Below are 56,697 nucleotides of genomic sequence, written 5' to 3' on the forward strand. Positions count from 1 at the left end.
TCGCGGTCGATCCCACGCCGCCGACGCCGACCCCCTCCAAGAAGCCGACGCCCACCAAGACGACCAAGTCGACGGCGTCCAACACGGCATGGCAGCGATGACCACACCCGCCTGGGTTCCTCGCAAGCGGCGGGGAGCCGAGTTCTTCCTGACCGTGCTCGCGGTGTTCATCGGCATCGCGGCCTACGCGTCGGTGGGTCTCGGCGTCGAGGGCACCATCCCGGCCGACACCTACAAGCTCGGTGGCGCGCTCATCGTCGTCGCGATCGCGACGCACCTGATCGTCCGCAAGGTCGCGCCCTACGCCGACCCCGTGCTGCTGCCGCTCGTCATCGCGCTCAACGGCCTGGGCCTCGCGATGATCTATCGCCTCGACCTCGGTCGCCGCCAGATCGATCCCCAACGCGCCGCGTTCGCCAACTCCCAGCTCGTGTGGACCGCGGTCGGCATCGCCGCGTTCGCCGGCATCCTCATGCTCGTGCGCGACCACCGCCGCCTGCAGACCCTGACCTACACGTTCGGCCTCGCCGCGATCGGCCTGCTGATCCTTCCGTTGCTGCCGCACTTCGGCCGTACGATCAACGGCGCGCGCATCTGGGTCAACTTCGGACCGTTCAGCTTCCAGCCCGGCGAGGCGGCCAAAGTGTGCCTCGCGATCTTCTTCGCCGGCTACCTCGTCGTGAAGCGCGACGCGCTGGCCCTCGCCGGCCGTCGCGTCATGGGCATCGACCTGCCGCGCGGCCGGGACCTCGGCCCGATCCTCGCCGGCTGGCTGATCAGCGTGGGCATCCTCGTGCTCCAGCGCGACCTCGGCTCCTCGCTCCTGTTCTTCGGCCTGTTCGTCGTGATGCTCTACGTCGCGACCGAGCGTCCGGGCTGGCTCGTCGTCGGCGCCGTGCTGTTCGGCGTCGGCGCCTATCTCGGCTACCTCGGGTTCGAGCACGTCCGCGTACGCTTCGACGCCTGGCTCGACCCGTTCGGCGACCCCGACCGCAACGGCCAGATCATCAACGGGCTGTTCGGCCTGGCGCACGGCGGCATCCTCGGACAAGGCTGGGGACAGGGCAGCCCGCAGTTGACGCCCTACTCGTTCTCGGACTTCATCGCCGCCTCGATGGGCGAGGAGCTCGGCCTGACGGGGCTCATGGCGATCATCGTGATCTACGGCCTCATCGTCGAGCGCGGCCTCCGCATCTCGCTGACCTGCCGCGACGCGTTCGGCAAGCTGCTGGCCGCCGGCCTCGCGTTCTCGTTCGCGCTCCAGGTCTTCGTCGTCGTTGGTGGCGTGACCCGGCTCATCCCGCTGACCGGTCTCACGACACCGTTCATGGCGCAGGGCGGCTCGTCCGTCGTCATGAACTGGGCCATCATCGGCCTCCTGCTGCGCATCAGCGACCAGACCCGTCGACCCGCTCCCGAGATCTCCACGTTCGCCAGCGACGAGGAGACCCAGGTGGTGAAGCTGTCATGAACCGCCCCATCCGCAACATCGCCATCGCGTGCCTCGTGCTGTTCGCGGCCCTGCTGATCAACATCAACTACGTGCAGTTCGTCGAGGCCGACGACCTCAACTCCAAGAACGGCAACAAGCGCGTCATCAACGAGGAGTTCTCCCGCGCCCGCGGTGCGATCCTCGTCGACGGCAAGCCGATCGCCGAGAGCGTCAAGACCAAGGACGAGTACAAGTACCAGCGCCGCTATCCCGACGGCGGGCTCTACGCGCCGATCACCGGCTACTTCTCGTACGTCTTCGGGCGCGGCGGCCTCGAGCAGTCCGAGAACGACGTGCTCTCCGGCAGCGACAACCGGTTGTTCGTCAACCGGGTCGTGGACCTGGTCTCCAACAAGCAGCCCAAGGGCGGCAGCGTCGAGCTGACGATCGACCCGCTCGCGCAGAAGGCGGCCGCCGAGGGACTCGAGCGGCTCGGCAAGAACACCAAGGGCGCCGTCGTCGCGCTCGACCCGCAGACCGGCGCGGTGCTGGCGATGGTGACCCAGCCGTCGTACGACCCCAACCGCCTCGCCAGCCATGACTTCACGGCGGTGCAGAAGTCGTGGAACTCGCTGACCAAGGACGAGGACCAGCCCATGACCAACCGGACGACGCAGCAGACGCTGCCGCCCGGTTCGACGTTCAAGCTCGTCACGGCTGCCGCGGCGCTCGAGAACGGCGTCGTCGACAACATCGACGACGAGATCAAGGCCGGCTCGCGGCTGACGTTCCCGGGCATCCAGTACTCGCTGCCCAACGAGAACGGCGGCAACTGCGGCGGAGACCGCATCACGTTCGAGCAGGCGCTCAACGTGTCGTGCAACGTCGCCTTCGGCGCCCTCGCCGGCAAGATCGGCCAGGACAAGCTGGCTGAGCAGGCCGCCAAGTTCGGCTTCGACACCGACCCGATCGAGGGCCTCGCCTCCAACGCCAGCCGGTTCACGGTCGGCGACAACAAGCTCGAGGCACCTCAGCTCGCGCAGTCCGGCATCGGCCAGTACGAGGTCGCCGCGACGCCGCTGCAGATGGCCATGGTCGCCGCAGGCATCGCCAACGGTGGCGACGTCATGAAGCCCTACGTCGTCAAGACCGTCCGCTCTCCCAACCTGCGGGTGCTCGAGCAGGCCAAGCCCGAGCGCCTCAGCCAGGCGATGAGCGGCTCCAACGCCGCCAAGCTCCGCGAGATGATGGTCAGCACCGTCACGAGGGGCACGGCGACCTCGGCGCAGATCCCCGGCGAGGACGTCGGCGCCAAGACCGGCACCGCACAGTCGACCCCCGACCGGCCGCCCTACGCCTGGTTCGTGTCGTTCGCCGGCGGCGACGACCCCAAGGTCGCGGTCGCGGTGCTCGTCGAGTCCAGCGACACGGCCCGCGACGAGATCGCCGGTGGCCGGCTGGCCGGTCCGATCGCGAAGTCCGTCATGGAAGCAGTGCTGGGCAAATGACGTACGAATCCGTTGAGTCCGCACTCGAGCTTGGCGACAGTGTGCCCATGGCCAGGTCTCGACACCACGACCCGCTCACACCCACGTCTGGGAGACTGACACCATGACCGAATCCGGCGACGAGACCATACGCCTGGGCGACCGCTACGAGCTCGGCGGCCTGCTCGGACGCGGTGGCATGGCCGATGTCCGCGTCGGCCGCGACCTGCGCCTCGGCCGTACCGTCGCGGTCAAGCAGCTCCGTGGCGACCTCGCCGCTGACGACACGTTCCAGGCGCGCTTCCGGCGCGAGGCCCAGTCGTCGGCCGCCCTCAACCACCCGTCGATCGTCGCGGTCTACGACACCGGCGAGTCGATCGACAAGCACGGCAGCCACGTGCCCTACATCGTCATGGAGTACGTCGAGGGCCAGACGTTGCGCGACATCCTGCGCGGCGCCGAGAACGGTCGCAAGATCCTGCCCGAGCGCGCCCTGTCGATCACCGCCGACGTCCTGAGCGCGCTCGACTACAGTCACCGCTCCGGCATCATCCACCGCGACATCAAGCCCGCCAACGTCATGCTGACGCCGTCGGGGCAGGTCAAGGTCATGGACTTCGGCATCGCCCGCGCGATCGCCGACACCTCGTCGGCCATGACGCAGACTGCTGCTGTCATCGGCACGGCTCAGTACCTGTCGCCCGAGCAGGCGCGCGGTGAGACCGTCGACGCCCGCAGCGACATCTACTCCACCGGCTGCCTCCTTTACGAGCTGCTGACCGGTCGGCCCCCGTTCGTGGGCGACAGCCCCGTGTCGGTGGCCTACCAGCACGTACGCGAGGAGGCCCGGCCCCCGTCGCAGCTCAACCCCGACGTCAGCGCCGCGATCGACAACATCGTCGCCAAGTCGCTCGCCAAGCGGGTCGAGGACCGCTATCAAAGCGCCGCCGACATGCGCAAGGACATCGAGCGTGTGCTCGCCGGCCAGGCCGTCGAGGCGCCGACCGCCGCCACCGCCGTCGTGAGCGGAGCCACCGCCGTCGCGCCGGCCGCACCGGTCCTCCCGGTCGCTGGCGGTGCCCGCCGCGCCGAGCCCGACCCCGACGACGAAGAGCCCGAGAGCCGGGCCAAGTGGTGGATCATCGGCGCGATCGCCGTGCTGCTGCTCGCCGGCATCGCCTTCGCGATCTGGAAGGCCACGGATTCACCTGCCGCGCCGATCCAGGTCACCGTCCCTGATGTGGCCGGCAAGGACGTCGACACCGCGACCCGTGCGCTCGAGAACAAGAAGTTCATCGTCAGCAGCAAGACCGAGACGCAGGCCAGCAGCGACGTCGACAAGGGGCTCGTCATCGAGACCGACCCGCCCGCGGGCGAGAAGCGTGACGAGGGCAGCACCGTCACCCTCATCGTGAGCGAGGGACCCAAGCAGGTCGCGATGCCCGACGTGCGGCAGCTGCAGTTCAAGGTCGCCAAGGAGCAGCTCGAGAACGGCGAGGGCAAGTTCAAGGTCAAGCGCGAGTGGGTCGACAACAGTGCCGACCGCGGCGTCGTCATCAACAGCACGCCGCTGGTCAACGCCCTGGTCGACGTCGGCTCCGAGGTCACGCTGTTCGTCTCCAAGGGTGAGGTCACGATCCCCAACGTGGTCGGCCAGGACATCGACGCGGCGACCAAGGCCCTGGAGGACCTCGGGCTCAAGGTCACGACCAAGGACGACCCAGCCGCCCAGGCGCCGGACGGCCAGGTGACCGCGCAGAACCCCGGTCCCGACACCAAGGTGCCGCCGGGCACGACGATCGTGCTGACGGTCTCGGCCAACCCGGGTCAGGACACCGACCCTGCCGACGCCGACGGCACTGATGGCGGAAACGGAGTGCTCGGCGTCGAGGCCGACGGCGCTGACGGCTAGTCGGTGGCCTTGGCGTAGCTGAGGCTGACGGTCCCGGCGTAGGCCGGGGCCTTGACGTTGTCGACGTCCTCGATGTCGAGGCCGAGCTGGTAGCGCGGGTCGGCGGCGTACTGCGCGTACGAGGTCGTGGCCGACGACGTGGCGATCGCGCTGTTCATCGTGCCGACGTCACCGATCGCCTCGATGACGTAGGGCGGGAAGTAGGGCACACCGTCCAGCACGACGGTCGCGCCGACGCACTTGATGCCGGTCGTCGAGATCAGCCTTTGGCCCTGGAGCGTGACGGCCTCGGCGCCGCCCGCCCACAACGCGTTGACGTAGGCCTGGATGTCCTGCTGGTGGACCAGCAGCACCTTGGGGTCGGTGCCGTCGGGCGGCTTGACCCCCGGCGGAGCGTCGTCGAGCGTCACTCGGATGCCGGGACCCTCCAGCGCCGTGAGACCCGTCGGCTCCTCGAGCGCCTTGGCGCGCGCCCTGAGCTTCTTGACGGTGGCACTGGAGACGCTGGCCGAGAGGTCCTCGATGTCGGCGCGCAGGTGGCGGGCATCGGAGCGGCGTTCGTCGATCCGCTGGGCGCGTTCCTGGGCCAGTGAGGCCGGGTCTCCGCCGGCCGGCCGGAGGTCGCCGCCGTTGGCGCTGACCTTCCCTGCCGCGAACAACAGCCCGATGAAGACGAAGATCGCCAGCACGGCAACGGGTCGACTCTGGCGTGCGTGGCTCCCCGCCTTCGCCATGCCGAACTCCTCTTCAGTCGATGGCCTAGGCTATCCGAGAGCACCTACCGATGCGGCCCTGCCGCAGCAACCATCCGGAGACGTCGTGGCGAAAGACAAGGCCCCCAAGGCACCGAAAGCCCAGAAGATCGGCAACCGCTGGGCAGGTCCCGCGATGGTCACCTCGGCGCTCATCGGGCTGGTCTGGATCGTCGTCTTCTACACGCTGAGCAACCAGACGATCGACTACCCGTCGTGGCTGCAGTGGTACGACGACCTCAACAGCTGGAACCTCGTCATCGGCATGGGCTTCATCGTGGCGGCCTTCGGCTTCGCGATGAAGTGGGAGTGAGTTACACCGTTGTAGTTATCCACACCTGTGTGCACAGCTGTTGATAATCACACCGCTGTCATTCACATCTGTGGACTAACCGGTGAGCTGATTCGTCCTCAGGACCACGGCGATGACGATCCCGGCCCACAGCGCCACCATCGCCCCCGCTTGCACCAGGGTCCGGCGGTCGCGCGGGGCGTACGCGAAGACGACCCCCAGCAGGCAGCCGAAGACGAACCCCCCGAGGTGTCCCTGCCAGCTGATGTTGCCCTGCGTGCTGATGAAGGCGTTGATGCCCAGCAGCACCAGGAGCGTCGAGACGTCCTGCTTGGCCTTGAGCATCAGGATCAGTGCCATGCCGAACAGGCCGAAGATCGCCCCGGAGGCGCCGATCGTCAGCGTTCCCGGCCCCGACAGCCAGTAGACGAACACTGACGCGCCGACCGACATCGTCAGGTAGGCGGCGATGAATCGCACACGTCCGAGCGCGCGCTCCACGAACGGACCGAACAGATACAGGGCGTACATGTTGAAGGCGATGTGGAGGACGTTCTCGTGCAGGAACGCCGAGGTCAGGAGTCGCCAGTAGGCCCCGTCGGAGACGCCCTTGAGCACCTCACCGTCGAGGTTGAACCTCGACTCGGCCAGCATGGCTCCGTGCTGGAACACGCTGCCGTCCGTGCCGCCGGTCGCCAACGTCAGCAGGTAGGCCGCGACGTTGATCGCGATCAGCACCATCGACACGGTTCCGACATTGGTGGAGACCAGGCCGCCGGCCATCGTCCGGGGAGCGCGTACGGACTTGGCTCCCTCGGCGATGCACGACGGACACTGGAACCCCACCGACGCGTCGTTCATGCACTCCGGACAGATCAGCCGCTCACAGCGCTGGCACGAGATGTAGGCCTCGCGGTCAGGGTGCCGGTAGCAGCGATAGTCCGAAGCGGGAAGGTTCACGCCTCGCGTCGCTCGATCGTCAGCTTCTCGATGACGACCGGCTCGATCGGACGGTCGAAACCGTCGGTCGCCGCGGCGCCGATCGCGTCGACGACAGCCTTGCTGCCGGCATCGACGACCTCACCGAAGATCGTGTGCTTGCGGTTGAGCCAGTCGGTCGGCACGAGCGTGATGAAGAACTGCGAGCCGTTGGTGCCGGGTCCGGCGTTGGCCATCGCGAGCAGGTAGGGCTTGTTGAACTGCAGGTCCGGGTGGAACTCGTCCTCGAACTCGTAGCCGGGACCGCCGGTGCCGGTGCCGAGCGGGTCGCCGCCCTGGAGCATGAAGTTGGGGATGATGCGGTGGAACCCGAGACCGTCGTAGAACGGCTTGTTCGAGATCTGGCCGGTGGCCGGGTCGATCCAGTCCTTGGTGCCCTCGGCGAGGCCGACGAAGTTGTCGACGGTCTTGGGAGCGTGGTTGGGGAAGAGCTCCACGACGATGGCGCCGTGGTTGGTCGTGAAGGTCGCGATGAGCTGCGAGGCCACAGGGAATTCCTTTCGGTTGCTGCGCCCATCTTTTCATGAGTGACCAAGACCGACAGGACGGCGGGCGGGTGGGATCGCCGGGGATGTGAGGGCTATCGTGACCCGCATGTCGAAGTCGGAGAAGAGACACCCCGTCCGGAAGTTCTTCCTGTTCACCTTGATCGCCGGCGCCGTGGTGGCGGTGCGCAACGCCGTCGCCGACAAGGGCGGCTCGTACGACCCGAACGACTCCGCACCGCGCTGATGCCGGCCGCTGTCACACGTACCGACGACGGCATCGCCGTCCTCACCTTCAGCGCACCCCCGGTCAACCTCTACTCCCTCGAGCTGCACGACGAGCTCGACCGGGCTCTCGACGAGGTCGAGGCCGCACCGCCCCGGGCGCTCCTGATCCGCGCCGAGGGCAAGATCGTCTCCGGCGGCGTCGATGTGTCCCAGTTCCACGCCCGCAAGACCAAGGCCGAGACCCAGCAGCTGTACGACCGGATGCTCGAGCTGCCGAACCGCGTCGACGCGCTGTCCTTCCCGACGGTGTTCGCGGCGCACGCGCTGACGCTGACCTGGGCGTTCGAGGTCGCGCTCGCGTGCGACCTCGTCCTCGCGACGGACAAGGCGAGGTTCGGACTGGTCGAACGCGTCATCGGGCTGACCCCGACGATGGGTGGCACGCAGCGCCTCGCCGCCCGGGCCGGAGTCGGTCGCGCCAAGGAGCTCGTGTTCACCGGTGACCTCTACGACGCTGCCACGCTCGAGCGGTGGAACGTCGTCAACCGGGTGCTGCCCGTCGACGGATTCGACGACGCGGTCCTGGCGTTCGTCGCGCACCTCGCGGCCGGCCCGACCATGGCGTTCGCCGCCGCCAAGGACATCCTGCGGCACTTCGAGACCGGCGGAGTTCCTCAGGCGAACGCGCACGTCACGGCGATCGCCGCCGAGCTGTTCGACACGCAGGACCTGCAGGACGGCATGGAGTCGTTCCTCCGCGACGGTCCGGGCAAGGCCACCTTCACCGGTCGCTAGACGGCGTCGGCGTGCTGCGCCTTCACGGCCTTGGTCGCGCGGTGCTCGGCCCAGAAGCTCAGGATCGGTACGGTTCCGCCCAGCAGCGTCGTGATCGCGAAGGGGATCGACCAGCGCGCCTTGCGCGCGAGGATCGCGGCCATGATCAAGAAGATCATGTAGAGCCAGCCATGCGCGATGCCCAGGTAGGTCGTGATGTTCTCGCCGAGGTCCTGGGCCCCCGAGCCCTCCGTCGCGAAGTACTTCAACGGCACGCCGACGAGGATCAGGATGATCAGCAGGACGCCGACGATGTTTGCCATGACGCGGTAGCGGAGCAGTGCGGCTTTCACCTCGTCAGGCTACCTTCGGCCTCGCAGCGGCCACGCTCTCGGTCGACATCCGCCACCACATGAAGACGGAGAACGCCCCGAACACCCACCACTGGAAGGCGTACGCCAGGTTGCGCAGGCCGACGGTCCAGGACACGTCATCCGGCGCCGGCGGCGGGACGAGCTCGAGTCCGGCCGCGGCGGAGGCGCTCGTGCTCACGGCGTAGCCGGAGTAGAGGTCGTACGGCAGCTCGTTGGTGAGCGCCGGAATGCGCACCGAGCCGATCTCGCGACGGTCCGGGTCGTACGACGCGCCGCCCGCCTCGCCGGGTTGGAGGACGGCCTTGATCGTGACCCGTCCCTCGGGAACGGCGGGGAGCTCGCCGACCTTCGGCGCCCATCCGCGGACCACCAGGAGGGCGTGGTCATCGCCGTCGACGAGCAGCGGAGCGAGCAGCCACACGCCCGTACGCCCGTCCTGTTCCTTGTCGGTGACCCAGACCTGCTGCTCAGCCGGGGCGAACGTGCCCTCGGCGGTGACCGGCCGGTGGTTGAGCTTCGACGTGAACGACTGGTCGGGTCCCCACAGCCCGGACAGCGCGACGCGCGGCACGTGCTGCTTGTCGGCGCGCTCGTGCTCCTGGCGCGAGTCATAGACCCCGAGCTGCCACAGGCCCATGAACACGCAGAACGCGACGGCGACGACCGCGAAGAAGTGCAGACCGACGAGACCCGGCCGCAGCCACAGCCTCGTCGTGCCGAGTGTCACGACATGAAGGGCGCGACGTCCGGGTAGAGCGGGAAGCGCTCGGCCAGCACCGTCACCCGCTTGCGCAGCCCCTCGATGTCGACGTCGTCGGGCAGCAGCGCGGCGGCGATGATGTCGGCGACCTCGGTGAACTCGTCGGCGCCGAAGCCACGCGTGGCGAGCGCCGGCGTGCCGATGCGCAGCCCCGACGTCACCATCGGCGGCCGCGGGTCGTTGGGCACGGCGTTGCGGTTGACCGTGATGCCGACCTCGTGGAGCCGGTCCTCGGCCTGCTGGCCGTCGAGCTCGGACTCGCGCAGGTCGACCAGCACCAGGTGCACGTCGGTCCCACCGGTGAGCACGTTGACACCTGCCGCGCGGGTGTCAGCGGCGACCAGTCGCTCGGCGAGGATCTTGGCGCCCTCGATCGTGCGCTGCTGGCGCTCCGTGAACTCCGGCTCGAGGGCCATCTTGAACGCGACGGCCTTGGCGGCGATGACGTGCTCGAGCGGGCCACCCTGCTGACCGGGGAACACCGCAGAGCGCATCTTCTTGGCGATGTCCTCGTCATTGGTCAGGATCGCGCCACCGCGCGGACCGCCGAGGGTCTTGTGGGTCGTCGTCGTGACGATGTGCGCGTGCGGCAGCGGGCTGGGGTGCAGGCCGGCGGCGACGAGCCCGGCGAAGTGCGCCATGTCGACCCAGAGCTTGGCGCCGACCTCGTCGGCGATCTCGCGGAACAGCGCGAAGTCGAGCTGGCGCGGGTACGCCGACCAGCCGGCGATGATGACGGTCGGCTGGTGCTCGTGCGCCAGCGTGCGGACCTCGTCCATGTCGACGAGACCGGTCTCGGGCACGACGTGATAGGCGACGGGCTTGTAGAGCTTGCCGGAGAAGTTGAGCTTCATGCCGTGGGTCAGGTGACCGCCGTTGGCCAGGTCAAGACCCAGGATCGTGTCGCCGGCCGTCGCGATGGCGTGCAGCGCGGCGGCGTTGGCGGTCGCCCCCGAGTGCGGCTGGACGTTGGCGTAGCCCGCGTCGAACAGCTGCTTGAGCCGGTCGATCGCGATGGTCTCGACCTGGTCGACGAACTCGCAGCCGCCGTAGTAGCGCTTGCCGGGATAGCCCTCGGCGTACTTGTTGGTCAGGACGCTGCCCTGGGCCTCGAGCGACGCGACAGGGGCGAAGTTCTCCGACGCGATCATCTCGAGCGTCGACTGCTGACGGTGCAGCTCGGCGTCGAGGAGCGCGGCGATGTCAGGGTCGAACTCGGAGAGATGCTGGTTGTGGCTCATGGGCCAAGGGTATCTGGCCCCTCGTGCCGTCGACCTACGACTGCTTGCGTCTCGCGGCGAGCACGGCGGCCTGGGTACGCCGCTTGAGTCCCAGCTTCGCCAGGAGCTGCGACACGTAGTTCTTGACGGTCTTCTCCGCGAGGAACATCTCGGCCGCGATCTGCCGGTTCGTCATGCCCTCGCCGATGAGGTCGAGGATGCGGCTCTCCTGCGGGGTCAGCAGGTCGAGCGGGTCGGCCGCCGGCTCGCCCTCGCGGATCCTCGCCAGCACCTTCTGGGTCGCGACCGGGTCGAGCAGCGACTGTCCGCCGGCCACCTGCCGGACAGCCTCGACGAGCTCGGCCCCCCGCGCGCGCTTGAGCAGGTAGCCCGCCGCACCGGCCATGATCGCCGCGAACAGCAACTCGTCGTCGTCGTGTGCGGCCAGGATCACCACAGCGATCTGCGGGTGTGCCTCCCGGATGGCACGACACACCTCGATGCCCGATCCGTCCGGGAGGTCCGCGTCGAGCACGGCAACGTCTGGGGTGACCGCCGGAATGCGGAGCAAGGCATCTGCCGCCAGGCCCGCCTCGCCGACGACCGCGATGTCGCCCTCATCCTCGAGCAGGTCTCGCAGTCCGCGGCGGATGACCTCGTGGTCGTCGAGCACGAAGACCCTGATCACAGTGGGCCCGCTGACGCCGCCGGCGTCGAGGCGCGCGGAAGTCGCCCCGAGGATGCATCGACGAATGTCGCGTGCCGGACGTGCATGGGATCCCCTTCCCGCTCGGCACACTAACGACTCGGAGGGGACGGTTGTCACGAATTCCTGGCGCCCTCCGCAGAATTCACTCGTACGAACCAGCAATTCCTGCGAAATCAGTCAAAATGACTAGAAAGGTCTAGTCATTTCGAGGCGTAGACGTGCCGAACGGCAGCCACACGCAGGACTTAGGTCCCTGACCGGAGATGGACCCGTGCGGAACGATGGAAACGTCAGGGCTGGGGCCCTAACAGCCGCTGGATCTCCCTCCCGCGAGCTGGCGTGGAGGAACTCCCAAATATCCCTCCCGATCCTCACGCGTCGACCGGTATCCGTCGTCGACACGATCGCAGCCCGGGCCCCGCCCTGGCCTTACCTGTCGCCGATGGCGCCGCCATGCCGCCGCACAGGTAACCAAAATGCAATCTGACAGGTCGGCACAGCCACCACGGGCGCGTGTAGCGTGCGGAAAGGCTCGGTCCCATCATGTGGACAATCCCGCCGCAGCCACATGGCGCGGCTCGACCGTAGGAGAGCAAGATGAACTTTCGTCGGGGAACCGCGATCATCGCGGTGACCGCACTGGCCGGCATGGCGCTGGCCGCGTGTGGGCAAAGCAAGGACGACGACAACAAGGATGCCGGCGGTTCGAACCTCGTCGTCGGCACGACCGACAAGGTCGTCTCGATCGACCCGGCCGGCTCGTACGACAACGGGTCGCTGATGGTGCAGACGCAGGTCTACCAGTACCTCCTCAACTTCCCGGCCGGCAGCACCACGCTGACGCCGGACGCCGCGTCGAAGTGCGACTTCGAGCAGCCGACCGAGTACGTCTGCACGATCAAGCCGGGACTCAAGTTCGCCAACGGTCACGCGCTCACCGCGTCCGACGTCGCGTTCTCGTTCAAGCGCGTCGCCAAGATCAACGACCCCAATGGTCCGGCCTCGCTGCTCGGCAACATGAAGTCGGTCGAGGCCAAGGACGACAAGACCGTCGTCTTCACCCTCAACTCGCCCAACGACCAGACGTTCGGCCAGGTGCTCGTCACCTCCGCCGGACCGATCGTCGACGAGGAGACCTACCCGGCCGACAAGGTCTTGGACGACGCCGCTGCCGTGAAGGCGCAGGGCTTCTCCGGTCCCTACACGATCGGCAAGTACACCAAGGGCCAGATCGCCGAGTTCAAGGCCAACCCCGACTACGACGGTGCCTACAACAAGGCGAAGACCAAGACGGTCACCCTGTCGACGTACGCCGACGCCAACAACCTGAAGCTCGACGTCCAGAACGGCAAGATCGACGTCGCCTGGCGCTCGCTGACCCCGACCGACATCGACAGCCTCAGCAAGGACAACAAGGTCAAGGTCCACAAGGGCGCCGGTGGCGAGCTGCGCTACATCGTGTTCAACATGAAGACGATGCCCGGCGACGACGCCGACCAGAAGCTGGCGATCCGCAAGGCGATGGCATCCTCGCTCGACCGCGAGGAGCTCTCGACCCAGGTCTACAAGGGCACCTACACGCCGGCCTACTCGGCCGTGCCGCAGGGTCAGGTCGGCGCCACGGAGCCGTTCAAGGACAAGTACGGCGACAAGCCCGACAAGGCCGCCGCCAAGAAGTTCCTCGACGACGCCGGAGTCAAGACCCCGGTGACGCTCAAGCTGCAGTACAACACCGACCACTACGGCTCCTCGTCGACCGAGGAGTACAACATGGTCAAGCGTCAGCTCGAGGACACCGGGCTGTTCAAGGTCGACCTGCAGTCCACGGAGTACGTCACGTACTCCAAGGAGCGCGTCAAGGACGCCTACCCGATGTTCCAGCTCGGCTGGTTCCCGGACTTCCCGGACGCTGACAACTACGTGACGCCGTTCTTCGCGCCGAACAACTTCCTGCAGTCGCACTACAACTTCTCGGACAAGGACAACCCAGTCCCCGAGATGACCAAGCTGCTGAAGTCCGAGGCCACGGACGGCGACAAGACGTCGCGCGTCGCGACCCTGAAGCAGATCCAGGACCTCGTGGCCGACCAGGTCCCGATCCTGCCGCTGCTCACGGGCGCGCAGATCGCCGTGGCGGGCAAGGACGTCAAGGGTGTCGACGAGACTCTCGACCCCGCGTTCAAGTTCCGTCTCACCTCGCTGTCGAAGTAGTCACGTCGAAGGGGCGGGTCCATTGGACCCGCCCCTTCCGTATGTTGTCGTCTACGGTCCTTGAGCCTGTCGGAAGGACCGGACCCTCTCAGAACCGAAAATGAGGAAACTCATGACCGCCGAAGTCCTCGCGCCGCTCGAGCCGACGCCCGCCGAACCCTCCCGCGGGCGGCGAGGCCCGCTCAGCCCGCTCGCCCGCTACATGCTGGTGCGCGTCGCGCTGATCATCCCCATGCTGTGGGTGCTCGTCACGATGGTGTTCCTGCTGATGCGCGTCATCGGCGATCCGGTGACCGCCGCCCAAGGTGGCCGCCTCAACGCCCAGCAGATCGCCGAGCGCAAGCACGCCGCCGGCCTCGACCGTCCGATGCTGACCCAGTACTGGGAGTACATCACCGGGCTGCTCCACGGTGACTTCGGCACGACCCTGACCGACCACCGGCCGATCTCCGGCATCCTCACCGAATACGGCGCCGCGACGCTGGAGCTGTCCTTCTGGGCGCTCATCGTGGCGTTCGGCGTCGGCATCCCGCTCGGCCGCCTTGCCGCGCGCTATCGCGACCGGCTGCCCGACGTCATCCTTCGCCTGTTCGCGATCCTCATCTATGCCGCCCCGGTGTTCTTCGTCGGCCTGCTGCTCAAGCTCGCGTTCACACCGCTCGGCTGGCCGTCGTCGGGTCGCTCGTCGACCCAGACCGAGCTGACGCTGGACAACGTGCACCCGCACACCAACATCATGATCGTCGACGCGCTGCTGTGGGGTGACCCCAAGATCATCCTCGAGGTCCTCCAGTACGCGGTCCTGCCCGCCATCGCCCTGGGCCTGCTGACCGGCGGTGTCTTCCTGCGCCTCGTTCGCATCAACCTCCTGCAGACCCTGCGCATGGACTATGTGACGGCGGCGAGAGCCCGCGGAGTGTCCGAGCGGAGGGTCGTGCGCAAGCACGCGTTCCGCAACGCACTCGTCCCCGTCGTCACGGTCATGGGCATGCAGATCGCCCTGCTCCTCGCCGGCGCCGTGCTGACCGAGACGACGTTCGAGTGGAAGGGCATCGGCTACGAGCTGACCCAGTACCTCAAGGCGCGCGACTTCCTCGCGGTCCAGGGCATCGTCACCGCGATCGCCGTGATCGTCTGCGTGGCGAGTCTCGTCATCGACGCCATCGTCGCCCTCGTCGACCCCCGAGTGAGGTTCTGAGATGAAGCGCCTGGTCCCCGCAGTCGTACGCCAGTCCCACGGCCTGCAGCGGTTCATGCTGCTGCTCGGCTTCGCGATCATCGCCGCGTTCGTGATCATCGCGATCTTCGCACCCTGGATCGCGCCATACGGCTTCAACGACGACCGCTCCGGCGGCGTCCTCTTCGGCACCCAGCAGGCCCCGTCCGCCGACCACTGGTTCGGTACGACGGTGGGCGGCACCGACGTGCTGTCCCGCGTCATCTACGGCACCCGCACCGCACTCGAGGTCATCGTCCTCGCGGTCGTGCTGTCGAGCCTGGTCGGCGTCCCGCTGGGCCTGCTGTCCGGCTACCTCGGCGGCTGGCTCGACCGGGTCCTCGTGCTGATCATGGACGCGCTCTACGCGTTCCCCTCCTTGCTGCTCGCGATCGTCGTGTCGATCGTGCTGACCGGAGGTGCCAGCGGTGCCGTCGGCGGCATCCTGGCCGCGGCGATCTCGATCACCGTGGTCTTCGTGCCCCAGTACTTCCGCGTCATCCGCAGCGCGACGCTCGCGGTCAAGGTGGAGCCGTATGTCGACTCGGCCCGGGTGGTGGGCGTACGCACGCCGCGCATCCTCGGCCGGCACATCTTCTCCAACGTGGCGCAGAACCTGCCGGTCATCGGCACGCTCAACGCGTCCGAGGCGATCCTGACCCTCGCCGGGCTCGGCTTCCTCGGCTTCGGCATCGAGCCGTCCGCGGCAGCCGAATGGGGCTTCGACCTCAACAAGGCACTGCCCGACGCGTCCAACGGCATCTGGTGGACCAGCATCTTCCCCGGCAGCGCGATCGTCCTGATCGTGCTGGGCGTGACCCTCGTCGGCGAGAGCCTCAACGACATCCTCAACCCGCTGCTGCGCACCCGCGGTGCCGAGACGACGTCGGCGGACGAGAAGGAGATCACCGCGGAGTTCGAGGAGCTCACGGGTGACATCGAGCCGTCAGTCGAGGTCCGCGACACCGACGCCGCTGAGAAGCGGGTCGCCGCGCTGTCGTTGTCCGATCTTGCGGTGACCTTCCGTACGGACGCAGGCCAGATCCACGCGGTCAACGGCATCTCGTTCGACGTCGCACCCGGTGAGGTCGTCGCCGTTGTCGGCGAGTCCGGCTCAGGCAAGTCCGTCAGCTCCCGCGCCGTGCTCGGGCTTCTGCCGTCGACCGCCGCGGTCACCGGTTCGGCCCGACTCGGCGACCGCGAGCTGCTCGGCATGTCCAACAACGACATCCGGCCGATCCGCGGCGACCAGGTCTCGATGGTGTTCCAGGAACCGTCGACCGCCCTCAACCCGGTCTACTCGGTCGGCTGGCAGATCATCGAGGGCATCCAGGCTCACCGCGACATCTCCAAGAAGGACGCCCGCAAGCGCGCGATCGAGCTGCTCGACCTGGTCGGCATGCCCGATCCGGAGCACCGCGTCGACTACTACCCGCACCAGCTGTCGGGCGGCCAGAAGCAGCGCGTCGTCATCGCCATGGCGATCGCCTGCGACCCCGACGTCATCATCGCCGACGAGCCGACGACGGCCCTCGACGTCACGGTCCAGGCCGCGATCCTCGAGCTGCTGCTGTCACTGCGTGACCGGCTCGGCACCGCGATCGTCCTGATCACGCACAACATGGGGGTCGTCGCCGACATGGCTGACCGCGTCGTCGTGATGTACCGCGGCAACATCGTGGAGCAGGCTCCGGCCGGGCAGCTGTTCGCCCAGCCCAAGCATCCCTACACGCGAGCCCTGCTCGACGCCGTCCCGCACCTCGGCCGCGAGAACGGCCCGGGCCTCGTCGACGAGAACGACCTGGTGCTCAAGGTCGAGGACCTGGTCGTGGAGTTCCCCGGTGGGCTCGGTCAGCCTGCCTTCCGCGCCGTTGACCACGTGTCGCTCGAGATCCGCAAGGGCGAGGTCCTCGGCCTGGTCGGCGAGTCCGGCTCGGGCAAGTCAACCGTCGGGCGTACGACCGTGGGCCTGCAGCAGCCGACGAGCGGCACGATCCACGTCTCGGGCAACCAGGTCTCGGGCCTGTCCGATCGTCAGCTGCGGCCGCTGCGCTCGCGCTTCGGGTTCGTGTTCCAGGATCCCGCCTCGTCGCTCAACCCTCGCATGTCGATCGGCCAGTGCGTCGCCGAGCCGCTGCACGTGCAGACCGAGATGAAGCAGTCCGAGATCGACGCCAAGGTCAGGTCGCTGCTCGACAGCGTCGAGCTGGGCGGCTCGTACGTCGAGCGTTTCCCGCACGAGCTCTCGGGTGGCCAGCGCCAGCGGGTCAGCCTGGCCCGCGCGCTGGCGCTCGACCCGGACCTGCTCATCGCGGACGAGCCGACATCGGCCCTCGACGTGTCGGTGCAGGCACGCGTGCTCGAGCTGTTCACCGAGCTCCAGCAACGGCTCCAGTTCGCCTGCCTGTTCATCAGCCACGACCTCGCTGTCGTGGACACGCTCGCCAACCGCGTCGCGGTGATGCAGAACGGTGCGCTGGTCGAGATCGGACCACGCGAGCAGGTGCTCGGCAACCCGCAGGAGGACTACACCAAGCGGCTCATCGCGGCGGTGCCGGTCCCGGACCCCGAGGAGCAGCGCCGGCGCCGCGAGGCACGCGGGCACCTGCTGACCGACATCTCCTGACCGAGCCGGTTCAGGCGTTCGCGCGTACCGTCGAGCCATGAACCCGCTCGAGTCCGTGCGCCGGCGCGTGGGCGAGACGATCTTCTCCCGCGTCGCCGGCGACGAGGGCCCGGCGCGGCGCGACCGCATCCACTTCTCCGAGGGACCACGTCGATTCGAGCCCGGCTCGGCGATCCACCGCGTGCACTCCGACGCGTCGATGTTCGTCGGCGGGATCCGTGCACTCCTGCTGCAGTCGATGCATCCCCTCGCGATGGCCGCGGTCGACGCACACTCGGGCTTTCGCGGCGACCCGTGGGGGCGGCTGCAGCGCACGAGCACCTTCCTCGCCGAGACCACGTTCGGAACGATCGAGGACGCCGACCGGGCCGTGTCGATCGTCCGCGCGGTGCACGAACGCGTACGCGGCGTCGCGCCGGACGGCCGGGCATACGCCGCCTCCGACCCTCACTTGGTCCGCTGGGTGCACGTGGCGGAGATCGACAGCTTCCTGCGCGCGCACGATCGCTACGGCGCCAAGCCACTCGACGCCCCCGGCCGCGACGCGTACGTGAGTGAGACGGCCCACGTCGCCCGGGCTCTCGGCGCCACCGACGTGCCCGAGACGGTCACCGAGCTCGAGCAGGTGCTGGCCGACTACCGACCCGATCTCGAGGGGACACCGGCCGCCCGGCGAGCGGCGCGATTCATCCTGGTCCACCCGCCCGTCCCGCTCACGCTGCGGGCTCCGTACGGTCTGCTGTCGGCAGCCGCGGTCGGCATGATGCCGCGTTGGACCCGCTGGCCGCTGCGGCTGCCCTACCTGCCGATCGTCGAGGCGACTGCCGTGCGTACGAGCGGAGTCGCGATCACCGAGGCGATCCGCTGGGCGATGGGATCAGGCCCGCCGCAACGGGTCTAGCACTCGGCGACGCCGGGGACGTCGCACGCGTCGACAACGGGACCGGCTGCTGCCACGCGTACGAGGAGCTGGCGGAACAGGTCGGCGTCCGCGTCGGAGAGGGTCCTGAGCACGATCCGCTCGACCTCGGCGATCCGCTGCGACGCGGCGGCATGGGCCTTGGCCCCCTTGGCCGTCAGGACGACCTGGCGGGCGCGGCGATCGGCCGGGTCGGGTCGGCGGGTCACGAGTCCGGCCTTCTCGAGGTCGTCGACCAGGTAGGTCATGACCGTGCGGTCGATGCCGAGAAGGGTCGCGATCGTCGCCTGGTTGCTGCAGTCGTCACCGTTGGCGACCGACATGACCTGATATCCGCGCGGGCCTCCCGGCAGCTCGCTGACCGCATCCCGGGCGTTGTCGAGATAGCTCCGCAGGATGCTGCCAAGGGCTTGGCCGAAGTCGATGGAGCCGTGCTCCGTCGTCGTCCCGGCCGTCTCGGTCATGGTCCCAGTGTAGCGAGCACGCGCCTGTCACAGTCATCGTGTTGACCGATTGTCTGTGTGTAAGATGATCTGCTGTACAGAGTATCTATCCCTCAGGAGCAAACATGAGCACGATCTTCCGCCTCGATGCCAGCATTCGCCAGGACGGCTCGGTGACGCGGGCCGTCGCCGACACTCTTCAGGAGACGATCACCGAGGAGCTCGGGCGTCCCACCGTCATCCGTCGTGATCTCGGCAGCGGGCCGATCGATCCGGCGCTGTGGCCGCTCGCCGCGTTCGCGGGGTTCGTCCCCGAGGACCAGCGCACGCCCGAGCAGCTGGCTGCGGTCGGGCAGGCGGCAGCGTACGCCGACGAGGTCGTCTCGGCAGACGTCCTGGTCTTCGCCGTCCCGCTCTACAACTTCGGCGTCTCGCAGCACTTCAAGGCCTGGTTCGACCTGGTCGCCACCGATCCGCGGCTCTCGCTGGGCCAGAGCGAGGTCGTCGGCAAGCCGGCGTTCCTCGTGACCGCGCGCGGCGGCGGCTACGGGGCAGGCACACCCCGCGAGGGCTGGGACCACGCGACCGGCTGGATGCGTCGCGTGCTCGAGGACGTCTGGGGACTCGACCTCGACGTCATCGAGACCGAGCTGACGCTCGCCGAGGTCACCCCGCAGATGGCTGAGCTCCGCGACCTCGCCCGTGAGCAGCTTGCCGAGTCGCACGAGACCGCCCGTCGCAGCGGTCGCTCCGTGACGATCAAGCTCCGTTCGGCGGCCTGATCCACGGGTGCCGGGGAGGAAGGGCCTCCCCGGCACCCCTCGCGTCATGTGTGGTCACAGCCCAACGGGGTAAGCCCGCCCTGAAGGAGTGGTCAACGTGAAGAAGCTGACAGTGCTCGTGATCGGCGCCGCCGGGTACGTTCTCGGTGCCCGCGCCGGGCGTGAGCGTTATGAACAGATCAAGCGCCAGGCGACCAAGGCCTGGCAGAACCCCACCGTCCAGGGCGCCGTCGACGACGTCCAGACCCAGGCCAAGCAGGCCGGGTCCGAGATGGGCAGCAAGGTCGGCGCGAAGGTCGCCGATGTCGCCGGTGAGGCGAAGTCCAAGATCGCCGACAAGGTCCACGGGCACGACGCGGATCCGGCGTCGGACAACTATCGTCCCGGCGACGAGGTCATCGGACCGCCGCCGGTGCCGGGCGAGTCGCCCATCGCGGACGCGCATCGACAGGGGATCTCATGACGGGTGCGCGCACGCCCACGTCCGAGGCCTCGACCGGCGAGCTGATCGCTCAGGCGACCGGTGACATCTCGACCCTGATCCGCAACGAGATCCAGCTCGCCAAGCAGGACCTGGCGACGAGCGGCAAGCGTCTCGGGGTCGGCGCCGGGATGTTCGGCGTCGCCGGCACCTTGGCGCTGTACGGCCTCGGCGCCCTCATCGCTGCGGCCATCCTCGGGATCGCCGAGGAGCTCGACGCCTGGCTCGCCGCACTGATCGTGGGCGGCGGGTTGTTCGTGCTCGCCGGTCTTGCCGCCCTGGTCGGCAAGATGCGCGTCAGCCGGGTGGCGGAGCCGCCGAAGGAGCGGGTCGCGAGCGTCAAGGCCGACGTCGCTGCCGCCCGTCACGGGGCGACGTCGTGACCGCGCTCGAGCAGGACATCCAAGAGACCCGGGCGCACCTCGGGGAGACCGTCGACGCCCTCGCGGCCAAGGCCGATGCCGGCAAGAAGCGCGCCGGCATCGTCGCGCTCGTCGGCGTCGCCGCAGTTGCTGCCCTGGTGCTCTGGCGCCGGCTCAGCTGACGATCGGCTACCGCCGGGCGGTGGCGCGATAGCTCGCCGGCGTCGTCCCGAACCAGCGGCGCACCGATCTGTTGAGGGACGCCTGCTCGGCATATCCGAGCAAACGGGTCACCTGGCCGAGCTGCATGACCGGCTCGGCCAGGTAGCGCTCCGCCAACGTCCGGCGCTGCCGGTCGAGGATGCCCCGGAACGTCTCGCCGTCGGCGCCGAGGTGGCGCTGCAAGGTCCGGCGGTTCATCAGCAGCTCGGACGCGACGACATCCGCGGTGCAGTGTCCCGTGGGGAGCAGGCGCTGGACAAGCTCCTCGACGCGTCCCGCGAGGGTGGTCTCGCTCGGTGGGACCTGACTCTCCAGGTACCGGGTGGCAAGCCGCCGCGTCTCGCCGTCCGCATTGTCGAGCTCCCTGTCGGCGACGTCGCCGTCCAGCTCGAATCCGCACCAGGACTGGCCGAACTCGACCGGGCACCCGAGCACTGAGGCGTACGCCTCGTCGGTGCCCATCTGCTCGTGGAGGAACGAGACCGACGCGTATGTCGCACCGTCGCCCCCCAGCATCCGGATGATCCGGGCGCCGTTGGCCACGCTGAGCTCGTAGCCCTGTCGCAGCACCGGGAGCGAGAGCTCGAGCACCCGGTAGTCGAACGTGATCGGTTCACCCGGCACTCGGGGCCGCATCTCCAGCTGGAGCGCGGGCGAGTGGACGTAGAAGTACTGCGAGATCGATCGGAAGGCCTCAAGCACCGACTCGGAGTTGCGGGCGATCACGGCGACGGGCCCGAGAATCCCCAGACCTTGCCATCCCGACATCCGCAGACCGAAGTCAGGGCAGTCGAGCTCCTCGGCCGTGGCGGCCAGCAGCCGGAGGAACGGGTCGACCCGTACGAACGTGTCGTCCAGGTCCTCGATGCCCACCGGGATGTCGAAGCGGCGAAGCAGGTCCTCGGGCGTGCCGCCGAGGTCGCGGACGAGGTCGGCATAGCCCCAGAGATTCGTCGCCCTGATCAGGCTGCCCATTGACCCCGCCATGTCCGGAAATGACAAAAGTATGACGCGCCAGGTCAATACGTGACAACCCCTGCCGCCCGATGCTCGAAGGACCAGAACACCAGTCCATCAAGGAGCCCGTGAGCCATGACCGCCAACCATGTCGACGTCCTGATCGTCGGAGCCGGACTCTCCGGGATCGGCACCGCCTGCCAGATCACCGGCGCCTTTCCCCAGAAGTCGATCGCCGTCATCGAGCGACGCGAACGCATCGGCGGCACCTGGGACCTGTTTCGCTATCCCGGAGTTCGCTCCGACTCCGACATGTTCACCTTCGGATACGAGTGGCGCCCGTGGACCGACACCGAGGTCCTGGCTCCCGGCGACTCGATCCGCGAGTACATCGCAGAGACGGCCGCTGCGTACGGGATCGACGAGAAGGTTCACCACGGCCTGAAGATCCTCTCGGCCGACTGGTCACGTGCCGACTGCCGATGGACCGTGACCGCGCTGCACGAGGCCTCGGGCCAGGAGCGGGTGTTCACCTGCGGGTTCCTCGTCAACTGTGCTGGCTACTACAACTACGACGCCGGGCACCTCCCGGAGTTCCCGGGTGCAGATCACTTCGGCGGACAGACGGTGCATCCCCAGTTCTGGCCGGAGAACTTCGACTACGCCGACAAGAGGGTCGTGGTCGTCGGAAGCGGTGCCACCGCTGTCACCCTGGTGCCCTCGATGGCCGAGAAGGCGGCGCACGTCACCATGCTCCAGCGATCACCTTCGTACGTCATGTCGGTGCCTGCGGAGGACAAGATCTCGCCCTTCCTCGACAAGTTCCTCCCCAGCTCGGTGGTCTTCTGGCTCGCCCGCAAGCGCAACATCGGGATCCAGCGCGGCCTCTACCTCGCCTGCGGCCGCTGGCCCACGATGATGCGGCGCTTCCTGCTGTCCCAGGTGAAGCGCCGTGTCGGACCCGAGTTCGACATGGCTCACTTCACCCCGACCTACAAGCCCTGGGACGAGCGCCTCTGCGCTGTTCCGAACGGTGACCTGTTCAAGGTGCTCGCCTCGGGCGACGCGTCGGTCGTCACCGACACGATCGAGACGTTCACTGAGACCGGGATCAGACTGACGTCCGGTCGAGAGCTCGACGCAGACGTCATCGTCACGGCGACGGGACTCGATGTGAAGGTCATGGGTGGGATCACCTTCACCGTCGATGGTGAGGTCCGCGAGGTGCGCAACCAGATGACGTACAAGGCGGTCATGGTCCAGAACCTGCCGAACCTCGCGTGGGTGTTCGGATACACGAACGCCCCCTGGACCTTGAAGTCCGACCTCGTCGCGAAGTACCTCGTCCGCCTCTTCACCCACATGGAGACCAGCGGTCACTCGGTCGTCATGCCTGTCGACCACCATGACTCGGCGCTCGACGACGGAATCATGGACTCGCTCCAGTCCGGCTACGTCCAGCGCGCGAAGGACAAGCTCCCGCGCCAAGGCAAGGACGGTGCGTGGAGGGTCCTGATGCACTACGGCCACGACACCAGGATGCTGCTGGACGATCCGATCGACGACGGGCTTCTCGAGTTCAGTGGACCGGTCCTGGCCGACGCCATGGCATGACGGCGGGCACCGCGCTTCCACCCACCCGGACTCCGACACTCTTCCAGCAACAGAAAGCGATTACCTCATGAGCAGCTACGACGTCCGCGACAAGGTCGCCCTCATCACCGGCGCGGCGCGCGGCATCGGCCTGGCCACCGCCGAGCGACTGGTGCGCGACGGGGCGAAGGTCGTCATCGTCGACCTCGACCGTCGCGAGGTTGACTCCGCCACGCAGACGCTGGGACCCGAAGCGTTCGGCCTGGCTGCCGACGTGACCGACGCAGCCGCCATGCGAGGCGTCGTCGAGCAGGCCGTCGACCACTTCGGGCGGATCGACGTGGTCGTCGCGAATGCCGGCATCGGTCCGCGGGCCACCACGGTCAACGCGATGGATCCGGTCGTCTTCGAGCGGGTCCTGGAGGTGAACGTCCTCGGTGTCTATCGCACGGTCCACGCCGCGCTGCCAGAGGTGATCCGCAACCAGGGTCACGTCGTCGTCGTGGGTTCGATCTATTCGTTCATCAACGGGGTGCTGATGGCCCCGTACGCGATGTCGAAGGCTGCCGTGGAGCAGCTCGGACGGGCCCTGCGTGTCGAGCTCAAGCAGCACGGTGCGTCGGCGACCGTCGCGTACTTCGGCTACATCGACACCGACCTGGTCCGCGATCTCACTGCCGACCCGGTCGCCAACCGACTCGAGCACAAGTTCCCGGGCTTCCTGCGACGCCGGCTGCATCCTTCAGATGCCGGCGACGCGATCGTCGGCGCCATCACGCGTCGATCCGCCCGGGTGATCGCCCCCAAGCGCTGGAGCGCGTACTCCACGATGCGGGGCGTGATCAACCCCTTGCTCGACGCGCACATGGCCAGGGACGAGTCGATCCAGGACATCCTCCGCGACGCCGACAGGGCGCCGCTGAGCCGCCCGGTCGAGCGGACGGCCTAGAGCATGAGTGAGCACCGCGACGTGGCGTTTCTCAGTGCGGGTGTGCGTTGCGGCGCCTGGCACCTCACCGCCGCGCACGAACAGCTCGGTGGGCGTGGCGGTCGGCCGTGCGTCGTCATGGCGCATGGGTTCGGCGGCACGCGCGACACCGGACTCCTGGGCTACGCCGAGGGATTCGCAGCCGCCGGGTTCGACGTGCTCCTCTTCGACTATCGCGGCTTCGGTACGTCCGAGGGTGCCCCGCGCCAACGCGTTTCCCACCGTCACCAACGGGCTGACTACCAGGCCGCCATCGCCACGGCCAGAGCCCTGCCCGGCGTCGACGACGAGCGCATCGTGCTCTGGGGAACCTCGTACTCCGGAGGTCACGTCATCCCCGTCGCGGTCGACGACGGGCGCATCGCCGCCATCGTGTCGATGACACCGGCGGTGGACGGCGCGGCGGCGCTCCTGGCCCTCGCTCGTGCGCATCCGACCACCCTGCTGCCCCTCGTCGCGCACGGACTCCGCGACGCGACCCGCGCCCTGCTGCGCCGACCGCCGCATCACCTGCCCGTCGTCGGTGTGCCGGGCAGCACGGCGATGATCACCGCCCCCGGCGGTTTCGAGGGCTACCACGCGATCGCGGGCGACACATGGCGCAATGAGGTCTGTGCGCGCGTGGCGCTCGAGGTCGCGTTCAACCGGCCGACCCGGTCGGCTGCCCGACTTCGTACGCCTGTACTCGTCCAGGTCGGCGAACAGGACGCCGTCGCCCCGCCCACCGCAGCATGGCGGGCCGCCAAGAAGGCGGGCTCGTATGCGGAGGTCCGCAACTACCCGGTCGACCACTTCGACGTCTACGAAGGCACCTGGCAACGCCAGTTGCTTGCCGACCAGATCGAGTTCCTCACCGCTGCCTGCTAGGCCGTGATCAGGGCCGCGTTGATGTCGCCCGACTCGAGTCACTCGCTTGTTTCACTGAATGAGGAAGCACCGCCCCCCTCAACGCAAAAGGCCCTGCCGCCCGAAACTCGGGTGGCAGGGCCTTCGTCATTCAGTTTTCAGTGGAGCCGAGGGGACTCGAACCCCTAACCCCCTGCTTGCAAAGCAGGTGCGCTACCAATTGCGCCACGGCCCCGTGGTCGTGCTGGTCCGGGATCAGACCTTGTCGCTGGCAGCCGCCCACGTGTCGGCCGGCTTGCTCTTCGACTTCGACAGGGCCCAGAAGACACCGGCCGCAGCGAGCCCGAGGGCGATGATCTTCTTCATGGAACCTCCTGTGCGAGTGGGCGTACGAGGACTTGAACCTCGGACCTCATCCTTATCAGGGATGCGCTCTAACCAAGCTGAGCTATACGCCCGCAACAGCGGTGAACTTTACCGCACCGCCTGCCGGTCTCCCAAAACGGGGAGGGGTCTTACTTCTCTTCGGCGAACGTGACCTCCACACCGCCGAGGAGCTGCGCCGCGAGGTTGTAGAGATGGGCGCCGATCGTGGCCAGTGCCGTGGTCAGGATGACGTTGATCGCCGACAGCACCAGGGTCAGTCCGACCATGCGCCCGAAGCCGAGGTAGTCGGTGATGTTGAAGCTCGTCGAGTCATCGCTCAGCACCGAGGTGACGCTGCCGTTGATCTGGTCCCAGACCCCGGTCGCCTCCATGACGACCCAGAAGATCGACACCGCGACGACCGCCACGATCATCATCGCGACCGAGATGGCGAACGCCATGCGGGTGACCGACCACGGCTCGATGTGCGTCAGTCGCAGGCTGGCGCGCCGCTCCTTCTTGGAACCCGACTCCGGCGCCGGACTGAGCGTCGCTCCGGATGTCGTCGTGGACCGCTCGACCGGCGTCTCGACCTTGTCCTTGACCGCAGGGATCACCGCGGTGGTCGACGGCGACTGGTTGGTCGTACGCGCGTAGTCCGCCGCAGTGAGCGGCCGGCTGTCCGACGAGGTGTCGTCCTCGTCGTCCGAGGCGTCCGACACCGATGCCGGCGTCGGGGTCGGGCGCGGACGGCCCTTGTCGGTCTGTGGTCCGCTCGACGATCCGTTGCTGGCAGCCGCCGATTTCTTGGCCGGAGCCCGCTTGGCCGGTTTGGGGATCCGGGGGACCTCCTGCGTCGGCGCCGCGTCTGCCGCGCTGGAGCCCGGCGCGGAGGTCGGGTCCTGCTTGTCGTCTTCGGTCACTGATCCTGGTCCTCGTCGGTCGACGTCTCTTCGGCCTGCGCCTCGTCCTGCGGGAGCTCGGTGTTGCGCGCGATGGTCACGACCCGGTCATCCCCCTTGAACTTCACGAAGCTCACACCCATCGTGCCACGCCCTGTCGGATTGACCCCCGAGACGAGGCTCCGGGTGACCTGACCGGTGGCCGTCACGGAGATGACGTCATCGGTGTCGACGAGGACGAGACCGCCGACGAGCTCACCGCGGTTCTCGGTGATCTGCATCGCCTTGATGCCCAGACCGCCCCGACCCTGCAGGCGGTACTGCTCGACCGGCGTCTTCTTGGCGAAGCCGCCGTCGGTGACCGTGAAGACGTAGAGCTGGTCCTCCTCGGGCACCTCGGCGGACTCGAGGGCGCCCGCTGAACGTCGGATGACCGACATCGACAGCATGGAGTCCTCCTCGCGGAACTTCATGCCCGTGACGCCCGACGTCGCCCGGCCCATCGGTCGCAGCTGCTCGTCGTCGGCGCGGAACCGGATGGCCTGGGCCTTGCGTGAGATGAGGATCAGGTCGTCCTCGGGAGTGACCAGCTCGGCGCCGATCAGCTCGTCGTCCTCGTCGCGGAAGTTGATCGCGATGACGCCGGCCTGGCGCGGGCTGTTGTAGTCGCCCAGCCGCGTCTTCTTGACCAGACCCTTCTTGGTCGCGAGGACCAGGTAGGGCGCCTGCTCGTAGTCACGGATCGCCAGGACCTGGGCGATCTCCTCGTCGGGCTGGAACGACAGCAGGCCTGCGACGTGTCCGCCCTTGGCGTCGCGTCCGGCCTCGGGCAGCTGGTAGGCCTTGGCGCGATAGACGCGGCCGGCGGTCGTGAAGAACAGGATCCAGTGGTGGCTGGTCGTCGCGAACATGTGCTCGACGAGGTCGTCACCACGCAGGGCCGCACCGCGTACGCCCTTGCCGCCACGATTCTGGACGCGGTAGAGATCGGTCTTGGTGCGCTTGGCGTAGCCACCCTTGGTGATCGTGACCACGACCTCCTCGTCGGGGATCAGGTCCTCGTCGGACAGGTCGCCGTCGGCGGGGATGATGTGCGAGCGACGATCCTCGCCGTACTTGTCGACGATCTCGCTCAGCTCGTCGGACACGATCTGCCGCTGGCGCTCCGGCTTGGCCAGGATGTCCTTGAAGTCGGCGATCTTGAGCTCGAGCTCGGCCAGGTTGTCGATGATCTTCTGGCGCTCGAGGGCGGCCAGGCGACGCAGCTGCATGTCGAGGATCGCGCGCGCCTGGAGCTCGTCGATGTCGAGCAGGCTGATGAGGCCGTCGCGGGCCTCCTCGACCGTGGGACTGCGACGGATCAGGGCGATGACCTCGTCGAGGGCGTCGAGCGCCTTGGCCAGGCCTCGCAAGATGTGCGCGGACGCCTCGGCCTCGTCGAGGAGGTACTGGGTGCGGCGCTGGATGACTTCGATCTGGTGGTTGATCCAGTTGCTGACGAAGCCGTCGAGCGTCAGGGTGCGCGGCACCTCGTCGACCAGGGCCAGCATGTTGGCGCTGAAGTTGGTCTGCAGCTCGGTGTGCTTGTAGAGGTTGTTGAGGACGACCCGGGCGATCGCGTCCTTGCGGATCTCGATCACGATGCGACGCCCGACGCGCGACGACGACTCGTCACGCAGGTCCGAGATGCCCTGGATGCGGCCGGCGTTGACGAGGTCGGCGATCTTGCGCATCAGGTTGTCGGGGTTGACCTGGTAGGGCAGGCCCGTGACGACGAGCTGGATGCGGCCCTTGGTGTCCTCCTCGATCGACACGATCGCGCGCATCTGGATCGAGCCGCGACCTGTGCGGTACATGTCCTCGATGCCCTTGGTGCCGACGATCAGCGCGTCGGAGGGGAAGTCAGGACCCTTGACGCGTTCGATGAGCGCCTCGAGCAGCTCTTCCTTGCTCGCCTCGGGGTTCGCCAGCGCCCACTGGGCACCGTCGGCGACCTCACGCAGGTTGTGCGGCGGGATGTTGGTCGCCATGCCGACCGCGATGCCGGCGGAGCCGTTGACCAGCAGGTTGGGGATGCGTGACGGCAGGACCGTCGGCTCCTGCGAGCGGCCGTCGTAGTTGGGGCGGAAGTCGACGGTGTTCTTGTCGATGTCGCGCACCATCTCCATGGCGATCGGCGCGAGCCGGCACTCGGTGTAACGCATCGCGGCGGCGCCGTCGTCGCCCGGGGAGCCGAAGTTGCCCTGGCCGTCGATCATCGGAGCGCGCATGACCCACGGCTGCGCCAGGCGTACGAGAGTGTCGTAGATCGCGGTGTCGCCGTGCGGGTGGTACTGACCCATGACGTCACCGACGATGCGCGAGCACTTGGAGAAGCCGCGGTCGGGGCGGTAGCCGCCGTCGAACATCGCATAGAGCACGCGGCGGTGCACGGGCTTGAGCCCGTCACGGACGTCCGGCAGGGCGCGCGACACGATGACGCTCATCGCGTAGTCGATGTAGGAGCGCTGCATCTCGTCCTGCAGCTCGACGGCTTCGATCCGGTCGTGCTCGGGAGGTGTGGTGTCAGTCATCAGTGAGCCCTGTCAGGTCAGATGTCGAGGAAGCGGACGTCTTTGGCGTTGCGCTGGATGAACGAACGTCGCTGCTCGACGTCCTCGCCCATCAGGATCGTGAACATCTCGTCGGCCATCGCGGCGTCCTCGAGCGTCACCTGGCGCAGGATGCGGTTGGCGGGATCCATCGTGGTGTCCCACAGCTCGCTGTCGTTCATCTCGCCCAGACCCTTGTAGCGCTGGATCTGCTGGCCGACCTCCTTGGGCAGGCGCTTGCCGTCCGCGGCGCCGGCCTTGAGCATCGCGTCGCGCTCGGCGTCGGAGTAGGCGAGCTCGTCCGGCGAGTTGCTCCACTTGATCTTGTAGAGCGGCGGCTGCGCGAGGTAGACGTGGCCGCCGTCGATCAGCGGCTTCATGAACCGGAACAGCAACGTCAGCAGCAGGGTCGAGATGTGCTGGCCGTCGACGTCGGCATCGGCCATCAGCACGATCTTGTGATAGCGCAGCTTGTCGATGTCGAAGTCGTCGTGCACGCCGGTGCCGAGCGCCGAGATGATCGCCTGGACCTCGGCGTTCTGCAGGATCTTGTCGATGCGGGCCTTCTCGACGTTGAGGATCTTGCCGCGCAGCGGCAGGATCGCCTGCGTGCGGGGATCGCGCCCACCCTTGGCCGAGCCGCCGGCGGAGTTGCCCTCGACGATGAAGACCTCGCACTCCTCGGGGTTGCGCGAGGAGCAGTCGGCGAGCTTGCCGGGCAGGCCGCCACCGCCCAGGAAGCCCTTGCGGTTGCGGGCCAGGTCGCGGGCCTTGCGAGCCGCCATGCGGGCGGTCGCGGCGTCGATGGACTTGCGGACGATCGTCTTGCCCTCGGTGGGGTGCTGCTCGAACCAGGCACCGAGCTCGTCGTTGAGGACCGACTGGACGTAGGACTTCGCCTCGCTGTTGCCAAGCTTGGTCTTGGTCTGCCCCTCGAACTGCGGCTCCTCGAGCTTGATCGAGACGATCGCGGTGAGGCCCTCGCGGATGTCCTCGCCCGAGAGGTTGTCGGCGGCCTTCTTGATGAGGCCCTGCGCAGTGGCGAACTTGTTGACCGTCGTGGTCAGCGCGGCGCGGAAGCCTTCTTCGTGCGTGCCGCCCTCGTGCGTGTTGATCGTGTTGGCGAACGTGTGCACCGACTCGATGAAGCTGTCGTTCCACTGCATCGCGATCTCGAGCGACAGCCCCTTGGTCTCGTCCTCGGACTCGATCGAGATGACCTCGCGGTGGATCGGCGACTTGCTGCCGACGTTGATGTGCTCGACGTAGTCGACCAGGCCCTTGTCGAACCGGAAGCGGCAGTCGCGCTCGATCGCGTCGACCGGGGTGTCGCCCTCGGTGGCCTCCTGCGCCTCGTCGCGGTCGTCGCGCAGCACGAGCTCGAGGCCCTTGTTGAGGAACGCCATCTCGCGGAAGCGTGTCTTGAGCGTCTCGTAGCTGTAGACGACGGTCTCGAAGATGTCCTCGCTGGCGTAGAACGTCGTCGTGGTGCCGGTCTCGTCGGTCTTCTCGTGGCGCTCGAGCGGAGCGTCGGGGACGCCGTAGGTGAACGACTGGGTCCAGCGGTAGCCGTCGCGCTTGATCTCGACGTGGAGCTTGGTCGACAACGCGTTGACGACCGAGACGCCGACGCCGTGCAGACCGCCCGAGACCTTGTAGCCGCCGCCACCGAACTTGCCGCCGGCGTGCAGCGAGGTGAGGACCAGCGTCACGGCCGGCATCTTCTCGGTCGGGTGCTCGTCGACGGGGATGCCGCGGCCGTCGTCGACGACGCGGACGCCGCCGTCGGCCTGCAGGGTCACCGCGATGTGGGAGGCGTAGCCCGCGAGCGCTTCGTCGACCGAGTTGTCGACGACCTCGTAGACGAGGTGGTGGAGCCCGCGTTCACCGGTCGAGCCGATGTACATGCCGGGGCGCTTGCGAACCGCCTCCAGACCTTCGAGGACCTGAATGTTGCTGGCGTCGTACGAGGCTTCAGGATCTGGAGTTTGGCTCACCCATCCAGTATACGGGCCGTTATGTGCGTCTCAGCGTTTACCCACAGTTCCCGAGTGGCGCGTCGCGACCGCCATGTGCCCCTGAGAGCGACAAAACAGCGGCTGTGACGTTGTGGCAGACCCTCCAACAACCTCGGGTATGGCTCCAGGTGCTCCGAGCCGCCCATGCGGCGGCGGTGTTGCCACGCGCCGACGACGTCTTGGGTCCCATCGGGCATCGTAGAGGAATGAGCACGACCGCCGTCCGCCGAGACACCGCGCTGCCCGCGCTCGCGACGGCAGTTGCCGCCGCGGTCACGCTCGTCGTGATGGTGCGCGTCGCGCTGCAGTCGTCGCGCGGACAGCAGTGGGACGACGACGCGATGCGTACGGTCGTCGCCGGCCGCGACACCCAGCTCACCCTGCTGAGCGGGCTCGGCTACGTGTCGATCGGCGCGATCGTGGCGGTGGCGGTGGCGTGCGCCGGTGTCGCCCTGCTGCGGGGCAAGGGCCGGCTCGCGATCGGCGCGGCGGTCATCATCGGGGGCGCCGACATCACGACGCAGGTCCTCAAGCACTCGTTCCTCGACCGGCCCGACTTCGGCCTCGCCATGCTCAACAGCCTGCCGAGCGGCCACACCACGGTGGTCGCCAGCGGGGTCGGCGCCGCGCTGCTCGTCGCGCCCGGTGGCGTACGCCCACTCGTCGCAGCGGCGGGTGGCTTCGCCACGACCCTCACCGGCGCCTCCACGATCGTGGCGGGCTGGCACCGGCCCGCCGATGTCGTCGCCGCCCTGGCGGTCAGCCTGGTCTGGACCGGCCTGGTCGCGTGGTGCTTCCACGGACCGCGAACCCCGGTGACCGGTACGTTCGTCAGCGCGCTCGTCGGCTGTGCCGCCGCGCTGGCCTTCCTCGTCGCGGTCGGGGTGCGCCCGGCGTACGGCTGGGTCGGTTTCACCCAGGCGTCACTCGTCCTCGGCGCCGTCACCGCGGTCACGGCAGCGTTCGTCGTCCTCGCCGCAGCCGTGTCACCCGCGGAGTAGCCTCCTCAGCCGTAGGTGTCCCTCGGGCCTCGGGCGCCGCGGATCGAGCGCGGCCCCTTCTTCCACGACGGTGCCTGAGGCCCGCGGACGACGATCCGCAGCACGGAGCCGTCGCCCATCAGCTCGTTGAGCTTCGCCACGATGCGCGGCGCCAGCAGCCGGAGCTGGGTGGCCCAGGCCGTCGAGTCCGTACGGACCTCGACCTCGCCGTCGTCGAACGCGATGACCTCGGAGTGCTGGGCGACCTCCGGACCGACGATGGTCGCCCAGTCGGTGAACACTCTTTGCGCGGCGAGCCGCTCGTCCCATCCCTGGTCGTTGACGACCTCGCCGAGCAGGTCGGCCAGCAGGCTCGGCTCGTCGCGAGCGCCGCGAGCGGGTTTGGCCGGCCGCACGCGTCGTTTGCCCGACGGCGGGACGGGCGAGCCCTTGCCGCGGTAGGACTTGGCGATGTCGCGGGCGAGGTCGAGGCCGTCGTCGCGCGGTGCCGGTGTGTCGGAGTCAGTCACGGACGACCTCCCCTCCTGCGACGTTGAAACGGTGACCCTTGAGAGCCTCGGGCACGTCGTCCGCCACGGCGGCGGTGACCAGCACCTGCTCGGCGTCGCCGACGAGCTCGGCGAGCTGCTGGCGGCGGCCCTGGTCGAGCTCGGCGAACACGTCGTCGAGGATCAGCACGGGGTCGTCATCATCCTCGCGCAGCAGCTCGAACGACGCGAGCCTCAACGCCAGCGCGAGCGACCAGGCTTCGCCGTGACTCGCGTAGCCCTTGGCGGGGAGCTCGCCGATCGTCAGCGTCACGTCGTCGCGGTGCGGGCCGACCAGGCTGATCCCGCGGTCCATCTCGTCGCCCCGCCGCCGGGCGATCTCGTCGAGGAGCGCCACGCGGATCGCTTCCTGGTCGCGTAGGTCCGGATCCAGGTCCAGCGACGGCTTGTAGATCGCGGTGACGTCGCGGCGATCGGGTGCCGCGGCCGCCGCCACGCGCACGTATGCCTCGGCGAGGTGGGGCGCGAGCGCGTCGAGCAGCAGCAGTCGGGTCGACACGAGCTCGGCTCCGGTGCGGGCGAGGTTGTCGTCCCAGATGTCGAGCGTCGCGATCTCGACGTTGCGACGGCCGCGCGCAGACTTCAGCAGGGTGTTGCGCTGCTTGAGCACGCGGTCGTAGTCGCCGCGTACGCCGGCCAGTCGTGGCGTGCGCAGCACGAGCAGCGAGTCGAGGAACCGGCGCCGGTCCGACGGATCGCCCTTCACGAGCGCCAGGTCCTCGGGCGAGAACATCACGGTGCGCAGCACGCCGATGAGGTCTCGGGTGCGTGGGAGGGCGCCGCGATTGATGCGGGCCCGATTGGCCTTGCCCGGCGTGATCTCCAGCTCGAGGAGCGCGGTGCGATCACCCTTGACGACGTCGGCACGGACGACCGCACGTTCGGCGCCCGCGCGGATGAGTGGAGCGTCGCTCGACACCCGGTGGGAGTCGAGCCGGGACAGGTAGTCGATCGCCTCGACCAAGTTGGTCTTGCCCTGCCCGTTGGACCCGATGAACGCCGTGGCGCCGGGCTCCAGGTCGATCTCGACGGTGTCGTACGACCGGAAGTCGTGCAGGGTCAGGCGACTGACGTGCACGAGCTAGACGGGATCTGCGTGATCCGGTGCCGCCGGGTCGAGACCCTTCTCCTCGGCAGCCTTGACCGCGTGGCCGCCGAACTGCTGGCGCATCGCGGCGACGGCCTGCATCGCCGGCGACTCCTCCTGGCGGGAGGTGAAGCGCGCGAACAGCGACGCGGCGATCGTGTGCATCGGAACGGCGTTGTCGATCGCCGCCTCGACGGTCCACCGGCCCTCGCCGGAGTCCTCGGCGTAGCCGCGGACCTTGGACAGACCCGGGTCCTCCTCGAGCGCCTTGACCAGGAGGTCGAGCAACCACGAGCGGACGACGGTGCCCTCGCGCCACGAGTCGAAGACCTCGGTGACGTTGTCGACCATGTCGACCTTCTCGAGCAGCTCGAAGCCCTCGGCGTAGGCCTGCATCATGGCGTACTCGATGCCGTTGTGGACCATCTTGGAGAAGTGCCCGGCACCCACGCGCCCGGCGTGCACGAAGCCGGAGTCACCCTCGGGCTTGAGCGCGTCGAACGCGGGCTGCACCTTGGCGATGTCCTCGGCGGTGCCTCCGGCCATCAGTGCGTAGCCGTTGTCGAGTCCCCAGACGCCGCCGCTGACCCCGCAGTCGACGTAGCCGATGCCCTTGTCGGCGGCGAGTGCTGCGTGCTTCTCGTCGTCGGTCCAGCGTGAGTTGCCGCCGTCGACGATGACGTCACCCTCGCCGAGGAGCTCGATGAGCTGCTCGACCGTGGACCGCGTGATGTCGCCGGCCGGGACCATGACCCACACGACCTTGGGTGATGGCAGCTGCTGGACGAGCTCCTCGAGGGACGCCACGTCGGAGACATCAGGATTGCGGTCGTAGCCCACGACGGTGACGCCACCGTTGCGCATGCGGGTGCGCATGTTGCCACCCATCTTGCCGAGTCCGACGAGTCCGATGTCCATGTGCGAGTCCCTCCGAGAGTCAGTTCTGCAGGCGTACGGGCATGATCAGGTAGCGGAACGCGACGTCAGGGTCGGCCCCGATCTCCTGGACGCCCGAGATCGCTGCTGGCTTGGTGTGTTGCGTGAACGACAGGTGCACGACCGGGTCCGACATGACGGCGAGCCCTTCGAGCAGGTAGGTCGGGTTGAAGCCGATCGAGATGTCCGCGCCCTCGATCGTCGCCTCGATCGACTCCGACGCCTGGGCCTCGTCGCCGCTGCCGGCCTCGAGCAGGAGCTGACCGTCGGAGAACGTCAGGCGTACGGGTGTGTTGCGCTCGGCGACCAGCGCGACGCGCTTGACCGAGTCGACGAAGGCCTGCGTCTCGACGTAGGCGACGGTCTCGGCCTGCGCCTGGAACAGTTGGCGTACGCGCGGGAAGTCACCCTCGAGAAGTCGCGTCGTGGTGCGGCGGGTGCCGTTGCCGACGGTGCCTTCGAAGCCGATCAACCCGTCGCCGGACTCACCCGAGGACACCGCGATCGTGACGTCGCCACCGGAGGTCAGCGATCGCGCCGTCTCGTTGAGCACCCGGGCGGGTACGAGTGCCTGGGCGGAGAGGTCACTCGCCTCGGGGTACCACTCGAGGTCGCGAAGGCTCGCGCGGAAGCGGTCGGTCGCCATGAGCGAGATCGTCGAGCCCTCGAGCTCCAGGCGTACACCCGTCAGCAGGGGCAGCATCTCGTCGCGGCCGGCGGCGGCGCTGGCCTGCGACACCGCGGTGGCGAAGTCGTCGGCCTTGATCGTGCCGGAGGCCGTGGGCATCTCGGGCAGCTGCGGATACTCCTCGACCGGCATGGTCTGCAGGCTGAATCGCGCGTTGCCGCAGATGACCTGCACCTTCGTGCCGTCGAGCGAGATGTCGACGGGCTTGGCCGGGAGGGCCTTGACGATCTCGGCGAGCAACCGGCCGGAGACCAGGGCGCGGCCGTCGGCGCTGACCTCGGCCGGCAGTGTGGCGCGGGTCGAGGTCTCGTAGTCGAACCCGGACAGGGTGAGGCCGTCCGCGGCGGTCTCGATGAGCAGGCCGGCGAGCACGGGAACGCTCGGACGGTTGGGCAGGCTGCGGGCTGTCCAGGCAACGGCGTCGGCAAGCGTGTCGCGGTCGATGCGGAATTTCACGTGATGGGGCCTTTCCGAGGACGGGAGCCGTCGGGATGAATCCTGCCACGGTATCCGTGACCGGAGGTATTCAGGGGAAGCGCCGAAGATGTCATCCACACACACCTCGCGACATGACTTCCGCTGGGGTTGCTGAGATAAAGAAGAGTAGTAGTCGTAGTAGCGTCTGTGGATTCGGTGGACAACCGCGATATGTGCTGCAAGTGCGGCTCGGGAGCCGGTGGACAACCTGTGTCCGGCCGGACCGTGAAACTACAAGATGCTGTGGATGTCGGTTCTGCGTTCACACGGTGTTCACATGGCGACGGGTGATGTCCACGTGACTCGTGGGTTTTCCCACAGTGCCATCCCCAGCTGTGTATGTCCCAGGTGTGAATGGTCCTGATGGGCCATTCACACGTCATGACTGGCGGGCCTGCTGCTTGATGCGTGCCGTCAGCTCGGTGACCTGGTTGTAGACCGCGTGCTTCTCGGCCATGAGCTTGCGGATCTTGCGGTCGGCATGCATCACGGTCGTGTGGTCACGGTTGCCGAACTCCTGGCCGATCTTGGGCAGCGACATGTCGGTCAGCTCGCGGCACAGATACATGGCGATCTGCCGGGCGAGCACGAGGTTGCGGCTCCGGTTGGTGCTGCAGAGGTCGTCGATCGAGAACTCCGAGTAGGCCGCCGTCTGCGCCATGATCATGCCGACCGTGATGTCAGGCTCCTCACCTTCGGCGATGAGGTCCTTGAGCACGATCTGCGCCAGCTGCAGGTCGACCGTCGTGCCGTTGAGATTGGCGAACGCGGTCGCGCGGATCAACGCACCCTCGAGCTCACGGATGTTGGTCTGCACCTTGCTCGCGATGAACTCGAGCACGTCGGCCGGCGCAGTGAGCTTCTCGTTGGCGGCCTTCTTGCGGAGGATCGCGATGCGCGTCTCGAGGTCGGGCGGCTGGACGTCGGTGGTGAGGCCCCACTCGAACCGGTTGCGCAGGCGGTCCTCGAGCGTCGTCAGGTTCTTGGGCGGCCGGTCCGAGGTCATCACGATCTGCTTGTTCTCGTTGTGCAGCGCGTTGAACGTGTGGAAGAACTCGGTCTGCGTCGACTCCTTGCCCTCCAGGAACTGGATGTCGTCGACCAGAAGCACGTCGATCTCGCGGTACTTGCGCTTGAGCGCGGCGGTGCGGTTCTCACGGATCGCGTTGATGACGTCGTTGGTGAACTCCTCGCTGTTGACATAGCGCACCCGCGAGGAGGGATAGAGGTTGAGGACGTAGTGGCCGATCGCGTGCAGCAGGTGAGTCTTGCCGAGCCCGGACTCGCCGTGGATCACCAGGGGGTTGTACGCCTTGCCCGGCGCCTCGGCGACCGCGACTGCGGCAGCGTGGGCGAATCGGTTGGACGAGCCGATGACGAAGTTCTCGAAGAGGTAGCGCGGATTGAGGCGGGCCTCGGCGACGCTGCCGATGCGCGGCGGCGTCGTCTTGCGCTCCGCCCACGTGGGGACGAACTCGTCCTGGTCGTCGTCGTCCTCGTCGTCGAGGTCGTTGTCCTGCCCGTACACGTTGGGCTGGTTTGTCGATAAATCGTCTTGTCGACTCTGGTGGGTGTCGATGAGCGTCGGCTCGATCGTGACCACGAGCCGGGTCTCCTGCTGCAGCGTCGTGCTGATGGCGTGCTCCAGAGCGGGGCGGACGCGCGACTCGAGCTGTGCACGCGTCAGGTCGTCCTGGACCGCCACGATCATGATGTTGTTGTGGAGCGTCAACGGCTTGGCGGAGTAGACCCAGACCTTTGCTCCGGGGGACAACGTGTCGACGGCACCTTGCCAGACTCGGTTGAGATGCTCTTCCGGGCTGGTTTCCTGGCCGTCGTTCATCCAATGCCTCCCGACACGTCCACATGGTTTTCCACATGGTGTGAATGCGAACTCGAGAGTTGAGGTTGCCTTGTGGAAAAACTCGATACCGCGGTGACGCTAGCAGCCATGGGGGGTGCTTACAAGCGGAATTCCCCAGCTCGTCCCCAGCGATCGGCGTGTCGTGTGGACGCGTGGACGTTCGGAGCGTATGGGGATCAGTTTGACCGGGCTCCGGGGCCCCCGTACCGTTGTCTAGTCGTCCTAGAACGACTTCCGCCGCATGCCCACGACAACACTCTTTCTCGGTCGTGGGCGAGCGGTGGCCGTCGACCGGCCCAGACTGAGATCCGTGAGGAACACATCGTGAGCAAGCGTACTTTCCAGCCGAACAACCGTCGTCGTGCCAAGAAGCACGGCTTCCGCCTCCGCATGCGCACCCGCGCCGGCCGCGCGATCCTCGCGGACCGTCGCCGCAAGGGCCGCGCCAAGCTGTCTGCCTGAGCCGTTGCTCGCGCGCGTCCAACGCATGCGCAGCGGGGATGACTTCCGGCACACGATCCGTCGTGGAGCCAAAGGCGTACAACCAACCCTCGTCACACATGTCGTTCCGGGAACCGGCGGACCCACGTCCGTCGGTTTCGTCGTGAGCAAGGCCGTCGGGTCGGCTGTCGACCGCAATCGGGTCAAGCGCCAGCTGCGACACCTGATGCGCGACCGGGTCGACCGGCTTCCTGACGGGAGCCGGGTCGTCGTGCGGGCGCTGCCCGCCGCACAGGGCGTACGCTCTGCCACGCTCGCCGAACACCTGGATGCCGCGCTGGTGCGAGCCGGTGCTCGATGAAATACCCACTGATCTGGTTGTTGAAGGCGTACCGCTTCGCCATCAGCCCGCTCTATGGTCAGGTCTGCCGCTACCACCCCACCTGCTCGGCCTACGCTCTGCAGGCCGTTGAGACCCACGGTGCGGTGCGCGGAACCTGGCTCGCCGGACGTCGTGTCCTGCGCTGCCACCCTTGGAGCGCCGGAGGCTACGACCCGGTGCCACAGTCACACAGAGGAGAACAATGTTCGGCTTCCTAGGCGACATCGGATCGGCGATCATGACGCCGCTCTACTACGCGGTGTCGGGGATCCTGCTGGTCTGGCACAAGATCTTTGCGACCGTGATGCCGGAGAACAGCGGCTGGACGTGGGCGCTCTCGATCGTCGGTCTCACCGTCACGATCCGTACGCTCCTGATCCCGCTGTTCGTCAAGCAGATCAAGTCGAGCCGCAACATGCAGCTCCTGCAGCCGCAGATCAAGGCGTTGCAGCAGAAGTACAAGCACGACCGTGAGCGCCTGACGCAGGAGCAGATGAAGCTGTGGAAGGAGACCGGCACCAACCCGTTCGCCTCGTGTCTCCCGCTGATCCTGCAGATGCCGATCTTCTTCGCGCTGTTCCGCGTGATCGACCACGCGTCCAAGTACGAGGGCATCGCCAAGGACGGTGAGTTCCACAAGGGATTCATGAACTCCGAGAACGCGACGTCGCTGCACAACGCCGTGCTCCTGGGCGCCCGCATCGCCGACACGTTCGTGAACTCGACGGCGACCGAGACCAAGATCCTGACGATGTCGCTCGTCGTCATCATGTGCATCACGCAGTTCACGACCCAGCGTCAGCTGATGTCCAAGAACATGCCTGCCGACGCGATGACGGGCCAGTACGCCCAGCAGCAGAAGCTGCTCCTCTACATCCTCCCCATCGTGTTCGCGGTCGGCGGCGTGGCGTTCCCCCTCGGTGTCCTCTTCTACTGGACCACCTCGAACTTCTGGACCATGGGTCAGCAGTTCTACGTCATCCGCAACAACCCGGCTCCGGGCACCCCGGCGTTCAAGGCCAAGCAGGAGCGCGACGCCCGGCACGGCAAGACCGTGACGGAGGACCCGCTGAAGCCGGTCGAGGACGAGGCACCCAAGCCCCCGCCGCGCCAGCAGCCCAGGAACCAGGCGCGCAGCCAGCGCAAGAAGAAGCCCGCTGGCCCGCCCAAGCGCAAGCCCGACATCACGAGCAAGAACGAGACGGACAAGGACGGCACCCCGTGAACGACCTGGCCAAGAAGCTGGAGAAGGAAGGCGACATCGCCGCGGACTTCCTCGAAGGTCTGCTGGACATCGCTGATCTGGATGGCGACATCGACATGGACGTCGACGGCGATCGTGCTGCCGTCGAGATCGTCGGTGGCAACCTCGACCACCTCGTCGGTCGTGAGGGTGAGGTGCTCGACGCCCTGCAGGAGCTGACCCGCCTGGCTGTCTACCGCGAGACGGGTGAGCGGAGCCGGTTGATGCTCGACGTCGCCGGCTTCCGCGCCGCGCGTCGCACCGAGCTCGTCGCGATCGCCCAGTCCGCGATCGAGAAGGTCCAGGCTGGCGAGACCTCGGTGGCGCTGGACGCCATGACGCCGTTCGAGCGCAAGGTCGTGCACGACGCGGTGGCCGCGGCCGGACTGACCAGCTCGTCCGACGGCACTGAGCCGCACCGCTACGTCGTCGTGCACACGTCGGCCGAATAGGTGCGTCGATGACAGGGTCGACACCCGATCCCGGCGGCGACGCCCGCCAGGATGTTTCACGTGAAACACCCCCGTCGCACGCGGCGGGGGTGTTCGCTTCTCGCCTCCCACTGGCGGAGCAGTACGCGCACCTGCTGGCAACTGATGGCGTGGTGAAGGGGCTGATCGGCCCTCGCGAGGTTCCGCGCATCTGGGACCGGCACATCATGAACTCCGCTGTCGTGGTCCCCCGGGTCCCTCAGAACGCGACGGTCGCCGATATCGGCACGGGCGCCGGGCTCCCCGGACTGGTCTGGGCCATCGCCCGGCCCGACCTCACCGTGACCCTGGTTGAGCCACTGCTGCGTCGCACTCGATTCCTCGACGACGTCGTCGCAGAGCTGGGCCTGGACAACGTACGCGTGGTTCGTGCTCGGGCCGAGGAGGTTCACGAGAGGTACGACGTGGTGACGGCGCGCGCGGTGGCTGCGCTCGACAAGCTCGGCCGCTGGTGCCTCCCGCTGGTTCGCAAAGGCGGGGTCCTGCTGGCCCTCAAGGGCCGCACGGCACAGGATGAGGTGACGGCCGCAACCGCGACCCTTCACCGGCTCGGTGCGACGACTATCGTGGTGGCGACGTACGCCAACGGCGAGGTGCCGACGACGGTCGTCGAGGTCAGCACGTGAGCGCGGACCCGTACGACCATCAGCATGTTTCACGTGAAACCAATCTTGGGAGGTGACGGCATGAGCGGAACGACACCACCTCCGCCGGGTCCGGCAACCGCATCCAACTACCGGGTGCCCGTGCCCTCGCACGACGACTCAACCCCATTGGCGTCGGAGGTCGAGGAGCACATCGCCCTTGTGCGTCGCGCTTCAGCCACGCCCCGGTTCGACCCGCCAGTCGAGACTCGGGTGTTCGTGGTGGCGAACCAGAAGGGTGGCGTGGGCAAGACGACGACGACCGTCAACGTCGCGGCGGCGCTCGCGATGAAGGGGTTGCGCGTCCTGGTCATCGACCTTGACCCCCAAGGCAACGCCTCGACCGCGCTCAACGTGCCACATGCCGAGGGCACCCCCGGCGTCTATGAAGCCATCGTCGACGGCACGGACCTCGACGAGCTCATCAAGCCCTGCCCCGACATCGAGGGACTCACGGTGCTGCCGGCGTCGATCGACCTGGCCGGTGCCGAGATCGAGCTGGTCTCGCTCGTCGCCCGTGAGTCGCGACTCGACCGTGCCTTGCAGGCCTACCTGCGTGACTGCGCCGACGCCGGGGACCGCATCGACTACGTCCTGATCGACTGCCCACCGTCACTCGGTCTGCTGACCGTCAACGCGATGGTGGCCGGCCGTGAGGTGCTCATCCCGATCCAGTGCGAGTACTACGCGCTCGAGGGCCTCGGCCAGCTGGTCCGCAACATCGAGCTGATCCGCTCGCACCTCAACCCGAAGCTCGAGATCTCCACGATCCTGCTGACGATGTACGACGCACGTACGCGGCTCTCGGCCGGCGTCGCCGAAGAGGTACGCACTCACTTCAACGACAAGGTGCTCAAGACGGCGATCCCGCGCTCAGTCCGGATCTCGGAGGCACCGAGCTATCAGCAGTCCGTCATCACGTACGACGGCTCGTCGTCCGGCGCGCTGTCCTATCTCGAGGCCGCGCGGGAGATCACCGTCGCCGACCGGCAGGAGGCACAGGGATGAGCACACGACGCGGACTGGGGCGCGGGCTCGAGTCGCTGATTCCGTCGAGCCCGGCGGAGGCGAAGGCCTCAGGACTCCAGGAGATCGACGGCGCCAGGTTCGCCGAGATCCCCCTCGACCAGATCGTCGCCAACCCGCGGCAGCCACGTCACGTCTTCGACGAGGACCACATGGCCGAGCTCGTCCACTCCATCAAGGAGGTCGGACTGCTCCAGCCCATCGTGGTGCGCGAGGTCGCCAAGGACCGCTACGAGCTCATCATGGGGGAGCGGCGCTGGCGGGCCAGTGGCAAGGCCGGCCTCGAGTCGATCGGTGCGATCGTCCGCGACACCTCGGACGAGGACCTGCTCCGCGACGCCCTGCTGGAGAACCTGCACCGGTCCAACCTCAACCCGCTGGAAGAGGCAGCGGCCTACCAGCAGCTGCTCGAGGACTTCGGCTGCACGCACGACGAACTGGCCGAGCGCATCGGCCGGTCCCGTCCTCAGATCAGCAACACCCTGCGGCTGCTCAAGCTGTCGCCAGCAGTCCAGCGCCGGGTGGCCGCCGGCGTCCTGTCGGCAGGGCACGCCCGGGCCCTGGTCAGCGTCGCCAACCCGGAGATCCAGGACCGCCTCGCGACCCGCGTCGTGGCCGAAGGACTGTCGGTGCGGGCCCTCGAGGAGATCGTGACCGTCGGCCCGGAGAGTGCCAAGCGTCCGGCTGTGCGCCAGTCTCCCAAGATGTCGGCCCCCCGACTGGCCGACCTGGCGGCGCGGTTGTCCGAGCGCTACGACACCCGGGTCAAGGTCGACCTCGGGCGATCCAAGGGCAAGGTCACCGTGGAGTTCGCGACCCTTGAGGACCTCGAGCGGATCGTCGACCTGATGGACCCCAAGAAGAGCTAAAGACACAAGTCGACAAATCGACTAAGCAACAAGAAGCCCCGGTAATCAACTCACCGGGGCTTCTCTGTGCAGCAGCTGCTGACTAGCTGGCGTGCTCCTCGAGCTCGCTCAGGATCGCGCTCTTGGGGCGTACACCCACGATGGACCGGACGACCTCGCCCTTGTAGTAGAGGTTCATGGTCGGCAGTCCGGTGACCCGGTACTGGGCCGGCGTGACCGGGTTGGCGTCGGCGTCCATCTTGACGATCGTGAGCTTCTCGCCCTTCTCCTTGGCGATCTCCTCGAGGATCGGCGCGAGCTGGCGGCACGGGCCGCACCAGCTGGCCCAGAAGTCGACGAGCACGGGGCCGTCGGCCTTGAGCACCTTCTCGTCGAAGTCGGCGTCGGTGACGGCGGTGATGTCTGCCATGGGTTTCTCCTTCAGGTCTGTGGTGGGTTCAACGTCGGTGGGCGGTGGTTATTCCACCAGGGCAGCGGCCGGAGCGGGCGCGCCGGCGTGCTCGAGATCGGCGAGGTAGCGCTCCGCGTCCAGGGATGCGGCACAGCCGGTGCCGGCCGCGGTGATCGCCTGCCGGTAGGTGTGGTCGACCAGGTCGCCGGCGGCGAAGACGCCGGGCAGGTTGGTCGCGGTCGAGCCGGGCTGCACCAGGACGTAGCCCTCGTCGTCGAGCTCGACCTGACCCTTGAGCAGCTCGGAGCGCGGGTCGTGGCCGATCGCGATGAACAGGCCGGTCGCGTCGATGCGACGCAGCTCGCCGGTGACCGTGTCGCGCAGCGTGATGCCCTCGAGCTTGTCCTCACCGTGCAGCTCGGCGACCTCGGCGTTCCACTCGAACGCGATCTTGTCGTTGGCGAACGCACGGTCCTGCATGATCTTGGAGCCACGCAGCTGGTCGCGGCGGTGGACCATCGTGACCTTGGACGCGAAGCGCGTCAGGAACGTCGCCTCCTCGAGCGCGGAGTCGCCACCGCCGACCACGACGATGTTCTGCTCGCGGAAGAAGAAGCCGTCGCACGTCGCGCACCAGGACACCCCGTGACCCGACAGCCGGTCCTCGCCCTCGACCTCGAGCTTGCGGTAGCCCGAGCCCATGGCGAGTACGACGGCATGCGCACGGTAGGTCGTACCGTCGGCCAGCGAGACGGTCTTGATGTCGCCGGTGAGGTCGACAGCCGTGACGTCGTCGCTGATGAGCTCGGCACCGAATCGCTCGGCCTGGGCACGGAGCTTGTCCATGAGGTCGGGGCCCATGATGCCGTCGGGGAAGCCCGGGAAGTTCTCGACGTCGGTCGTGTTCATCAACGCGCCGCCGGCGGTGACCGAGCCCTCGAACACCAAGGGCTCGAGGTTGGCGCGGGCGGCGTAGACGGCCGCGGTGTAGCCGGAGGGGCCCGAACCGATGATGATGAGATTGCGGACTGAGTCGCTCATGAAAAGCCTTCTGATCGTGGTACGGGTATCAACGAATAGTAGGTGTTGCGCATTCCCGTGACCCACACCGTCCCGGGCGCGTCAGGAGCGGCCGCGGATGACGACCTCGCGGATCTCGCCACGGAACTCCCCGTCGCCGACCTCGGGCAGCGATCGCAGCCACACGACGACGTAGCGCGTGAGGATGCCGGACTCCAGCGACACGCTCGCGTCAGTGCCGGCGTCGTTGACCGCAGCGACGCGGCGCAGCCCGCGAAGTGCTGACGGGACCTTGGTCGTGCTGGCCGACGAGGCGAAGATCGAGAAGCTCGTCGGCTGCCCCTCGAGCTGGAGCCTGAGCGAGTCGACCTCACGCGGACCGCCGAGGTCCAGGACGATGCCGACGCCGTCCTTGAGCCCGCCGAGATCCGCCGAGCCGAAGTAGCGGGAGGTCTGCCACCCGGTCGAGAGCTTGTCGTCGATCGCGAGGCGTGCCTCCTCGGGATTCTCGCTGTCGTCCTCGCCCTGAGGATCGAAGTCGCCGGCCCGCTGGATCGGCAGGACGCGCAGCGGGCTGTCGCGCTCGATCGGGTCGGCCTTGCCGTTGTTGGAGGACCGGCCGACGAGGAACGCGAGCACGGTCAGGATGACGAGCGCGCCGATCACGCCGAGCAGCACGAGACCGCGATCGCCCTTGGCGGCGCGCTTGGCCCGCTCCTTGCCGCGCTCGAGCGTCGTCGGAGGCGCCGGCTCGTACGCCTTGGGGCGGCGACGTGGCGGCTCCAGGCCTGGCGGGGGCCCGCCGGGAACGATCACCGGGTCGAGGCGCAGGAGGTCCGGCGACGACATGCTGGCAAGGCTCGGCTGGTCGTCGTGGAGATCGTCGTCCTCGCCGGACAGCCGGAGGGTACGGGCGATGTCGGCCGCCTTGCGGAGCGGCGTCGCATGGTTGCGCGGAGGCGTGCCGAGGATGCGGTCGCACGTCGTGTCGACGTCGCGGGAGACCCCGGCGCGCACCTGCCGGGGGCGGAGCAGGCGGCCGTGCTCGGTCGGCGCGGCATTGAGGCCGTCGACGTGGGCGCCGGGCCAGCGACTCGTCAGACAGGCGTACAGCAGCTTGCCGAGTGCCTGGACGTCGAGCTGCTCGTAGCCCTGCAGGTCCTCGAGTGAGTCCTGGCGACCGACAGGTGACAGCGCCGTGGTGACGCCGAGACCGACGATGCGGACGGCGCCGGACTGCTTGAGCAGCACCTGGTGCGGCGTGAGGCGGCGGTGATAGACGCCGTGCTCATGGGCGTTGGCCAGGGCCTCGGCCACCTCGGCGACCACCGTCGCGGCGCGCCGGTTGGGCAGCGGAGACTGGGCGAGGAGCTGGTCGAGCGGGAAGGCGCGGGCCCACTCGCGGACCACGAGGTGATGGTGCTGCTCCTCCTGGATGAGGTCGAGCACGCGGAGAAAACGGGGATCGGTGACCGAGGTCGACTCGCGGGCGGCCTGCAGGAAGTGGTCGGCACGGGGATCGGCGCTCGACAGCATCTCGATGCCGACGTTGCGGTTGAGCACCTGGTCGTGCGCGCGCCACGTGGTGGACCCGAGCTTCTCGTTGACGAGGTCCTGGAGTTCGTAGCGGTGCGCGAGCACATCACCGGAGGCCAGCAGCCGCCTCTCGCTCATCAACACCCTTTCTCGGACTGATTTCCATGCTAGTCCGCAAGGCGAGCTGCGACAGGTGAATCAGCCTCGGCGACGCAGGGTGTCGACGACGTACGTCAGCTGGTCCATGCCGAGCACGCGGGCCGCGGTGACGTAGGTGACGCCACCGGCGAAGCCGGCGACGAGCGTCGTGATCGCACCACCCACGGCGCGTGCCGGTTCGATGCCGGCGGTGTCGAGCCCGTGCGCGAAGCCCATCGTGACGAAGGCCGCGAGGGCGCACGCCACGATCAGGCGCAGGAGGAAGACGAGCATCTCCCAGTCGAAGACGTTGCCGACGGCGAACGCCAGCAGCGATGCCGAGAGGATCGATCCGACGAGGTAGGCGATGCCGTACGACAGCGCGAGCATCATCGCGACCCGGTCAGGCTCGACGCTGATCGCGAGCTTGTAGGCCAGGCCGATGTTGACCGTGGCGATGACGACCTGGATGAAGAACGGCGTGCGGTTGTCCTCGTTGGCGTAGAAGCCGCGCAGCATCAGGTAGTGGATCGTGAAGGTGACCATGGCCAGCGAGAACGCCTGGATCGTGTGGCCGATCGGGATCGTCTGGCCACCGAGCGAGCCGATGCCGCCGGCGACGGCGGTGGCCGGCTGGCCGAGGCAGAGCAGCGCCACGGCGACGGGAGCGACGATCGACAGCGCGATGCGTACGGTGCGGCCGAGCTCGATGCGGAACCGTCGATAGTGCCGGTCGGTGGCGAGGGCGGCGAGGGTGGGGATCACCGCCGTGGCGAGCGACACCGTGATGACGCCGTGAGGGAACTGGCTGATCAGGAACCCGAGGCCGTAGACCGTCGAACCGGCGGCTCCCTTGCCCTCAGCGGCGCCCTCGAGGGTGCCCTTGGTCGCGATCTTGTTGACCGTGATGAACGCGATCTGGTTGGCGATGATGAACGCCAGCGTCCAGGCACCCAGCTTGAGGGTCTTGCCCAGGCCGACGCCCCGGAAGTCGAATCGAGGCCGGAAGCGGAATCCGGCCTTGCGCAGGTAGGGCACCAGCACGAGGGCCTGAAGGGCGATCGCCGCGGTGGATCCGGCGCCGAGCAGCAGCGACTCGGAGGTCGAGAACCCGCCGACGCCGCTGCTGGCGCCGAACACGAGGACGTACGTGACGATCACGGTGCACGCGACGACGTTGTTGACGATCGGCGCCCACATCATCGGGCCGAAACGGCCGCGGGCGTTGAGCACCTGACCCGTGAGCACGAACGCGCCGTAGAAGAAGACCTGGGGCAGGCACAGGAGCATCAGCAGGCGCGCGGACTCGCGCTGCGGACCGAAGCCCGGCGCGAACAGGCTCGAGTCGTAGACGACGTGCAGGAGGTAGGGCACCAGCGCGATGAGGACGACCGTGCCGATGCCGAGGACGAGGAGCCCGAGCGTGATGACCCGGTTGGCGTACGCGTTGCCGCCGTCCTCGTCGGTCTTCATCGCACGTACGAGCTGGGGCACCAGGACGACGTTGAAGACGCCACCGGCGAGGAGGATGTAGAGAGAGTTGGGGATCGTGTTGGCGATGTCGAACAGGTCGGCGTTGGCCTGCGTGCCGATCGCCGCGGCGAGGAGGACCGCCCGGAGCAGTCCGGTGACCCGTGAGACGACCGTGCCGAGCGCCATCCAGGCGCTGGCTCTGGCGATCGTCTGGTCAGTCATCGTCGTCCGCCGGGCGCTCGGACGCGACGCGGGTGCGCCTGCGACGCCGGCTGAAGCGGCGTACGAGCGCGGCGAGCACCAGCAGCGCGGCGACGCCCATGGCGACCCACAGCACGACGCCGATCTTGCTGGACCGGACGTTGAACGACTCAGACGGCTGGCCGATCGTCTTGCCGTCGGTCGACTTCAGGCGGGCGGTCAGGGACGTGGTGTTCTGCCGGCCGAGGTCGATGTCGACCGTGAGCGTGCGCCGTTCGCCGGCGCCGATGTCGACGGGCTTGACGTCCGGGATGCTCAGCGCCGGGTTGCTGGAGTCCAGCGAGACACCGACCCGGATCGCCTCGTCCGTGTCGTTGCGGATCGTGATGGGGAAGCCACCCTTGGAGCTCGACAGCGTGACGGACGCCGGCGCCTTGATCTTGATCTTGCCGAGCTCCGCCCCGGCCTCCTTGGCGAGCTTCTTGGCGATCGCGGTGCCCGTGCCGGGGTTCTCGCGCCAACGGATGCCGAGGACGCTCGCGACGTCCTGGGCCAACGCGTCGTCGACCTCGTCGCTCTGCGGGATGACCGAGCTGAGCGCACTGCCCCTGCTCACGATACGCGCGGCGGCCTTGAGCTGGGCGCGGGTCAGCGGCCGATCGGTCGCGGCCGCGACCTTGCCGCTGTAGCTGGTCAACGGCCGGGTCAGCATCGACTCGAGGCTGGTCGGCGAGGTGAACGGTGCCTCGAAGGCGGCGGAGAGCCGGCCGGCGGCCCATTGTGGTCCGGGATTCCATCGCGGGTCGACCATCGTGATGGCATCGGCACGGGACTTCGGGTCGATCTCGCGCTGCAACGTCGCCAGTGCCGCCTCGCTCAGGATGCGCTGACGGAGCGTCACCACGGAGTCCTGGCCGGGCACGCCGGCGTCCAGGACGTCGGTGACGAGCAGGGGCATGGGGCCGTTGGGCGTCACGTACTGGACGACCGAGCCAAGACGCCGGTCCCAGCTCGGGAGCGCGTCGGACGTGACGATCACCGGACTGTCGCCGGAGCCACGCAGGTCGCGCAGCAGGCTCGCGGTGACACCGTGCATGCTCGGCCACGACACCTGGCGGCCATACAGCTGGAACGTCGTGAGGGCCGAGTCCGTCGCCCGGTCAATGGCCGTCTTGAGCGGCACCTCGAGGTCGGGGTTGTTCGACAGGGCGAGCACGTCCGGGCGGTCGAAGCCCAGCACCCACGAGCCTTGTCGCCGGGTGAACGCCAGCAGGTCGTCGAGGAACCGCTGCGCCTCGGCCTTCTGCTCGGGCGTCAGCGTCACCCCCTCGGGCAGCCGGCGACCGCGAACCAGGTCGTCGACGCCGACGAGCAGTGCTGGGTCGATAAGGGCGGTCGAGGCCCTCCCGCTGGTGCTGGCCGCCAGGTCGAGCAGGTTGCGCAGCTGGCCACCGGCCGAGACGTCGCGGAGCAGACCGGTCGTGTCGACGTAGTCGCCGTTGTAGCCGCGACGGTTGGGCATGAGGAACGGCCACACGACCGAGGCGGCGACGCGCTGGTGGCCGCCGGACACGAGTGGCAGGAATGTCGTCGCCCGCGCGATCGCGTCGTTGCTGCGCTCACCGCCGGTGTCGGTGCCGAGGATCTGCACCCCGACGGGATAGACCCCCTCGGCGCCGCTGATGTGCAGCTGGTCGTACGGCACCCTGACCGAGAATCGCCGGGTCTGCTTGGGAGCGAGGTCGCCGAGGTCGTCGAACGCGCCGGCGTCCACGACGCGCACGCCCGTGTAGGCGTCGCCGTTGTCGATCGCGTCCTCGACCTGTGACCTCGTGGTGAACGGCACCGCGGGGATGACGAGATAGGCCTGCACGTTGGTCCAGGCGTGCCCGTCGTGGTTGGTGACGGTGCCGGTCATCGTGACGGTCGATCCCGCGCCGAGCCGGCTGGGGCTGAGCGACTGGATGCTGACCGACAGCTGGGGGTTCTTGTCGGCCGCGTGCGCGGGCAGGCCCGGGACCGCGAGCATGGCGAGGATCGTCGCGAGCAGCGCAACGAGGACGCGACGACGGGGGCTGCTCACCCGAACATGCTAGACGTACGTGCTGCAGTCCCCCGGCCCGTCGAAAGCATGTCCTTCGACGGGCTCAAGCACCAGATCGCGGGCCGATAGAGTATGTCCTCGTGCCCACGTCCACGCTGACCCCCGAACGCCGGGCCAGGATCGACGGCATCCTCGACGCCAATCCGTTCCTGGCCGAGGTCGGCGCGCTGTTCGAGGCCGCTGGCCACGAGCTCGCCATCGTCGGCGGTCCCGTGCGCGACGCGGTGCTGGGCCGGCCTGGCAACGACTGGGACTTCACGACCTCGGCCCGCCCCGCCGACATCGAGCGCATCGCCGGATCATGGGCCGACGCGATGTGGGACGTCGGGCGCGAGTTCGGCACGATCGGGCTCCGCAAGGGCGGTCACGACCTCGAGATCACGACCTACCGCAGCGATGCGTACGACCTCGCGTCCCGCAAGCCTGAGGTCCAGTTCGGCGACTCGCTCGACGGCGACCTGTCCCGCCGCGACTTCGCCGTCAACGCCATGGCGATCCGGCTGCCCTCGGCAGAGTTCGTCGACCTCTTCGGCGGTCAGGACGACCTCGACGAGGAGCTGCTCCGCACGCCGGTCACGCCGGAGCAGTCGTTCAGCGACGACCCCCTGCGCATGATGCGGGCCGCCCGCTTCGTGTCACAGCTCGGCTTCACGGCGGCGCCGGAGGTCGCGGCGGCGATGACCGAGATGGCGTCCCGCCTCGAGATCGTGTCGGCCGAACGTGTCCGCGACGAGCTCAACAAGCTCATCCTCGGTGCCCACCCCGTCGCCGGCCTGCGCTTGCTGGTCGAGACCGGGCTGGCGGCGCAGATGCTGCCCGAGCTGCCGGCGCTGATCCTCGAGCGCGACGAGCACCACCGTCACAAGGACGTCTACGAGCACTCGCTGACCGTGCTGGAGCAGGCGATCGCACTCGAGGGCCGGCTCGAGGAGCAGCCCGACCTCGTCATCCGCCTGGCCGCGCTGCTGCACGACATCGGCAAGCCCAAGACCCGCCGCTTCGCCGAAGGCGGCACCGTGACGTTCCACCACCACGACGTCGTCGGCGCCAAGCTCGTCCGCAAACGCATGCGGGGGCTCCGCTACAGCAACGACGTGACGGACCAGGTCGCGACGCTCGTCGAGCTGCACCTGCGGTTCCACGGCTACGGCTCGGGCGAATGGACCGACTCGGCCGTCCGCCGCTATGTCCGCGACGCCGGTGACCAGCTCGAGCGCCTGCACATCCTGACCCGCGCGGACTCCACGACGCGCAACCAGAAGAAGGCGATGCGCCTCCAGCGGACGTACGACGAGCTGGAGCAGCGGATCGCGGTGCTGGCGGAGCAGGAGGAGCTCAGCTCGATCCGGCCCGATCTCGACGGCGCGCAGATCATGAAGATCCTCGACATCCCTCCAGGGCCCGAGGTCGGCGAGGCCTACCGGTTCCTGCTCGACCTCCGGATGGATCGCGGCCCGCTGAGCGAGGCCGACGCGACCGAGGCACTCAAGGCGTTCTGGGCAGCGCGTAGCTGATGACCGAGCGGCACAGCGACGGGCGGATCGCGCGCGGGGAGCGTACGCGCGACGCGATCGTCGAGGCGCACGCCGGACTCCTGCGCGAGGGCGTGCTCAAGCCGACCGCCAAGGTCATCGCCGAGCGAGCCGGGGTGTCGCTGCGTACGCTCTGGCTCAACTTCAAGGACCTCGAGACGTTGCTGGAGGCGACGACGGCCTACTGGCTCGACGCCGACGCAGCGCTGCGCCGGCCGATCGACCCCGACCTGCCACTGGCCGACCGGATCGACCGCTATTGCACCCAGCGGGTCAGCCGCCTCGAGCACATCGCTCCGGCGGCCCGCTCGTCCGCGCTCGGCGAGCCGTTCTCGGCGGCGCTGCAGCGGAGCCGGCACGAGCACGTCGAGCGGGCCCTGCAGGACCTGGACGCGACGTTCGGCCGTGAGCTCGACGAGGCCGGCACCGACCGCACGGTCCTGGCCGATGCGCTGTTCGCCGCGTCCAGCTGGCCGGCCTGGTCGAGCCTGCGCGACGACCTCGGGCTCGACGCGGATGCGGCGACCGCCATCCTGCGCACGACTCTCACCCGGCTGCTCCGGGCATGACGAAGAGCCGGCCCCCATGGGACCGGCCCTTCACCGTTCAGCGAGCGTCAGCGCTCCACTTCACCCGCGATGTACTTCTCCAGCATCTCGCGACCGAGGTCGTCGGGACGCTGCTCCGGGGGCGACTTCATCAGGTAGGACGAGGCCGACAGCAGGGCGCCGCCGATGCCACGGTCCTTGGCGATTTTCGCGGCGCGGATCGCGTCGATGATGATGCCGGCGGAGTTGGGCGAGTCCCAGACCTCGAGCTTGTACTCGAGGTTGAGGGGGACGTCACCGAACGCGCGACCCTCGAGGCGTACGTAGGCCCACTTGCGGTCGTCGAGCCACTGGACGTAGTCGCTCGGGCCGATGTGGACGTTCTTGGCGCCGAGGTCGTGGTCGAGGTTCGACGTCACGGCCTGCGTCTTCGAGATCTTCTTGGACTCGAGGCGGTCACGCTCGAGCATGTTCTTGAAGTCCATGTTGCCGCCGACGTTGAGCTGGTACGTCCGGTCGAGGACGACGCCGCGATCCTGGAACAGCTTGGCCATCACGCGGTGGGTGATGGTCGCGCCGACCTGGCTCTTGATGTCGTCGCCGATGATCGGGACGCCGGCGTCCTCGAACTTCTTGGCCCACTCGGGGTCGGACGCGATGAACACGGGCAGGGCGTTGACGAACGCGACGTTGGCGTCGATCGCGCACTGCGCGTAGAACTTGTCGGCCTCCTCGGAGCCCACCGGGAGGTAGGAGACGAGGACGTCGGCCTGCGTGTCCTTGAGGACCTGGACGATGTCGACCGCCTGAGCGTCGGACTCCTCGATCGTCTCGCGGTAGTACTTGCCGAGTCCGTCGAGCGTGTTGCCCTTCTGGACGATGACGCCGGTCGGCGGCACGTCGGCGATCTTGATCGTGTTGTTCTCGCTGGCCTGCGTCGCCTCGGAGAGGTCGAAGCCGACCTTCTTGGCGTCGACGTCGAACGCGGCGACGAACTCGATGTCCTTGACGTGGTACTCACCGAACTCGACGTGCATGAGCCCGGGGACGTTGCCGGCGGGGTCAGCGTCCTTGTAGTACTCGACGCCCTGGATCAGGGACGTGGCGCAGTTGCCCACACCCACAATTGCTACGCGTACCGAACCCATGGGTTCTCCTTCATTGATGTGTTCACTTCTCGGTCGTGTTGAGGTCTGTGCTGGTCGTGCTGTCTGCCTCGGGATAGCCGCCGGAGCGTTCGCGGTCGATGAGCTCGGTCAACCAGGTGACCTCGCGCTCGACCGACTCCAGGCCGTGCCGCTGCAGCTCCAACGTGTAGGCGTCGACCCGGTCCCGCTTCCGCTGTCCTGCCTTGCGGACGTTGTCGAGTCGTTCCTCCAGCCGGCTTCGTCGTCCCTCGAGGATGCGAACCCTCGAGGCGGCATCGGTGCGCGCGAAAAATGCGAACCGTACGCCGAACGTCTCGTCGTCCCACGTCGACGGACCGGAGTCCTCGAGTGCCTGGGCGAAGTGTTCCTTGCCCTCGGCGGTGAGCTTGTAGACGATCTTGGCCCGTCGGCCCCGCGCCTCGGGCGTCACGGCTTCGTCGGCCACGATGTAGCCGTCCTTGCCGAGTGCCTTGAGTGCGGGGTAGAGCGTGCCGTAGGACAGGATGCGACCCCAGCCGAGCAGGGCGTTGACCTGCTTGCGCAGCTCGTAGCCATGCATCGGGGCATCGTGGAGCAGTCCAAGGACCGCCACCTCGAGTGCCGCGCCGCGTCGTGTCATCTACCTGTCCTGACAAAGAGTGCCGTTTGTTCGTATATCGGAACGATACATCTAATCGGTGTATCGGCAACACCCCGGTCGAGGTGACCCAGGCCACGCGCACCCCGGTCGATTAACCATTCCTCAGGTAGGTTCGGCACACTTGGTCGTTGACGGATCCGATTCCGGGATCCCCATGGAGGTAGACGGACCCTTGCCAGCACAGCGAAAGAAAGTAGCGAGCCCTGACGCGGGCGGCGGAAGGCTCAAGGCCTTCGCCCGCAAGATCGGCGGTCGTGGCCCCTGGTGGCTCAAGACGATCCGCTGGGTGTCCCTGCTGGGCGTGCTGGGTGTGGTGTTCCTCGCGGCGACGTTCTTCATCCTCTACCGCAGCATCAGCATCCCGAGCGAGAACGCGGCGTTCCAGACCCAGACGACCAAGGTCTACTACTCCGACGGCAAGCACGTGCTCGGCACGTTCGCGACGCAGGACCGCGAGAGCATCGGGATCGAGGACATCCCGGCCTCGATGCAGGCCGCAGCGATCGCCGCCGAGGACCGGACGTTCTACACCAATCGCGGCATCGACATCAAGGGCATCATCCGCGCCGCGCGCAACAACGCGACGAGCGGCCAGATCCAGGGCGGCGGCTCGACGATCACGCAGCAGTACGTCAAGATCCTCTACCTGACGCAGGAGCAGTCCTACAAGCGCAAGGTCAAGGAAGCGATCCTCTCGATCAAGATCCACAACCAGCTGAGCAAGAAGCAGATCCTCGAGGGATACCTCAACACGATCTACTTCGGCAACGGCGCCTACGGCGTCGAGGTGGCCTCGAGGACCTACTTCGACAAGCCCGCCTCGCAGCTCAATTACGCGCAGTCGGCGTTCCTCGCGACGATCATCAACAGCCCGACCTATTACGACCCGTACGCCGAGGGTGCCAAGGACCGCATCCAGCCCCGCTTCAACTACGTGCTCGCCGGCATGGTCAAGGACGGCGCGATCACGCAGGAACAGGCGTCGAAGTTCAGCGACCACCTGCCGAAGTTCGCCCCCAAGCGTGAGGTCAACCGGTTCAGTGGCTCCAAGGGCTATCTCCTCCAGCTCGTCAAGGAGAAGATGGACGGCCTGGAGTTCACGCCGCAGGAGGTCGACGGCGCCGGCCTGCGGATCACCACGACGTTCAACTACCGCAAGCAGAAGGACGCGATCGCGGCGATCAAGGCCTTCCGTCCGGCGGGCAAGAAGGAGCTCCACCAGTCCCTGGTCTCGATCAAGCCGGGGACCGGCGCGGTGCAGGCGATGTACGCCGGCCGCGACTATCTCAAGAACCAGTTCAACTGGGCGACCGAGAGGACCCAGCCGGGCTCGACGTTCAAGGCGTTCGCCGTGGTCGCGGCCCTCGAGAACGGCTACAGCCTCAAGACCAAGCTCAACGGCGCCTCGCCTCTGATCATCAACGGCAAGGCCGTGACGGAGAACCAGGGCGACAGTGGCGGTGAGTCGTTCGGCAGCGTGCCACTGTCGTTCGCGACGCAGAAGTCGATCAACACCGCGTTCGTCGACCTCATGGACCAGATGACGGACGGGCCGGAGAAGACGCTGCAGGCCGCCGCGCAGGCCGGTATCCCGTCGGGCCCGCTCGACCGGCTGAGGTCGGACGGACCGCCGCTCGTCACGCCGCTCGGCATCGAGCCGGTCGCGCCCGTCGACATGGCCAACGCCTACGCCACGATCGCGGCCCAGGGCAAGCGGGCCGAGTGGTACGTCATCGAGTCGGTCAAGGATGTCCACGGCAAGACCGAGTACAAGCACAAGGTCAAGACCGAGCAGACGATCCCCAAGGACGTCGCCGCCGACACCATCTCGGCGATGCAGAAGGTCGTCAACTCCGGCACCGCGGGCACGGGCTCGAACGCCAAGACGATCTGCCCGACGGCAGGCAAGACCGGCACTGCGACCGCGGGACCCACCGAGAAGCAGCACGTGTCCTCGTCGTGGTTCGCCGGCTACACGCCCAAGCTCGCCACCGCCGTCATGTACAACCGCGGCAAGCTCGGCAACGGTGACCTCGAGGGCTACATGGTCCCGTTCTTCGGTGGCCAGATCCCGGCCAAGACGTTCCAGGCCTACATGAACTCCGCGCTCGAGGGCACGGACTGTGGAACGTTCCCCNAAGGCGGCGAACATCAAGTCGACCAAGGGCACGACCTACAAGAAGCCGCCGCCGAAGTGTGCGAGCGACGAGCAGCTCAACTCCAGCAAGACCAAGTGCGTCGCCAAGCCGAAGCCGACCCCGACGCAGGAGCGGTGTGGCCCNCAACGAGCAGCCCGACGGCAACCTGGGCTGTGAGCCGACGACTCCGGTGACGTGCGACCCGCCGCAGGTGCTCGATCCCAAGACCAACACCTGTGTCACGCCCGAACCGACAGATCCGCAGCAGAACCGGGCGGCGTGCGAGGCAGCCGGCGGCAGCTGGAACATCTTCGACGATCCGCGGTGCACGTTGCCGGACAACAACGGCTGGGTGTTCCTGCTACCGCTGGCCGGACTCCTCGGCCTGCGCCGGCCGGAGGACGATGAGCTGGAGGAAGACCTCAGACAAGGTTGATGGCGTCGAACGTGGCGGTGGTGAACCGCACCGCCACGTCGACGCGGTCACCGACCTGAGGTGCCTGCGCCGAGGCGGGCAGGAAGACCATGCTCGCCTGCATGTGCGGGGGCTCGGCGAACCAGCGCTGCTTGCCGTCGATCGTGAACGGCGAGAGGGAGAAGCCGGCCGCCTCCAGGCCACCCTTGGCAAGTGACTTGCCACGCTGCACGACACCGGCCGACGCCTTGGGCGCCTCGAGGCCGATGCCGTTGCTGGTGCCGCCGGAGATGATCAGCAGTGCTCCGTCGCGCGGCATGGGCCGCTGCCGATAGCCGACCCGCTCGCCCCGCGCCACGAGATGGGTGTCGAGGACCGTCGCGCGTACGCTCAGCGCGCCGAGGTCACCGAGCCACAGCCCGGTGCCGATGCGGGGCCGGATGTCGAGCTGCGGCCGGCGCTCGCGCAGGATCGTCAGCTCGGCCGCGGTCAGGTGTGAGGCGTAGAACGTCGTGGTCTCGACCTGCGAGGTCTCGAGCGCGGCAGCCCAGTTCTCGGCCTCACGCAGGTTGGTGCCAGCCATCGGGAGGTGGATCGCGAAGCCTTCGACGCGCAGGTCACCGAGGGCCGCCACGGCGGCGGCGAGCTCGTGGCGGTCGAGGCCGTGCCGCGCCATCGACGTCTCGCCCTCGAGCAGCACGCGCGCCGTCGGGTCGGGCCCCGCGGCCAGTGCTGCGATGTCCTCGACCCGGCCGACCGTGTGGATGAC

At 67.9% G+C, this 56,697-nt stretch carries 54 protein-coding genes and 2 tRNA genes (1 of these 56 running past the window's edge); 29 read left to right on the plus strand and 27 right to left on the minus strand.

Going from position 1 to position 56,697, the window contains the following annotated elements:
* Positions 1-97 precede the first annotated feature (97 nt).
* The 3 genes from ASC61_RS06845 (at position 98) to pknB (ending at position 4,831) form a co-directional block, all read left to right on the plus strand.
* Positions 98-1,471, plus strand: coding sequence for an FtsW/RodA/SpoVE family cell cycle protein (locus ASC61_RS06845; RefSeq protein WP_327019489.1), 1,374 nt, complete (start codon positions 98-100; stop codon positions 1,469-1,471).
* A complete protein-coding gene (locus ASC61_RS06850; RefSeq protein WP_056210591.1) occupies positions 1,468-2,940 on the plus strand; it encodes a peptidoglycan D,D-transpeptidase FtsI family protein in 1,473 nt (490 codons plus the stop codon). The genes ASC61_RS06845 and ASC61_RS06850 overlap by 4 nt, the downstream gene beginning before the upstream one ends.
* 103 nt (positions 2,941-3,043) lie before the next feature.
* Complete coding sequence (pknB, locus tag ASC61_RS06855) at positions 3,044-4,831, plus strand: Stk1 family PASTA domain-containing Ser/Thr kinase (RefSeq protein ID WP_056210592.1); 1,788 nt, start codon at positions 3,044-3,046, stop codon at positions 4,829-4,831.
* Here the strand turns inward: pknB and ASC61_RS06860 are convergent.
* Positions 4,828-5,565: a DUF881 domain-containing protein gene (locus tag ASC61_RS06860; protein WP_082530505.1), complete on the minus strand. Its 738-nt coding sequence runs from the start codon at positions 5,563-5,565 to the stop codon at positions 4,828-4,830. The two genes, pknB and ASC61_RS06860, sit on opposite strands and share 4 nt — an antisense overlap.
* An 85-nt stretch (positions 5,566-5,650) precedes the next feature.
* On the opposite strand from ASC61_RS06860, the gene ASC61_RS19925 reads away from it, so the two are divergent.
* Positions 5,651-5,896 carry a cell division protein CrgA gene (locus ASC61_RS19925; protein ID WP_056210594.1) on the plus strand — a complete coding sequence of 82 codons (246 nt, stop codon included), beginning with the start codon at positions 5,651-5,653 and terminating at the stop codon, positions 5,894-5,896.
* A 75-nt stretch (positions 5,897-5,971) separates the two neighbouring features.
* Here ASC61_RS19925 and ASC61_RS06870 read toward each other — a convergent pair whose 3' ends face one another.
* Positions 5,972-6,835, minus strand: a complete 864-nt coding sequence (locus ASC61_RS06870; RefSeq protein WP_056210595.1) for a rhomboid family intramembrane serine protease — start codon at positions 6,833-6,835, stop codon at positions 5,972-5,974.
* The gene (locus ASC61_RS06875; protein WP_056210596.1) at positions 6,832-7,362 is read right to left on the minus strand and encodes a peptidylprolyl isomerase; all 531 of its coding nucleotides are present in this window, start codon (positions 7,360-7,362) and stop codon (positions 6,832-6,834) included. The genes ASC61_RS06870 and ASC61_RS06875 overlap by 4 nt, the downstream gene beginning before the upstream one ends.
* A 106-nt stretch (positions 7,363-7,468) precedes the next feature.
* Between ASC61_RS06875 and ASC61_RS19670 the strand changes: the two genes are divergently transcribed.
* Complete coding sequence (locus ASC61_RS19670; protein WP_157439401.1) at positions 7,469-7,606, plus strand: hypothetical protein; 138 nt, start codon at positions 7,469-7,471, stop codon at positions 7,604-7,606.
* Positions 7,606-8,382, plus strand: coding sequence for an enoyl-CoA hydratase/isomerase family protein (locus ASC61_RS06880; protein ID WP_056210597.1), 777 nt, complete (start codon positions 7,606-7,608; stop codon positions 8,380-8,382). The genes ASC61_RS19670 and ASC61_RS06880 overlap by 1 nt, the downstream gene beginning before the upstream one ends.
* On the opposite strand, the gene ASC61_RS06885 is transcribed toward ASC61_RS06880, so the two are convergent.
* The 4 genes from ASC61_RS06885 to ASC61_RS06900 are packed head-to-tail and all read right to left on the minus strand — an operon-like array spanning position 8,379 to position 11,403.
* Positions 8,379-8,714, minus strand: coding sequence for a DUF3817 domain-containing protein (locus tag ASC61_RS06885; protein WP_056210598.1), 336 nt, complete (start codon positions 8,712-8,714; stop codon positions 8,379-8,381). The genes ASC61_RS06880 and ASC61_RS06885 overlap by 4 nt on opposite strands.
* Positions 8,715-8,718: 4 nt before the next feature.
* A complete protein-coding gene (locus tag ASC61_RS06890) occupies positions 8,719-9,462 on the minus strand; it encodes an SURF1 family protein (protein WP_056210599.1) in 744 nt (247 codons plus the stop codon).
* The gene (gene glyA, locus ASC61_RS06895; protein ID WP_056210600.1) at positions 9,459-10,736 is read right to left on the minus strand and encodes a serine hydroxymethyltransferase; all 1,278 of its coding nucleotides are present in this window, start codon (positions 10,734-10,736) and stop codon (positions 9,459-9,461) included. The genes ASC61_RS06890 and glyA overlap by 4 nt, the downstream gene beginning before the upstream one ends.
* A gap of 34 nt (positions 10,737-10,770) precedes the next feature.
* Complete coding sequence (locus tag ASC61_RS06900) at positions 10,771-11,403, minus strand: response regulator (RefSeq protein WP_056210601.1); 633 nt, start codon at positions 11,401-11,403, stop codon at positions 10,771-10,773.
* 618 nt (positions 11,404-12,021) lie between these two features.
* On the opposite strand from ASC61_RS06900, the gene ASC61_RS06905 reads away from it, so the two are divergent.
* From ASC61_RS06905 to ASC61_RS06920, 4 genes are all read left to right on the plus strand, one after another.
* Positions 12,022-13,635 (plus strand): ABC transporter substrate-binding protein, encoded by a 1,614-nt coding sequence (locus ASC61_RS06905; RefSeq protein ID WP_056210602.1) that lies wholly within the window; start codon positions 12,022-12,024, stop codon positions 13,633-13,635.
* Between the two features lie 112 nt (positions 13,636-13,747).
* A complete protein-coding gene (locus ASC61_RS06910) occupies positions 13,748-14,833 on the plus strand; it encodes an ABC transporter permease (protein WP_082530506.1) in 1,086 nt (361 codons plus the stop codon).
* A gap of 1 nt (position 14,834) precedes the next feature.
* Positions 14,835-17,477, plus strand: coding sequence for an ABC transporter ATP-binding protein/permease (locus ASC61_RS20250; RefSeq protein WP_082530507.1), 2,643 nt, complete (start codon positions 14,835-14,837; stop codon positions 17,475-17,477).
* A 37-nt stretch (positions 17,478-17,514) separates the two neighbouring features.
* Positions 17,515-18,378 carry an oxygenase MpaB family protein gene (locus tag ASC61_RS06920; protein WP_056210603.1) on the plus strand — a complete coding sequence of 288 codons (864 nt, stop codon included), beginning with the start codon at positions 17,515-17,517 and terminating at the stop codon, positions 18,376-18,378.
* Here ASC61_RS06920 and ASC61_RS06925 read toward each other — a convergent pair.
* Positions 18,375-18,860, minus strand: coding sequence for a MarR family winged helix-turn-helix transcriptional regulator (locus ASC61_RS06925; protein ID WP_056210604.1), 486 nt, complete (start codon positions 18,858-18,860; stop codon positions 18,375-18,377). The genes ASC61_RS06920 and ASC61_RS06925 overlap by 4 nt on opposite strands.
* Before the next feature lie 104 nt (positions 18,861-18,964).
* On the opposite strand from ASC61_RS06925, the gene ASC61_RS06930 reads away from it, so the two are divergent.
* From ASC61_RS06930 to ASC61_RS19675, 4 genes are all read left to right on the plus strand, one after another.
* The gene (locus tag ASC61_RS06930) at positions 18,965-19,621 is read left to right on the plus strand and encodes an FMN-dependent NADH-azoreductase (protein ID WP_056210605.1); all 657 of its coding nucleotides are present in this window, start codon (positions 18,965-18,967) and stop codon (positions 19,619-19,621) included.
* A 97-nt stretch (positions 19,622-19,718) separates the two neighbouring features.
* Positions 19,719-20,084, plus strand: a complete 366-nt coding sequence (locus ASC61_RS06935) for a YtxH domain-containing protein (RefSeq protein WP_157439402.1) — start codon at positions 19,719-19,721, stop codon at positions 20,082-20,084.
* On the plus strand, positions 20,081-20,485 hold the full coding sequence (locus ASC61_RS06940; RefSeq protein WP_157439403.1) for a phage holin family protein: 405 nt from the start codon (positions 20,081-20,083) through the stop codon (positions 20,483-20,485). Before ASC61_RS06935 ends, ASC61_RS06940 begins: the two co-directional genes overlap by 4 nt.
* Positions 20,482-20,646 (plus strand): DUF3618 domain-containing protein, encoded by a 165-nt coding sequence (locus ASC61_RS19675; RefSeq protein ID WP_157439404.1) that lies wholly within the window; start codon positions 20,482-20,484, stop codon positions 20,644-20,646. Before ASC61_RS06940 ends, ASC61_RS19675 begins: the two co-directional genes overlap by 4 nt.
* A gap of 7 nt (positions 20,647-20,653) precedes the next feature.
* On the opposite strand, the gene ASC61_RS06945 is transcribed toward ASC61_RS19675, so the two are convergent.
* Positions 20,654-21,661 (minus strand): AraC family transcriptional regulator, encoded by a 1,008-nt coding sequence (locus ASC61_RS06945; protein WP_056210607.1) that lies wholly within the window; start codon positions 21,659-21,661, stop codon positions 20,654-20,656.
* Positions 21,662-21,778: 117 nt separating this feature from the next.
* Between ASC61_RS06945 and ASC61_RS06950 the strand changes: the two genes are divergently transcribed.
* The 3 genes from ASC61_RS06950 to ASC61_RS06960 all read left to right on the plus strand — a co-directional run bounded on the left by ASC61_RS06950 (position 21,779) and on the right by ASC61_RS06960 (position 25,091).
* Positions 21,779-23,257: a flavin-containing monooxygenase gene (locus ASC61_RS06950; RefSeq protein WP_056210608.1), complete on the plus strand. Its 1,479-nt coding sequence runs from the start codon at positions 21,779-21,781 to the stop codon at positions 23,255-23,257.
* 67 nt (positions 23,258-23,324) lie between these two features.
* Complete coding sequence (locus ASC61_RS06955; RefSeq protein WP_056210609.1) at positions 23,325-24,185, plus strand: short-chain dehydrogenase/reductase; 861 nt, start codon at positions 23,325-23,327, stop codon at positions 24,183-24,185.
* Between the two features lie 3 nt (positions 24,186-24,188).
* Positions 24,189-25,091: an alpha/beta hydrolase gene (locus ASC61_RS06960; RefSeq protein WP_056210610.1), complete on the plus strand. Its 903-nt coding sequence runs from the start codon at positions 24,189-24,191 to the stop codon at positions 25,089-25,091.
* A gap of 141 nt (positions 25,092-25,232) precedes the next feature.
* Here the strand turns inward: ASC61_RS06960 and ASC61_RS06965 are convergent.
* From ASC61_RS06965 to gyrB, 5 genes are all read right to left on the minus strand, one after another.
* Positions 25,233-25,305 (minus strand) — tRNA-Ala (locus ASC61_RS06965).
* Between the two features lie 148 nt (positions 25,306-25,453).
* A tRNA-Ile gene (locus ASC61_RS06970) sits at positions 25,454-25,528 on the minus strand.
* Between the two features lie 57 nt (positions 25,529-25,585).
* Entirely contained in the window at positions 25,586-26,359 is a 774-nt protein-coding gene (locus ASC61_RS06975; protein ID WP_235503505.1) for a DUF3566 domain-containing protein, read from the minus strand.
* The gene (gene gyrA / locus ASC61_RS06980) at positions 26,356-28,911 is read right to left on the minus strand and encodes a DNA gyrase subunit A (RefSeq protein ID WP_056210611.1); all 2,556 of its coding nucleotides are present in this window, start codon (positions 28,909-28,911) and stop codon (positions 26,356-26,358) included. Before gyrA ends, ASC61_RS06975 begins: the two co-directional genes overlap by 4 nt.
* Positions 28,912-28,928: 17 nt before the next feature.
* Positions 28,929-30,926, minus strand: coding sequence for a DNA topoisomerase (ATP-hydrolyzing) subunit B (gene gyrB, locus ASC61_RS06985; RefSeq protein WP_056210612.1), 1,998 nt, complete (start codon positions 30,924-30,926; stop codon positions 28,929-28,931).
* 227 nt (positions 30,927-31,153) lie between these two features.
* Here gyrB and ASC61_RS06990 point away from each other — a divergent pair, with 227 nt between their 5' ends.
* Positions 31,154-31,948, plus strand: a complete 795-nt coding sequence (locus tag ASC61_RS06990) for a phosphatase PAP2 family protein (protein ID WP_056210613.1) — start codon at positions 31,154-31,156, stop codon at positions 31,946-31,948.
* 5 nt (positions 31,949-31,953) lie between these two features.
* Here ASC61_RS06990 and ASC61_RS06995 read toward each other — a convergent pair whose 3' ends face one another.
* The 5 genes from ASC61_RS06995 to dnaA all read right to left on the minus strand — a co-directional run bounded on the left by ASC61_RS06995 (position 31,954) and on the right by dnaA (position 37,527).
* A complete protein-coding gene (locus ASC61_RS06995) occupies positions 31,954-32,457 on the minus strand; it encodes a DUF721 domain-containing protein (RefSeq protein ID WP_056210614.1) in 504 nt (167 codons plus the stop codon).
* A complete protein-coding gene (gene recF / locus ASC61_RS07000; RefSeq protein ID WP_056210615.1) occupies positions 32,450-33,574 on the minus strand; it encodes a DNA replication/repair protein RecF in 1,125 nt (374 codons plus the stop codon). Before recF ends, ASC61_RS06995 begins: the two co-directional genes overlap by 8 nt.
* A gap of 3 nt (positions 33,575-33,577) precedes the next feature.
* Positions 33,578-34,501 (minus strand): phosphogluconate dehydrogenase (NAD(+)-dependent, decarboxylating), encoded by a 924-nt coding sequence (gene gnd, locus ASC61_RS07005; RefSeq protein ID WP_056210616.1) that lies wholly within the window; start codon positions 34,499-34,501, stop codon positions 33,578-33,580.
* A 19-nt stretch (positions 34,502-34,520) separates the two neighbouring features.
* Positions 34,521-35,663, minus strand: a complete 1,143-nt coding sequence (gene dnaN, locus ASC61_RS07010) for a DNA polymerase III subunit beta (RefSeq protein ID WP_056210617.1) — start codon at positions 35,661-35,663, stop codon at positions 34,521-34,523.
* 400 nt (positions 35,664-36,063) lie between these two features.
* Positions 36,064-37,527 carry a chromosomal replication initiator protein DnaA gene (gene dnaA, locus ASC61_RS07015; RefSeq protein WP_056210618.1) on the minus strand — a complete coding sequence of 488 codons (1,464 nt, stop codon included), beginning with the start codon at positions 37,525-37,527 and terminating at the stop codon, positions 36,064-36,066.
* Between the two features lie 345 nt (positions 37,528-37,872).
* Between dnaA and rpmH the strand changes: the two genes are divergently transcribed.
* The 8 genes from rpmH to ASC61_RS07050 all read left to right on the plus strand — a co-directional run bounded on the left by rpmH (position 37,873) and on the right by ASC61_RS07050 (position 42,644).
* On the plus strand, positions 37,873-38,010 hold the full coding sequence (rpmH, locus tag ASC61_RS07020; RefSeq protein WP_056210619.1) for a 50S ribosomal protein L34: 138 nt from the start codon (positions 37,873-37,875) through the stop codon (positions 38,008-38,010).
* 4 nt (positions 38,011-38,014) lie between these two features.
* Complete coding sequence (rnpA, locus tag ASC61_RS07025; RefSeq protein ID WP_082530508.1) at positions 38,015-38,350, plus strand: ribonuclease P protein component; 336 nt, start codon at positions 38,015-38,017, stop codon at positions 38,348-38,350.
* A complete protein-coding gene (yidD, locus tag ASC61_RS19350) occupies positions 38,347-38,589 on the plus strand; it encodes a membrane protein insertion efficiency factor YidD (protein WP_082530509.1) in 243 nt (80 codons plus the stop codon). Before rnpA ends, yidD begins: the two co-directional genes overlap by 4 nt.
* Positions 38,574-39,596: a membrane protein insertase YidC gene (gene yidC, locus ASC61_RS07030; RefSeq protein ID WP_056210621.1), complete on the plus strand. Its 1,023-nt coding sequence runs from the start codon at positions 38,574-38,576 to the stop codon at positions 39,594-39,596. Before yidD ends, yidC begins: the two co-directional genes overlap by 16 nt.
* Entirely contained in the window at positions 39,593-40,066 is a 474-nt protein-coding gene (locus ASC61_RS07035; protein WP_056210622.1) for a Jag family protein, read from the plus strand. Before yidC ends, ASC61_RS07035 begins: the two co-directional genes overlap by 4 nt.
* An 89-nt stretch (positions 40,067-40,155) precedes the next feature.
* Complete coding sequence (rsmG, locus tag ASC61_RS07040) at positions 40,156-40,731, plus strand: 16S rRNA (guanine(527)-N(7))-methyltransferase RsmG (RefSeq protein ID WP_056210623.1); 576 nt, start codon at positions 40,156-40,158, stop codon at positions 40,729-40,731.
* 60 nt (positions 40,732-40,791) lie between these two features.
* Positions 40,792-41,757 carry a ParA family protein gene (locus ASC61_RS07045; protein ID WP_157439405.1) on the plus strand — a complete coding sequence of 322 codons (966 nt, stop codon included), beginning with the start codon at positions 40,792-40,794 and terminating at the stop codon, positions 41,755-41,757.
* Positions 41,754-42,644 carry a ParB/RepB/Spo0J family partition protein gene (locus ASC61_RS07050; protein ID WP_056210624.1) on the plus strand — a complete coding sequence of 297 codons (891 nt, stop codon included), beginning with the start codon at positions 41,754-41,756 and terminating at the stop codon, positions 42,642-42,644. Before ASC61_RS07045 ends, ASC61_RS07050 begins: the two co-directional genes overlap by 4 nt.
* Positions 42,645-42,726: 82 nt before the next feature.
* Here ASC61_RS07050 and trxA read toward each other — a convergent pair whose 3' ends face one another.
* From trxA to ASC61_RS07075, 5 genes are all read right to left on the minus strand, one after another.
* Positions 42,727-43,053, minus strand: a complete 327-nt coding sequence (gene trxA, locus ASC61_RS07055; protein WP_056210625.1) for a thioredoxin — start codon at positions 43,051-43,053, stop codon at positions 42,727-42,729.
* A 48-nt stretch (positions 43,054-43,101) separates the two neighbouring features.
* Complete coding sequence (gene trxB, locus ASC61_RS07060; RefSeq protein WP_056210626.1) at positions 43,102-44,076, minus strand: thioredoxin-disulfide reductase; 975 nt, start codon at positions 44,074-44,076, stop codon at positions 43,102-43,104.
* An 81-nt stretch (positions 44,077-44,157) separates the two neighbouring features.
* A complete protein-coding gene (locus ASC61_RS07065) occupies positions 44,158-45,729 on the minus strand; it encodes a protein kinase family protein (protein WP_056210627.1) in 1,572 nt (523 codons plus the stop codon).
* 60 nt (positions 45,730-45,789) lie between these two features.
* On the minus strand, positions 45,790-47,424 hold the full coding sequence (gene murJ / locus ASC61_RS07070; RefSeq protein ID WP_056210628.1) for a murein biosynthesis integral membrane protein MurJ: 1,635 nt from the start codon (positions 47,422-47,424) through the stop codon (positions 45,790-45,792).
* The gene (locus ASC61_RS07075) at positions 47,417-49,486 is read right to left on the minus strand and encodes a DUF6049 family protein (protein ID WP_056210629.1); all 2,070 of its coding nucleotides are present in this window, start codon (positions 49,484-49,486) and stop codon (positions 47,417-47,419) included. Before ASC61_RS07075 ends, murJ begins: the two co-directional genes overlap by 8 nt.
* A 101-nt stretch (positions 49,487-49,587) precedes the next feature.
* Here ASC61_RS07075 and ASC61_RS07080 point away from each other — a divergent pair, with 101 nt between their 5' ends.
* On the plus strand, positions 49,588-51,021 hold the full coding sequence (locus ASC61_RS07080) for a CCA tRNA nucleotidyltransferase (RefSeq protein WP_082530512.1): 1,434 nt from the start codon (positions 49,588-49,590) through the stop codon (positions 51,019-51,021).
* Positions 51,021-51,608: a TetR/AcrR family transcriptional regulator gene (locus ASC61_RS07085; protein ID WP_056210631.1), complete on the plus strand. Its 588-nt coding sequence runs from the start codon at positions 51,021-51,023 to the stop codon at positions 51,606-51,608. The genes ASC61_RS07080 and ASC61_RS07085 overlap by 1 nt, the downstream gene beginning before the upstream one ends.
* Positions 51,609-51,655: 47 nt before the next feature.
* Here the strand turns inward: ASC61_RS07085 and ASC61_RS07090 are convergent, their stop codons facing one another.
* Together ASC61_RS07090 and ASC61_RS07095 are read right to left on the minus strand one after the other, a co-directional pair.
* On the minus strand, positions 51,656-52,735 hold the full coding sequence (locus tag ASC61_RS07090; protein ID WP_056210632.1) for an inositol-3-phosphate synthase: 1,080 nt from the start codon (positions 52,733-52,735) through the stop codon (positions 51,656-51,658).
* A 22-nt stretch (positions 52,736-52,757) separates the two neighbouring features.
* Positions 52,758-53,354, minus strand: coding sequence for a PadR family transcriptional regulator (locus ASC61_RS07095; protein ID WP_056210633.1), 597 nt, complete (start codon positions 53,352-53,354; stop codon positions 52,758-52,760).
* 193 nt (positions 53,355-53,547) lie between these two features.
* Here ASC61_RS07095 and ASC61_RS07100 point away from each other — a divergent pair.
* A partial coding sequence (locus ASC61_RS07100; RefSeq protein WP_235503506.1) for a transglycosylase domain-containing protein occupies positions 53,548-55,512 on the plus strand: 1,965 nt, incomplete at its 3' end.
* Between the two features lie 423 nt (positions 55,513-55,935).
* Here ASC61_RS07100 and ASC61_RS07110 read toward each other — a convergent pair.
* Positions 55,936-56,697, minus strand: partial view of an alanine racemase gene (locus ASC61_RS07110; protein WP_056210636.1) — the 3' portion only. The gene runs 273 nt beyond the window's last position; the window shows 762 of its 1,035 coding nt (coding positions 274-1,035); its start codon lies off the right edge, out of view; the stop codon is at positions 55,936-55,938.

It is taken from the genome of Aeromicrobium sp. Root344, from assembly GCF_001425755.1.
In the GTDB taxonomy this organism is placed as follows: Bacteria; Actinomycetota; Actinomycetes; order Propionibacteriales; family Nocardioidaceae; genus Aeromicrobium.

Coding starts and splice junctions, on each gene's coding strand:
- ASC61_RS06845 (WP_327019489.1), top strand. CDS start 98: ATGACCACACCCGCCTGGGTTCCTCGCAAGCGGCGGGGAGCCGAGTTC.
- ASC61_RS06850 (WP_056210591.1), top strand. CDS start 1,468: ATGAACCGCCCCATCCGCAACATCGCCATCGCGTGCCTCGTGCTGTTC.
- pknB (WP_056210592.1), top strand. CDS start 3,044: ATGACCGAATCCGGCGACGAGACCATACGCCTGGGCGACCGCTACGAG.
- ASC61_RS06860 (WP_082530505.1), bottom strand. CDS start 5,565: ATGGCGAAGGCGGGGAGCCACGCACGCCAGAGTCGACCCGTTGCCGTG.
- ASC61_RS19670 (WP_157439401.1), top strand. CDS start 7,469: ATGTCGAAGTCGGAGAAGAGACACCCCGTCCGGAAGTTCTTCCTGTTC.
- ASC61_RS06880 (WP_056210597.1), top strand. CDS start 7,606: ATGCCGGCCGCTGTCACACGTACCGACGACGGCATCGCCGTCCTCACC.
- glyA (WP_056210600.1), bottom strand. CDS start 10,736: ATGAGCCACAACCAGCATCTCTCCGAGTTCGACCCTGACATCGCCGCG.
- ASC61_RS06905 (WP_056210602.1), top strand. CDS start 12,022: ATGAACTTTCGTCGGGGAACCGCGATCATCGCGGTGACCGCACTGGCC.
- ASC61_RS06910 (WP_082530506.1), top strand. CDS start 13,748: ATGACCGCCGAAGTCCTCGCGCCGCTCGAGCCGACGCCCGCCGAACCC.
- ASC61_RS20250 (WP_082530507.1), top strand. CDS start 14,835: ATGAAGCGCCTGGTCCCCGCAGTCGTACGCCAGTCCCACGGCCTGCAG.
- ASC61_RS06920 (WP_056210603.1), top strand. CDS start 17,515: ATGAACCCGCTCGAGTCCGTGCGCCGGCGCGTGGGCGAGACGATCTTC.
- ASC61_RS06925 (WP_056210604.1), bottom strand. CDS start 18,860: ATGACCGAGACGGCCGGGACGACGACGGAGCACGGCTCCATCGACTTC.
- ASC61_RS06930 (WP_056210605.1), top strand. CDS start 18,965: ATGAGCACGATCTTCCGCCTCGATGCCAGCATTCGCCAGGACGGCTCG.
- ASC61_RS06940 (WP_157439403.1), top strand. CDS start 20,081: ATGACGGGTGCGCGCACGCCCACGTCCGAGGCCTCGACCGGCGAGCTG.
- ASC61_RS06945 (WP_056210607.1), bottom strand. CDS start 21,661: ATGGGCAGCCTGATCAGGGCGACGAATCTCTGGGGCTATGCCGACCTC.
- ASC61_RS06950 (WP_056210608.1), top strand. CDS start 21,779: ATGACCGCCAACCATGTCGACGTCCTGATCGTCGGAGCCGGACTCTCC.
- ASC61_RS06955 (WP_056210609.1), top strand. CDS start 23,325: ATGAGCAGCTACGACGTCCGCGACAAGGTCGCCCTCATCACCGGCGCG.
- ASC61_RS06960 (WP_056210610.1), top strand. CDS start 24,189: ATGAGTGAGCACCGCGACGTGGCGTTTCTCAGTGCGGGTGTGCGTTGC.
- gyrA (WP_056210611.1), bottom strand. CDS start 28,911: ATGACTGACACCACACCTCCCGAGCACGACCGGATCGAAGCCGTCGAG.
- ASC61_RS06990 (WP_056210613.1), top strand. CDS start 31,154: ATGAGCACGACCGCCGTCCGCCGAGACACCGCGCTGCCCGCGCTCGCG.
- gnd (WP_056210616.1), bottom strand. CDS start 34,501: ATGGACATCGGACTCGTCGGACTCGGCAAGATGGGTGGCAACATGCGC.
- dnaA (WP_056210618.1), bottom strand. CDS start 37,527: ATGAACGACGGCCAGGAAACCAGCCCGGAAGAGCATCTCAACCGAGTC.
- yidD (WP_082530509.1), top strand. CDS start 38,347: ATGAAATACCCACTGATCTGGTTGTTGAAGGCGTACCGCTTCGCCATC.
- yidC (WP_056210621.1), top strand. CDS start 38,574: ATGTTCGGCTTCCTAGGCGACATCGGATCGGCGATCATGACGCCGCTC.
- ASC61_RS07045 (WP_157439405.1), top strand. CDS start 40,792: ATGAGCGGAACGACACCACCTCCGCCGGGTCCGGCAACCGCATCCAAC.
- ASC61_RS07050 (WP_056210624.1), top strand. CDS start 41,754: ATGAGCACACGACGCGGACTGGGGCGCGGGCTCGAGTCGCTGATTCCG.
- trxA (WP_056210625.1), bottom strand. CDS start 43,053: ATGGCAGACATCACCGCCGTCACCGACGCCGACTTCGACGAGAAGGTG.
- trxB (WP_056210626.1), bottom strand. CDS start 44,076: ATGAGCGACTCAGTCCGCAATCTCATCATCATCGGTTCGGGCCCCTCC.
- ASC61_RS07065 (WP_056210627.1), bottom strand. CDS start 45,729: ATGAGCGAGAGGCGGCTGCTGGCCTCCGGTGATGTGCTCGCGCACCGC.
- murJ (WP_056210628.1), bottom strand. CDS start 47,424: ATGACTGACCAGACGATCGCCAGAGCCAGCGCCTGGATGGCGCTCGGC.
- ASC61_RS07085 (WP_056210631.1), top strand. CDS start 51,021: ATGACCGAGCGGCACAGCGACGGGCGGATCGCGCGCGGGGAGCGTACG.
- ASC61_RS07090 (WP_056210632.1), bottom strand. CDS start 52,735: ATGGGTTCGGTACGCGTAGCAATTGTGGGTGTGGGCAACTGCGCCACG.
- ASC61_RS07095 (WP_056210633.1), bottom strand. CDS start 53,354: ATGACACGACGCGGCGCGGCACTCGAGGTGGCGGTCCTTGGACTGCTC.